Here is a 54,882-nt window from a genome sequence, read left to right as displayed (position 1 = left end):
TGCACGTGGTGGCCGTTCGCGTCGGTGCCGAGCACGAACCGCACGCCCAGCGCGGCCGCCTGGGCCAGCAGCACGTCGCGGGTGGCGACCAGCTCGGCGGCCTTGGCCATGGCCTCGGGCGTGACCGGGACGCGGCCCGCCGCGATGGCCTCGTTGATCAGCAGCGTCGGCGCGACCGGTGTGCCGCGGGCGGCCAGGGTCTCGGCCAGGTCCTTGCTCATGAGCGTGCCGTGCTCGATCGAGTCGACGCCCTCCTCGACGGCCACCCGGATGCCGTCCTCGGAGTGGGCGTGCGAGGCCACCAGCATGCCGAGCGCGTGCGCCTCGTCCACGACCGCCCTGATCTCGTCGCGGGTGTAGTTGCGCCAGGCGTTCTTGTCGCCGATCGACAGCACGCCGCCGCTGGTGGTCAGCTTGATGCCGTCCATGCCGGCGCGGGCCCAGGTGCGTACGAGCTTGCGGCACTCGTCAGGGCCGTCGGCGGTGGGCTTCCGCGCGGGCACCGCGGGCGGCACGAACAGGTCGTTGTGCCCGGCCGTCATCCCCACCACGCCGTGCACCTGGATGCGCGGCCCGGGCAGCACCCCCGCGTCGAACGCCCGGCGCAGCGCGACCTGGGCCTCGTCGCCCGCGAGGTCGCGCAGCGTCGTCACGCCGTGCCGCATGGCCCGCTGGGCGTGGGCGACGCCGTGCAGCACCTGCTCGTCCCTCGTGGTGACCAGCGGCCAGGTCGCGAAGTCCGGCGGGTCGCCGGGGCCCGCGTACCCGATCAGGTGCACGTGCGTGTCCACCAGGCCGGGCAGCACGCAGAGGCCGTCATAGCGGGGCTCGGTATCCGGCTGCACGCCGGTGATGCGGTCGGGCTCCCAGCTCAGATCGACTGGGCCGCGGTATTCGGTACCGTCCCAAAGAGGGATTCCGTCGAGTCTCATTTCACGCTCGACGCTACCGGAGCTTCTGGGCGGCTGGAGGGATCTACGGTCCTCACCCGGCACTCTCGTAGGGACCTACAGGGGTCGCCAGCGGTTTTCCCGCGTTCCCTCTTCGCGGCCCTTCGCCGCGCCGCGTTGTCCAAAACCACCGTCACATGATGGTAATAATCGATAGATACCGTCCTGACCTGCCCGTTCACCGCCGCTCAAGGAAGAATTATGGCTATTTCCCTCGACCGCCGCGCGTTCCTGCGGACAACAGGTCTGGCCGGTCTGGCGCTCGGTCTGGCCGCCTGCGGCGAAAGCGGCACGTCGACCGCCTCCTCCGGCGGTGGGCTCGGCTCGGTCAAGCTGCAACTGTCCTGGAAGAAGAACGTCGAGTTCGCCGGCGAGTACTTCGCCGACACCAAGGGGTACTTCAAGGCCGCCGGGTTCACCCAGGTCGAGCTGCTGTCGGGCGGCGGCTCGGGCACCTCGGTCGAGTCGGGCCTGGCCACGGGCCGCTGCTGGGCGGGCCTTTCCGCACCCACGATCACCGCGCCGGCCATCCTCCAGGGCGCCCCGCTGAAGATCGTCGGCGCGACCTTCCAGAAGAACCCGTTCGCGATCGTCTCGCTCAAGAAGAACCCGATCGAGGCGGCCAAGGACCTGGTCGGCAAGAAGATCGGCGTCCAGGACTCCAATGAGCTGGTGTGGAACGCGCTGCTCAAGGCCAACGACATCGACCCGTCCAGCGTGACCAGGGTGCCGTTCCAGTCCGACCCGTCGATGCTCACCTCCGGGCAGCTCGACGGTTACGTCGGCTATGTCACCAGCGGCCCCGTACGGCTGAGGATGCAGGGCCACGACCCGGCCTACCTGCTGTTCGCCGACGCCGGCCTGCCGCTGGTCGCCGAGACGTTCACGGTGACGCAGGAGACCATCGACAAGGAGCGCGACAAGCTCAAGGCGTTCCTGACCGCCGAGATCAAGGGCTGGAAGGACGCCGTCGCCGACCCGGCCAAGTCCGCCGAGCTGGCCGCCACCGTCTACGGCAAGGACCAGAACCTCGACGTCAAGGAGCAGACCGAGGAGGCCAAGATGCAGAACGAGCTCGTGGTCACCTCCGACGTCAAGGCCAACGGCCTGTTCACGATCACGCCGGAGCTGATCGAGCAGAACATCGCGTCCCTGGCGAAGGCCGGCCTGAACATCAAGGCCGAGCAGCTGTTCGACCTGACGATCCTGGACGAGGTCTACAAGGCCGACCCGAGCCTGAAGCTGTCATGACGGGCATCAGCATCGCGGGGCTGAGCAAGACCTTCGGCAAGGGAGTGACCGCACTCCAAGGAGTCGACATCCAGACGCCGAAGGGCTCGTTCCTGTCGCTGCTCGGCCCCTCCGGCTGCGGCAAGTCCACGGTGCTGCGCATCCTGGCAGGACTGGAAGAACCCACCTCCGGCGAGATCCAGGTGAACGGCGAGACCCCGGAGGAACTGCGCAGGGGCCACCACCTCGGCATCGCCTTCCAGGATTCGGCGCTGCTGGCCTGGCGCAGCGTGGCGGCCAACATCCGGCTGCCGCTCGAGGTCGCCGGGATCAGGCCGGAGCCCGGTCAGATCGACGACCTGATCAAGCTGGTCGGCCTGGAGGGCTTCGAGAAGGCCAGGCCCGCCGAGCTGTCCGGCGGCATGCGACAGCGCGTGTCCATCGCCCGCGCGCTGGTGGTCAAGCCCAGCGTGCTGCTGCTCGACGAGCCGTTCGGCGCGCTCGACGACATGACCAGGCAGCGGCTCAACCTGGAGCTGCTGCGCATCTGGACCGAGAAGCCCGCCACGACGCTCATGGTCACCCACGGCATCAGCGAGGCCATCTTCCTGTCGGACGTGGTGGCCGTCATGAGCCCCCGCCCCGGGCGGGTCGTCGAGATGGTGGAGATCGGCCTGCCGCGGCCCCGCACCCCCGACATGATGCGTACGCCCGAGTTCCACGCGATCCACGACCACCTCAGCGACCTGCTGTTCGGGCACGGCTCATGAGGCGTGTCCAGGGGCTGCTCGGCGTCGTCGCGCTCATCGGGCTCTGGTGGCTGCTCGCCGTGACCGTGTTCGCCGGCGGCGGCGCGGTTCCGACGCCGTGGGCGGTGCTCGCCGCCATGGGCGACGACGGCTGGGCCTTCTACGGCCCGAACATCTCCGCCACCCTCACCGCGGCGGTCCAGGGCTTCCTTTGGGGCAACGGGCTGGCCGTCGGCGTGGCACTGCTGGTGCTGCTCGTGCCCCGGCTCGAAGCCGTCGCCACGCAGCTCGCCGTGATCAGCTACTGCATCCCCCTGCTCGCCATCGGCCCCATCGTGCTGGTGGTCTTCGGCGGCGACGCCACCGTGGTCTTCCTCGCTGCCATCTCCGTCTTCTTCACCACGCTCATCGGCGCCCTGCTCGGGCTGCGCTCCGCCGACCGGGCGAGCCTGGACGTCGTCACCGTGTACGGCGGCGGCCGCCTGGCCAGGCTCCGCTACGTACAGATCATCTCCGCCCTGCCCAGCACGTTCGCCGGCCTGAAGATCTCCGCCCCCTCCGCGCTGCTCGGCGCCATCATCGGCGAGTACCTGGGCAGCAACGACGCGGGGCTCGGCGTCTCCCTGATGATCTCCCAGCAGCAGTTCCAGGTGCCGCGCACGTGGGGCCTCGCGCTCGCGGCCGGGCTGATCGCCGGGCTCGGGTACGCGATCGTCGCTCTCGTCGCCCGCGTGGTCACCCCCTGGTCGAGAGGTGTGTCACAGTGATCGGCCGCACCGTGCTGAGGATCGTCGGCCCTCTGCTGCCCTCCGTGGTCATCGTCGTGGCCGCGTGGTGGCTGGCCCTGGAGGCGTTCGGGATCAGCCCGCTCGTGGGCAAGCGGCCGCCGCAGGTCTGGGAGTACCTGACCTCCTCGGACGCCCACCGCGAGGCCGTGTTCGGGGCGCTGGGCATCACGGTCAGGGACGCCGCCATCGGGTTCGCCAGCGGAATGATCGCCGCCGTGGCGGTGGCGGTCGCGTTCGTGCTGTTCAGGACCGTCGAGCAGACGTTCATGCCGGTCGCGATGCTGCTGCGGTCCGTGCCGCTCGTGGTGATGACGCCGCTGATCACGATGATCTTCGGCCGGGACGTGCTGGGCGTGGCCGTCATCGGCGGCATCGTCGTGTTCTTCCCCGCGCTGGTGAACATCGCCTTCGGGCTGCGGTCCGCCTCGCCGCAGGCCACCGACCTGATCATGGCGTACGGCGGGACCCGCATGACCGTCCTGCGCAAGGTCGCCATGCCGACGGCGATGCCCTCGGTCTTCGCCTCGGCCCGGATCTCCGTGCCCGCCTCCATCATCGGAGCGCTCATCGCCGAGTGGCTGGCCACCGGGCGGGGGATCGGCGCCGAGATCCTGCGGGCCATCGGCGGCTTCCGGTATGACGAGGTGTGGGCGGACATCGTGGTGGTCACGACCGTGTCCATCCTGGCGTACGCGGTCGTGGGCGTGGTCGAGTCGCTCGTCCTCGCCCGCTTCTCCGACCGCTCGTAAGCGCGGAGATGCGGGCCCGGCCGCGGTCCTGTGTGCGGGGGGAGGCGCGGCCGGGCCCGCCCGGAGGGGAGCGCATGGGCGTGCGGTGGGAAACCGGCTTGGGTGTGGCCGGTGGAGGCCCGGCGCTCCCTTGGCTCTAGCGAGCGGTTTGCTCTAGTGGGTGGCGAAGTCCTGCGTCCAGGAAGGTCCCTTGGCGTTGTGCCCGACACCGATGTGGGTGAAGGAGCAGTTCAGCATGTTCCCCCGGTGTCCCGGGCTGTTGAGCCAGTCGTTCACCACGGCGCGGGCGGTGGGGTGGCCCTGGGCGATGTTCTCGGCGACCATGCTGTACGAGAAGCCGACCGCCCTGATGCGCTGGTCGAATGTGCGCCCGTTGCTGGAGTTGTGCGTGAGGCGGTTGCGGGCTCCCATGTCCGCCGAATGGCGCTCGGCGGCGAGGTGCAGCTTGGGGTCGTGGATGAGGGGCCGGCAGCCCTTCTTCGCCCTGGCCTCGTTGGTGAGCCGGACGACCTCCTCCTCGACCGGGGAGGCGAAGCCCCCGCCTGACGCGCACGACAGCTTCACCGGGCGCGACCGGCCGGTGCGCCCGTGGGAATCCATCGCGACGACGTAGTAGCCGCGCGGGGTGGCGGAGCACTGTACGCCCGCCGTGACCCGCCCGGTGCCGATGACCTTCGAGCCGCTCTTGACGACCCGGTCGGGACCCGGCATGACGATCATGATGCGTACCCTGAGCCGGGCCTGGTCAGTGCAGCCCGTCCTGGATGCGGTGCCCCGAACCACGCCCCTGGTCGCGACCGGTTCGGCCGCGACCACGCGGCACGCCTGCGCCGAGGCGGCCTGCGCGGCGGGCGCGGGGAAGCTCAATGCCGCCAGACTCCCTAGGCAGATGAGTGCCTGGAGCGGTCTGCGCATTCTGTCCTCCGGTACGGGGTTCGACACTGCGTCGAACCCGAATTCTGGCGCTCCCGGGTCGGCTTTGTATGGAAATTTCGGACGCAACCTGGAGCCCCAAGTAACTGCCCAGTAAACCACAGCGGCCCCCTGAACGTCAGAGGGCCGCGCGGGTCTCAGCGGGGTGTCAGCACTCCGCGGGCTTCAGCCAGGAGCATTCGAGGTCGCTCGCCGCACCCTGGTCGGTGGCGCGGAGTTGCGTGGCGTCGGCGGTCGGGTTCGTACGCGAGAACTGGGCGAGCCGGATCGCGATCTTGTCCTCAATGTCCTTGGGCGAGGACGACAGGAACTGGTTCAGCATGATCGAGAAGATCAGCGGCTCGCCCTCGGCGCTCGTGGCGTACCCGGACAGCGACGTGACCCCGGTCAGCGAACCCGTCTTGGCGTGGACGTTGTTCGCGGCAGGCGTGTTGCGCATCCGGCTGCGCAGGGTGCCGCCGACGAAACGCTCGGCGTTGCCCGCGATGGGCAGGGCCTCGTACCAGGTCTTGAACCACGGCTTGTTGCGCACGGCCGTCAGCAGCTGCACGATCGAGCCCGGCGAGAAGCCGTCGCGGCGCGACAGCCCGGAGCCGTCCCGCATGTTGATCACCTGCACCCCGTTGGCCTTGGCGAAGTCGGTGCTGACCTTGAGGCCGGCCGACCACGTGCCCTGGTTGGCGACCTTGCGTCCCATCGCCTTGGTGAGGATCTCGGCGTGGATGTTGTTGCTCAGCTTCAGGAACGGCACCAGCAGCTCGCCCAGCGTCATCGACTCATGCTTGGCCAGCTCCGCGGCCCCTTCGGGAGCCGCGCCCGTGACGGTCGGCCCGAGCACCTTGACGCCGTGCCTGGCGAGCGCGCCGCGGAACAGCGAGGAGACGTACGCCGTGGGGTCGTCCACGGCCACCCACTCCTGGTACGGGTCCTTCACCGTGCCGGTGATCACGACGGTACGCGTGGCGTGCTGCCGCTCGATGAGCACATCGGTCTCCGAGCCCACGGTGGCCTTGTTGACGATCTTCAGGTAGCCGGTCTCCGGGGTGGTGGACACCTTGACCTTGTCGCCGTCGGCCGCCACGGACACGATCACCGAGCCCGCGTCGTAGTCCCTGTCGGGCGAGGCGGTCAGCGCGGAGATGGGCGCCGCGTAGTAGGCGGTCTCGTCGTCCCACGACCAGTCGTTGCCGAGCCGCTGCGAGTCGAACCAGGTGTCGTCGGCCACCAGCCTGCCCGTGACGACCTTGACGCCCGCGCCGGCCACCTTGGCGGCCAGCGCGTCGTAGTCCTCCGCCAGCATGGTCGGGTCGCCGGTGCCGCGCAGCACCAGGTCGCCGGTCAGCGCCGAGCCGACCTTGCGGCCGGCGCTCAGCACGGTGGTCGGGAAGCGGTAGTCGAGCCCGAGCGTGTCCACGGCCGCGGCGGAGGTGAAGAGCTTGGTGTTGGACGCGGGGGTGAGGAGCTTGCCGGCGTCCGTGGCGTACAGCTCCTCGCCGGTGGCGGCGCTCTTGACGACCACGCCTGCCCTGGCGATCGTGAGCCGGGAGTCGCTGAGGATCTGGTTGAGGTCCTGGGTCAGGTCGGCCACGCCCGCGGAGGGCTCCAGGGCGACGGCAGTGGATGAGGGATTGGATGCCCACGCGAGGGCCGCGACGAGCGCGCCCGCGACGAGGGATGCTGAGGTGCGCCGCATGGGGTCTCCAAGTGACTGGGAGGATCGCATGAGAGCATGGATCACCCCAGCCCCCATGTAATCCGCAAATATCCGTATTTATCGCGCTGTGCCAGGGGGCATATGGCGCGGCCTCAGAGGGACGGCTGCCCCGAGGTCAACAGAAAGCCGCAGTCGCCGAACGAGATCTCGTCACCTGACCGCACCCGCGCGGGACCCACCAGCCGCCACCCGTTGAGCCGGGTGCCGTTGAGCGAGCCCAGGTCCACCAGCATCCATCCGCCGTCGCCCTCGCGCCGCAGCTCGGCGTGGACACGGGACACCGTCAGATCCGACAGCACGAGGTCGCACGCCGACCCCCGCCCCACCACGTAACGCAGCCGGTCGTCGTCGGGCAGCGCCAGCCGGGGCAGCCGGGGGCGCCGCCACGCCGACTGCAACCGGGTGGTGAACTCGGAGACCGAGGCGACGGCGTCGGTCAGCCGCTGCCGCAGGGTAGGCCGTTGCGGCAGGTCGGCGACCAGCTCGTCGAGCTCGTGCCGATTTTGCGCCCGCAGCGCCTGGTCCACCCGCCCCACGAACGTGTCGTGCGAGATCCGGCCCTCCACGGCGCGGTATTTGAGCTCCTCGATCGCGCGGTCGCGTTCCCCGTCGGACGCCCGAAAGGGCGGATGCGTGGAACTCATGTAGCGAGTATCGGACTGAAGGGCGCTCGCTGTCCAGAATACGCGGGATCGCTTGCCTAGGGCATACTCGGTATGCATACTCAGTATCCATGTCGATCAGACACGGACTGCTCGCGTTGCTGAGCAGCGGGCCGCGTTACGGCTATCAGCTGAGGGTGGAGTTCGAGGCGTCCACCGGGGCGACCTGGCCGCTGAACATCGGCCAGGTCTACACGACGATCTCCCGCCTTGAGCGTGACGGCCTGGTGGCGCCAGGGGGCGCCGACGAGCAGGGCCGCGCGGTCTACACGATCACCGAGGCCGGTCGGGAGGAGCTGGAGCGGTGGTTCAGCACCCCCGTCGCCCAGACCGACCGGCCTCGGGACGAGCTGGCCATCAAGATCGCGATGGCGGTCGCAGGTGACGTGGACGTGGCCGAGGTCATCCAGACCCAGCGCGTGGCCACCATGCGCGGGCTGCAGGAGCTCACCAGGGCCAAGCGGGCCGCCGCCGGGACGGCGCAGCGGCTGGTCCTCGATTCGTTGATTTTCAAGGCCGAGGCGGAACAGCGCTGGCTGGACCACTGCGAGGCCGTTTCCAAGGAGAAGAGTTCATGACTGTGGTGAGTTTGCGGGACGTGACCCGCGAGCACGGCCAGGTGCGCGCCCTGAAAGGGGTGAGCCTGGAGGTGGCGGCGGGGGAGCTGGTCGCGGTCATGGGCCCGTCGGGTTCGGGCAAGTCGACCCTGCTCAACGTGGCCGGCGGGCTCGACAGGCCCACCTCGGGGACCGTGACGATCGAGGGCCAGGACCTCGCCACGGTGAAGGACCTCGCCAAGCTCAGGCGCGGCAGCGTCGGGTACGTCTTCCAGGACCTGAACCTGATCCCGTCCCTGACGGCCGCCGAGAACGTGATGCTGCCCAGAGAGCTCGACGGCGTGCGGTCCGGGCGGGCACGCGAGCAGGCGCTGGCCGTACTCGCCGAGGTGGGGGCCGGGGAGGTCGCCGACCGTTTCCCCGAGGAGCTGTCCGGCGGCCAGCGCCAGCGCGTGGCCATCGCCAGGGCGCTGGCGGGGGAGCGGCGGCTGCTGCTGGCCGACGAGCCGACCGGCGCCCTCGACACCGCCACCGGCGACGAGATCCTGCAGCTGCTGCGCGCCCGCTGCGACGAGGGCGCCGCGGTGCTGCTCGTCACCCACGAGCCGCGCTATGCGGCCTGGGCCGACCGGGTGGTCTACCTGCGTGACGGCGCGATCGTGGAGTCGAGCGCCGTGCGGCTGGAGAGCGCCCGATGAGCGCGTTCCGCGCCGCGCTGCGCATCTCCCGCAGGGACGCCCTGCGCTTCAAGGGCCGCACCGCGCTGATCATGGTGATGATCGGCCTGCCCGTCCTGGTCATCACGGCGGCGCTCACCGGCGCCGCCACCACGAGCATCACCACCCGCGACAAGCTGGACTCGATGTTGGGCGCGGCCGACGCCCGCATCGTCACGCGGCCGTTCCGCACTCCAGTCGAGCAGAGCGCGGACGGGGAGATAACCAATCAGCGCAATGCACCGCGTTCCGAGCGGCCGTGGACGCCCGCCGAGATCGGCACGCTGCTCCAGGGCCGTCTGCTCCGCTACCAGTCGAGCAACGTGTATGCCCGCGTGGCGGACGGCTACGACCGGGTGGACGTGTTCGAGGCAGACCTGCGCGACCCCCTGACCAGCGGGATGCGCCGCCTGGTCGAGGGCAGGTTCGCCGCCGCGCCCGGTGAGGTCGCCGTGTCCCCTGCGATGATCGATCGGGGTGTCCGGATCGGTGACACGATCAAAACTTGGCGGCCGGACCGCACCGTGCGGGTGGTCGGGGTCGCCGAGCACCCGAACCGGCCCGGCCTGCGCGAGCTGCTCGCCCTGCCGGAAGGGCTGCTCCCGCACCAGAACGACGGCAACGACAGCGGCTGGCTCATCGACACCGCCGCCCCCGTCCAGTGGCCGGACGTGCAGAGACTCAACAAGGTGGGCCTGGCCGTCAACTCGCGGGCCTTGATCGAGCGCTCCGACGCCGGCGACTCCGGGCCCCGGGACCTGCATGGGCTGCTCGAGCTGGGGGTCGCTGTCGTGCTCATCGTGACGGAGACCGTCCTGCTCGCGGGCCCCGCCTTCGCGGTCGGGCTGCGCCGCAGGCGCAGGGAGCTCGCCGTGATCGCCGCGCAGGGCGGCTCCGGGCGGCACCTCAAGACCATCGTGCTGGCCGACGGCCTGGTGCTCGGCGGCGCGGCGGCCCTGCTCGGCGCCGCCCTGGGCATCGGGGCCGGGCTGGTGGTGGAGCGGTTCGCGGCCCGCTGGCTGGACTGGACGCACGGTCCGGCGGACGTGCCGTGGGCGCAGGTGCTCGGCGTGGCCGCATTGGGCGTGGTGAGCGGGCTGACCGCGGCGATCGTGCCCGCGATCCAGGCGAGCCGGCAGAGCCCCGTACACGTGCTGGCCGGGCGCGCCGCCGTGGACACGCCCGGTCGTGCGGGCCGTCCCGTGCTCGGGGCCGCGCTGGTGCTGCTGGGGCTGGCCGCGAGCGGGTTCGCCCTGCACCGGGGCACGTTGTCCGTGGCGCTGGCCTCGATGTTGGTGGTGTTCGGGCTGGTCGCGCTGATGCCGTGGCTGGTCCAGGCCACGGGACGGCTCGCCGGGCGGCTGCCGCTCCCGCTGCGCCTGTCCGTGCGCGACGCCTCCCGCCACCGCGTCCGTACGGCCTCCGCCACCGCCGCGGTCATGGCGGCCACCATGGGGGCCGTCACGCTCGGCGTCGGCGTCAACAGCGCCTATGTCAGCCAGGATGCGAGACGCGGCTCGATCGTCCCCACGGGCACCACGGTGATCCGCGCCTGGGAGGCGGACGATCGGGGGTGGGCGCGGGTGCGGGCGCTCGTCCAGCAGAAGCTGCCGGGGGTGAGCCTGGTCAACGGGCTGGACGCGGAGGACGCGCGGGGCCGGCCCCTCAGTCTGAGCGTCACCTGGCCGACGGACTGCAAGTCCAGATGCCGGCCTGCCGACTATGGCTTCGGCTCGGTGGAGGTGGCCGACGAAGAGGTGCTCGCCTTCCTCCAGCGACGCAGGGATCCGCAGGCGGCGGCGGCACTGGCGGCGGGCAAGGCCGTGGCGTTCAGCCCCGGCCTGGTGCACGACGGCATGATCACGCTGCAGGCCGAGGACTGGGACATGAAGCCGGTCAAGACCTTCCGGGTTCCCGCCGTGGCGGTGGCGGCGGCCGAGGCCGGTCAGGGGGGCGTGGTGATCCCGCCGTCCGTGCTGGCGCCGACGGGGCTCAAGGTCACGCAGCGGACCCTCTACGCGGCGTACACAGATGTCGACGAGCAGCGTCTGTCCACCGAGATCAAGACCATGATCGGCGACGAGGCATACGCCGTCGTGGAGAGGGGCTACGCCGAGACCCGTTTCGTGACCCTGCTGATCCTGCTCGCGGCCGCGCTGGTCCTGGTGCTCGGCGGCACGTTCGCGGCCACGGGGCTGGCCGCCGCCGACATGCGCCAGGACCTCGACACCCTGTCCGCCGTCGGCGGGACGGCGCGGGTCCGCAGGCTGGTAGTGGCGGCCCAGGCCGCCTACATCTCCGGCCTCGGCGCTCTTGTGGGCCTGGTCGCGGGCACCGTCAGCGGCATAGCGCTGACCTGGCCGCTGACCCGGACCAACTACGGGCGCACCGCGCTGTTCGACCCGGGATCCACGACGATCGCCGTCCCCTGGCTCTTCCTGGCCGGGATCGTGGTGGGCCTGCCGCTGCTGGCCGCGCTGGTGGCCGGGGCGTTCACGCGGACGCGTCTGGTGCTGGCCCGCCGGGTGGCGTGAGCCGGTACCTCAGCGTGATCAGCGCCGACAGGAAGACGATCAGCGCGGGGACCGCGGCCTGCCCGATCAGGACCGCGGTCAACGCGCTGTCCGGCTGCTGGACCGGCCTGTTCGGCTCGGACTCGACGAAGCCGCCGATCGAGAGGATCACGCCGAAGACCAGCGCGCCGAACGCGCTGACGCCGCTCTCGATGGCGGTCCAGAGCCCGGTCAGCACGCCCGCGCGGCGCTTCCCGGTCGCGGCGGCGTCCGTCGCGATCACGTCCGCGAGCATGGAGTACTGCAGCAGTTGCAGTCCGGCGTATCCGACTCCGACCAGCAAGATCATGACGTGCGCCCACACGGCGCCGAACAGCGGTGTGGCCAGCGCCGCCGTCGTGCCGCCCCCGTACAGCAGCACCGCCACGATCATCGCGCCGCGCTTGTCGAAGCGCCTGGACAGCCGCACCCACAGCGGCATCGTCAGCAGGATCGGGCCGACCAGCGCGGCGAAGAGCGTCTGCGTGGCCTTCGGCGAGCCGAGCGTGTACGCGGCGAAGTACGGCGCGGCGGCCAGCATCATGCTCACGGCGAGCATCTGCGTGCAGGCCAGCACGGTCAGCCAGAGGAACGGCCGGTTGCCCTTGATCGCGGCGAACTGCTCGCGCCACCCGCCCCGGTCCGCCTCCGGTGCGCCAGTCATGGGAGCGCGGGCCGTGCCGAAGAACGAGCCCAGCATGGCCAGCAGCAGGATGACCGCGATCGTCGTCCCCATCAGCCGGTAGCTGCCCAGCGTGCCGTCGTCGCCCCGGCTGGTGACGATGGCCGGTGCCAGCACGCCGCTGATCGCGGTGGCCACGCCGATGAAGACCATCCGCCACTGCAGCAGCGAGGTGCGCTCGTGATAGTCGTGCGTCATCTCGCCGGGCATCGTCTTGTACGGCACCTCGAACAGCGCGTACGCCGTCGCCATCGCGAGGAAGCACAACCCCACGTAAAGGGCGGCGGGCACGCCCGTCAGCGGCGGCCCGGCGAACATCAGGAAGAACGCGATCGGCAGCGTGCAGGCGCCGGCCAGCATCCAGGGCCGCCGCGGGCCGAGGCGCGACCTGGTCCGGTCCGACCAGCGGCCCACCAGCGGGTTGACGATCAGGTCCCAGACCTTGGGCACGGTGACCACGACCCCGGCCAGCCAGGCGGGCACGGCCAGGGAGTTGGTCATGTAGTACAGCAGGAGCAGGCCGGGCACGGTGGTGACCGTGGCCGTGCAGAACGACCCCACGCCGTAGCCGAGGCGTACGCCCCTGGGGACGGTGGACGCCGTCACCACCGGTGTGATCATGCCCTCATTCAAGCCGAGCGAGGGCTTGTTCGGGAGGGCCTACTTTCCTGCGACGTACGGCGGGGCCCGAGCTCACGGGCCCCGGCGCGTACCGTTCGCGTCAGTCGGCGACGCTCGCGCACACCACGTGCGCGCCGATCTCGATCATCCGGCGCTCGCTGCGCGTGTCCGCCACCCTGGCCATCAGGATCGGCGCCCCGGAGGCCGCGAACTGCGGCAGGCGGGCGCGGACCAGGCGGTGCAGGTCGCGTACGACGTCCTCGGCGGCCGACATGTGCACCTTCACATGGAGCATGATCCCGGGAACCCCGGACGCCGTACGCGCCTCGGAGATCCAGACGTGGTGCACGAGCGGGAAGTCCATGAGCAGCTGTCCGATGGCCTGGCGCAGCGCGGGCAGGATCGGATGGGTGCACCGCCGGTAACCGGGGTCGACCTGCTGCATGGGCCCCGACAGGTGCGGCCGGGGCGCGGGCACCCACGGCAGCGACGGCGCCTGCGGGGACGGAGGCGCCACCTGGGCCAGCGCGGCACCGCGTGACACGGTCGCCATCGCCCCTGTCGCGTACGCGGCAGGCGCCGCCCCTGACAGGACGGGCGTCGGCCCCGTGCGTGTCGAGGTGAGGAACCGCTGGAGATCGTCGATGGGCACGGCCGCGGCGGCTGGTCCGGCCGCGTCGATCACGATCTCCCGCACGCCGGTGACGCGCTGGATGTCCAGGATGGTGTCGGCGTCGCACGCCGACAGGGAATGACTGCCGCGGTGCCTGGCATAGGTGACAGCACTGGTGTAACCGAGCAGCACTCGGTCACCGGCTTGCGTCGTCCCGAGGACGACTGAGCGATCTGGTCGCACTGCCACCAGGACTCCACCGTCGGCGAGAGCGCTCAGCAGGCGATGCGGGGTGCCATGCTGTGCGAGCACGTCGGCAAGCGCAGGATTCCCGATGCTCATAAGACGAACCCTAAGTACTCGGCCACGGCTTATCAGGCTAATGGCGAATAAATCTCCCGATCAAGACAAAGATGTGAGCGGAGTGGATGAGTTTGTCGCCTGATGGGTAGGGCGGACCCGTCTCACATGGTGGGTGCCTCGTGAACGCGTTCACAAGCGGCGGATACACTCTGTGGGACCGCCGGGGGATCCGTGGACGTGTCCCCCGAAGCCCGCCGTGCCGTTAAGGATCCACACCAGTGAACAAGCCCGTCGTTCTGGTAGCAGAAGAGCTGTCCGAGGCAGGCCTCGCCGTACTCGGGGCTGATTTCGAGGTCCGCCACACCGACGGCGCCGACCGTTCCCAGCTGCTGCCCGCTCTCGCAGACGTGGACGCGCTGATCGTCCGCTCCGCCACGCAGGTCGACGCCGAGGCCATCGCGGCCGCGCCCAAGCTGCGCGTGGTCGCCCGAGCCGGGGTCGGTCTCGACAACGTCGACGTCGAAGCGGCCACCAAGGCCGGTGTCATGGTCGTCAACGCGCCGACCTCCAACATCACCAGCGCCGCCGAGCAGACCGTCGCCCTCATCCTGGCCAGCGCGCGCAACACGGCTCAGGCCCACGCCGCGCTGAAGAACGGGGAGTGGAAGCGGTCCAAGTACACCGGTGTCGAGCTCGACGAGAAGGTCATCGGCATCCTGGGCCTGGGCAAGATCGGCCAGCTGGTGGCCCAGCGGCTCCAGCCGTTCGGCGTCGAGCTGATCGCTTACGACCCCTACCTGCCGCCGGCCCGCGCCGCGCAGATGGGCGTCAAGCTCCTCAGCCTGGAAGAGGTGCTCAAGCAGGCCGACTTCATCACCGTCCACCTGCCCAAGTCCAAGGAGACCCTCGGTCTCATCGGTGACAGGGAGCTGCACCAGGTCAAGCCGTCGGTGCGCATCATCAACGTCGCCCGTGGCGGCATCGTGGACGAGGGCGCGCTCTACTCGGCGATCAAGGAGGGTCGCGTCGCCGGCGCCGGTCTGGACGTGTTCTCCAAGGAGCCGTGCACCGACAGCCCGCTGTTCGAGCTCGACCAGGTCGTCGTCACGCCTCACCTGGGCGCCTCCACGCATGAGGCCCAGGAGAAGGCCGGCACCCAGGTCGCGCGGAGCGTGAAGCTGGCGCTCGCGGGCGAGTTCGTGCCGGACGCGGTCAACGTCCAGGGCGGCGTGGTGGCCGAGGATGTCAAGCCGGGCCTGCCGCTGGCCGAGAAGCTCGGCCGGGTGTTCACCGCCCTGGCCGGCGAGGTGGCCACCAAGCTCGACGTCGAGGTGCGCGGCGAGATCGCCTCCGAGGACGTGCGGGTGATCGAGCTGGCCGCGCTCAAGGGCGTGTTCACCGACGTGATCGAGGAGCAGGTCACGTACGTCAACGCGCCGCTGCTGGCCAAGGACCGCGGCCTCACCGTGGAGCTGGTGACCAGCTCGGAGAGCCCCGACTGGCGCAACGTGGTGACCGTGCGCGGCCTGCTCGCCGACGGCCGTCAGGTGTCGGTGTCCGGCACGCTGTCCGGCCCTCGCCAGATCACGAAGATCGTCGAGGTCAACGGCTACGAGATGGAGATCGAGCCGACGGCCCACCTGGCGTTCTTCACCTACACCGACCGTCCCGGCATCGTCGGCGTGGTCGGCCGTCTGCTGGGTGAGCACAGCGTCAACATCGCCTCGATGCAGGTCGCCCGCTCCACCAAGGGCGGCAAGGCGCTCATCGCGCTGACCGTCGACTCCGGGATCCCGGCCGACGTGATCGACCAGATCGCCAATGAGATCGGCGCCGACAGCGGCCGTTCGGTGGACCTGGAGGACTGACCGCCCTCTTCGGCCTCGGGGCCGTCACTCGGATCGTTCCGGGTGGCGGCCCTTTTGCGTCTCAGCATGCGAGATAGTAGGACATCCAACGAGATTGCTGAGGTACTGTTGCAGGAAATGCGCCAGGTGCTCGTACTTATTACCTGCCGCGGCGGGGCCTGTTAGGGCAGGTCGACGACTCGCCGCGGTGAGAGGCGTTGTGTCGGCCAGTAAGTCCCCATCCGTCCGGTCCGTGAGACCGGAGTCCGACGTCCCCCGCTGGAACGCTCGCGAAATGAGATGAGTCGCATGTACGACATGTATGCCTGGAACCGTTCGGAAGAGCACGAGGACGAGGCCACGGAGGCCCTGCAGACCGCCCTGGACCGCCGGGACAACGGCGGGGCTCCTCAGAACTCGAGCCGGTAGAACATCGCCGACCGCTTCACCCCCGGCAGCGCCCCGGCGATCCAGGCCGAGATCCGATGCGGCGCCGACAGGCGGTCGAACCCGTCCATGTCGAACGCGCTCACCGCGCTGACGCAGCGCAGCCTCGGATGGATCGCCACCAGCTCGTCGGGGCCGTCGATGCCCCAGTGGAGCGTGGCCCCGGCCTTCCGTACGGGCCTGTTGAGCTTCTGCAGCCGTACTCCGAGCCCGCTCATGGCGTCGAAGACGAGCTGCCCGCCGGGGAAGCGGTCCGCGATCGCCCGCAGCAGGGCCCGGCCGTCGTCCGGGCCGAGGTAGTAGAGCAGGCCCTCGGCGACGACCAGCGCGGGAGCGTCGTCCGGGACCTCCTCCAGCCACTTCAGGTCGGTGACCGACGAGCCGATCATGCGGTGCCCCGGACGCTCGGGGAACAGCCGGCCGCGCAACTCGATGACGTCGGGATAGTCCACGTCGTACCAGCGGACGGTGGGCGGCGGCGCCAGCCGGTAGAAGCGGGTGTCGAGGCCGCAGCCCAGGTGGAGCACGGTGGCCTCGGGGTGTGTGGCGAGGTACTCGGCGGCCCAGCGGTCGATGAAGCGATCCCTGAGCGCGACGGCGGCTGCCAGGGCGGGGCTCATGCCGGTCGCGCGGAAGTCGAAGTCGATCCGGCCGACCGCTTCGACGGCCATGTCGTCACCGAGTATCGGGTGCCTGGACCTCGCGTCGAGCGCCCGCCCGTACAGGGTGGCGAGGAGCGTGGCCTTCTCCTCGGTGAGTCGCACCTTTTCCCGCGCCATATCTCTACGCTAACGCCGCGCGGGCCAGCGCCAGCGCGCCCAGCAGGGGAGCGTCGTCCGCGAACCTGGCCGGGCGCAGCTCCGGCGGGAACGGCACCGCGCGGGCGACCTCGGCCGCCAGCCTCGGCATGATCAGGTCGGCGGCGCCCATCATGCCGCCGCCCACGACCAAGCGCTCCGGGTCGAACATCACGCACAGGTTCGCCACGCTCATGGCGAGGGTCCGCAACGCCTCCTCCACCAGCTCTCGCGCGCCCGCCTCGGCCAGGAGCTCCGCCGCCGTGGTGGGGCGGCCCAGGAGGGCGGTGCCGCGGGCGGCCAGCGCGCCGCCGGAGACCCGCTCCTCCAGGGGGACCCGGCCGTCGGCGAAGGCGGGCTCGCCCGGCGTCACCTGCAGGTAGCCGATCTCCCCTGCGGCGCCGTGGGCGCCCGGCACCACCCGCCCGTCCACCACCAGGGCCGCCGCCAGGCCGGTGCCGAGGTTCACATACACACCCGTGGAGACACCGCGAAGGGCGCCCCAGCGCAGCTCGGCCGCGGCCGCCGCGTTCACGTCGTTGTCGATGGCCACCGGGACGGCGCCGTACTCCTCCTTGAGCAGCCTCGGCAGCTCGAGACCCTCCCAGCCGGGGACGTTCGGGGCGAGCCGTACGACGCCATCGCGGATCACCCCGCACGTCGAGAAGCCCACCGCGGCGGGCGAACCGTCCAGGGACCGGGCCGCCGCGAGCGCTCGCGCGAGCGTGCCGGGCCCGCTGTCCAGACGGACACGGGCGGACAGCTCCGGTCCGTCGGATCCGGACACCCCGATGGCGACCTTCGTCCCGCCCACGTCGATGCCCAGCACCCGGCTCACCGGGCGGCGCCCCTGCGGGCGAGCGAGTCGATGGCCACGGCCAGCGCCAGCACCGCGGCCGTCACCATGAAACGCACTGAGGAGTCCACGCTGAGCAGGTACATGCCGTTGGTGATGGCCTGGATGACCAGGACGCCGAGCAGCGCGTCATACGCCCGGCCACGCCCGCCGAACAGTGAGGTGCCGCCGATGACCGCGGTGGCGATCGCCATGAGGAGGATGTCACTGCCTCCCGAGCCCTGGTTGACGGCGGACAGGCGGCTGGCGGCGAGGATGCCGCCGGCCGCCGCCAGTGCCGAGGCCAGCATGAACGCCAGGATCCTGACCCGTGTGACGTTGATCCCGGCGCGCCTGGCGGCCTCGGCATTGCCGCCGACGGCGTACAGGTGCCGCCCGAACGCCGTGTGCCTGAGCATGAGATCCAGCAGCACCACCAGCGCACCGAAGATGATCAGCAGGAGCGGCACGCCCCGGTCCGCCGACATGACCAGCACCGCTGCGGCGAGCAGCACCGCCAGGCCGCCCGCCTTCGCGAGCGACCACCACAGCGGCGTCACCGGCAGCCCCGCGGCCAGCCGCAGCCTCCTGACGACGAGCGACGCGCCCGCCGACACGGCCACCAGCCCCGCGGCGACCGCCCAGGCCAGCCAGCCGGGCAGCCACGTGTCGCTCATCCTGGAGATGAACCCGGTGAACGGCAGGTTGATCGTCCCTCCCTGCCGCAGCAGGTAGAGCAGCAGACCGAGCCAGCCCATCAGCCCGGCCAGCGTCACCACGAACGACGGCATCCGCAGCTTGGTCAGCATCAGCCCGTGCAGGAGCCCGATCGCCGCTCCGGCGGCGAGGGCGAGCACGATGGCGAGCAGCGGGTTCCAGCCCTGCTTGACGTGCACGATCGTCATGATCGTGGCGCACAGGCCGCTGACCGAGCCCGCCGACAGGTCGATCTCACCGAGCAGCAGCACCATGATGATGCCGAGCGCGATCGTGCCGGTGGCGGCCATCTGGAGCACGAGGTTGGTGAGGTTCTCGGGGGAGAGGAAGCGGTCGTTGAGCGTGCTGAACACGATCGCGATCGCCACCAGCCCGCCGACCACCGGCCACGCGCCGACGTCCCCCTGGCGGAGCCGCTCGACCGCGACCTTCGGCGTGTACGGCCTGCGTACCAGCGTGCCGGTCATTCTCCTGCTCCTGTGATCGCGGCCACGATCTCCTCTTGGGAGGCGGTGGCCGTACGGAACTCACCGGCGTTGCGGCCGAGCCGCAGCACCACCACGCGGTCGCTCACCGCGCGCACGTCGGCCAGGTTGTGCGAGATGACCAGCACCGCGAGCCCGCGCTCGCGCAGCCGCCCGATCAGCGCCAGCACCTGCGCCGTCTGCTCCACGCCCAGCGCCGCCGTGGGCTCGTCGAGGATGACCAGCCGGGGCTCGCCGATCAGCGCCCTGGCGATGGCCACCGACTGGCGCTGACCGCCCGACAACATCGCGACCGGCACCCTGATGTCCGTGATGCGCACGTCGAGCTGGGCGAGGAGGTCGCGGGTCGCGCGTTCCATGGCGAGGTGGCGCAGCAGCGACCAGCGACGGCGCTCGGTGCCCAGGAACAGGTTGGCCACGACGTCGAGGTTCTCGCAGAGCGCGAGGTCCTGGTAGACGGTCGAGACGCCGAGAGCCTGCGCGTCGTGCGGGTTGGCGATCCTGACCGGCGAGCCGTCGACGGTGATCGTGCCCGAGTCCGGTGTCACGACCCCCGAGATGGCCTTGACCAGCGTGGACTTGCCCGCGCCGTTGTCGCCCATGAGGGCCACGACCTCGCCGGGGCGCAGGTCCAGGCCGGCCCCGTCAAGAGCCTGGACCGCCCCGTACCGTTTGGAGATGCCTGTCGCCGAGAGCATCTACTGGATGCCCTGCTTCGCGCACGCGGCCTTGACCTCGGCCGTGCAGATCTGGGCGGGCGTGTAGAAGCCGTCCTTCACGATCGTGTCCTTGATCTTGTCGGCCGTGATGGGGATGGGGTCGAGGAGGAACGCGGGGATGTCGGCGGCGCCGTTGTTGACCTTGGCGGGGGCGGTGGGTGGCTGGCCCTTGGCGAGGGCGACGGCCAGCTCGGCGGACTTCTCCGCCTCGGCCCTGATGTCCAGATATATGGTCATGTACTGCTCGCCCGTGAGGATGCGCTGCACGGCGGCCAGCTCGGCGTCCTGCCCGGTGATCGGCGGGAGCTGCTTGTAACCCGCGCGCTTCATGGCCGCGATCGCGCCGCCCGCCATGCCGTCGTTCGCGGACAGCACGCCCGTGATGTTGTCCTTGCCGAGCGCCGTGATCGCCTGCTCCATCTGCTGCTGCGCCTTGTCGGGACTCCAGTCCGGCGTGTCGAACTCCCTGCCGACCTTCACCTTCCCGTCCAGCACGCTCTTGGCGCCCTTCTTGTAGTCGGCAGAGCTGGGGTCGGTCGGCGAGCCGTGGATCATCACGATCTCGCCCTTCGCCGTCGTCCCCCTGGCGTTCATGGCGTCGAGCAGCGCCTGCCCCTGCATCTCGCCGACCCGTACGTTGTTGAACGAGACGTAGTACGCGTAGTCGATGCCCGAGATGAGCCGGTCGTAGGCGATGACCGGGACCTTCTTCTGCTTGGCCTGGTTCACCAGCGGGGCCACCGCGTTGGCGTCCACGGCGTCGAGCACGAGGACGTCGGCCTGCTGGGTGAGCGCGGCCTCGACCTGTTGCTGCTGCTTGGGCGCGTCCTGCTCGGCGTTGCTGTAGAGGATCTTGCAGTCGGGACAGAGCGACTTGACCTTCGCCTCGAACAGCGGGCGGTCGAACGCCTCGTACCGGGTGGTCTTGGACTCGGGCAGGAACAGCGCGATCGTCTTGCCGCCCTGGCTCCGCGTGGTCGTCGTGGTGGTGGTGCCGGTGGAGTTTCCGCAGGCGGCGGCCAGCAGGACCGCCGCGACAGGAATTGATCGCCATGCTCGGTGCATCGCACTTCGTCCTTCCGAATGTGCCGCCCCTGTGCTTGGTAAGAAAGGTAATTTACTATCAGCCGCGTTGGCTAGATTTCTTTTGAGGAGGTTGGACGATGCGGGGTGACCTGGGTAATCCGCGCCTGCTGCGGGTGCTTAACGAGCGCCGCCTGCTCGACCACCTCCAGGAGCACGGCCCCGCCTCCCGCGCCGACCTCGCCAAGATCACCGGCCTGTCGAAGCCCACGGTCTCCGCCGCCCTGGCCGGGCTGGAGCAGGACGGGCTCGTCCACCTCGTCGGAGAGGTCTCCGGTCGTCCAGGACCTGTCACGTCCCTGTACGACGTGAACGCCGCCGCCACCCACGTCGCCGGCATCGACATCGGGCGCGACTGGATCAGGGTCGCTGTCGCCGACCTGCGCGGGGCGTTCGCCGGCAGGACGGACGGCCGCAACACCGCCAGGACCTCCGCCGAGCTCGCCCTCCTGGTCGGCGAGCTGTGCCGGGCCGCCGCGCGGGAGGCCGACGTCGACTGGCCCGCCATCGCCTGCGCCGTGGTCGGATCGCCCGGCGTGTACGACCCCGCGCTCGGCCGCCTGGAGTTCGCCCCCAACCTGCCCGGCTCCGACCTGGCCGAACGCCTGCGAGCCACGCTCGAGGTGGACCTCGTCATCGAGAACGACATCAACCTGGCCACCGTCGGCGAGCACGTGCACGGGGAGGGGCGCGGTAAGTCCGACTTCGCGCTCGTGTCCATCGGGACCGGCGTCGGCATGGGCATCGTGGTCAACGGCGAGCTGTACGTCGGCGCCCGCGGGGCGGCCGGCGAGGTCTCCTACGTGCCGGCCGCCGAAGAGCCCGCGCCGTCGTCCGACCACGCCCTGTCCCACGGCGCCACGGAGGCGGTCACCGCCGCTCCGGGCGTGGTCCGCGCGGCCCGCGCCGCCGGTCTGACCCTGGACACGGCCAAGGAGGTCTTCGCCGCGGCCGCCTCCGGCGACGCCGTGGCCCGCTCGGTGGTGGAGGCCGAGGGCCGCCGCATCGGGGGGCTGCTGGTGGCGGTCGCGGCGGTGCTGGACCCCGAGGTGATCGTGCTCAGCGGCGGCGTGGGGCGCAACCTGGACCTCCTGGGCGCGGCCATCGAGACCCGGATCGCGGAGCTCGGGCCGCTGCGGCCCGCGGTGGTGGCCAGCACGCTGGGGGACAGCGGCGTCCTGCTGGGCGCGGTCGCCCACGCCCGGACCCGCGCCTGGGACCTCATCTTCGACGCCCGCCTGCCCTGACCTCGGCCTTGGCGCGGCGCGTCTTCCGGTGTCCCCCGGCGTGCGGGAGCGCTTCCTACAGGGTGGCCTTGAGCATGGCGGGCGCGGGGGCGTTGCGCTGCTCTTTGAGCTTGGCCCAGAGCCGCACGCCCTTGGGGTCGGGGCGGACGGCACCCACGAAGGAGTCCCTGCGCCAGCTGGACAGGCGCTCCTCCTTGACCACGTCACCCGTGTGCGGCGCGTGGACCATGTAGCCGGGCCGGGAGATCATCCCTACGTGCCCGAGGCCTTCGAAGAAGACCAGATCGCCGGGTTTGAGGTCATTCCAGGCGATCTTCCTGCCGAATGCGTTGTACTGGTCCGCCGCGACGCGGGGCAGCTCGATCCCCGCGTGCTCGTACGCCCTGAGCATGAGCCCGGAGCAGTCGTACCCGCTCTTGCTGGCGCCGCCCCACACGTACGGTATGCCGCGCTGCTTCATGGCGAACTTGAGGGCGATCTTCCAGGCGGGTTTGGGAGTTTGCTGCGCCCGGATTTGTTTGACCTGGGCGGCGGTCAGAGTGGTGGGGTCGGTCGGGGTGGTGGAGCCGTCGTTGGTCGCGGCCTGGGCTGGGGTGGCCAAGATGAGCCCGGCGGCGCCCGCCGCCAGGGCTATGGCAATGCGAGACAGGGGTCTGTCCTTCCATGCGGCCGGCCGGGTTAGCTGACGGGCTCGGGCCTGGAAGTAGCCCTACGGCATGGGGGTGCCGATTCGCCCCAGGGGGAAAGTGGGTCCCCGGCTCCACGCAACCGCTGCGTGGATTAGGCTCGTCGGACTCTAACGAAACGGTCAAAGAACCGCAATAAGGACAAATTGGGCGTCCGAGGTTTGAGATGAAGTGTTCGTCAGTCGAGACGACGCGGTAAGGTACGGCCCATGGAGTCGCGTAACATCCGTCTGGCAGTCATCCCCGGCGATGGCATCGGCACCGAGGTCGTGACCGAGGGCCTCAAGGTCCTGGAGGCCGTGGGCACGAAGATCGAGCCCACTCACTATGACCTTGGCGCCGCCCGCTATCACCGCACCGGCGAGACCCTGCCCGACTCGGTGATGGAGGAACTGCGCGGCTACGACGCGATCCTACTCGGCGCCGTGGGCGACCCCAGCGTCCCGCCGGGCATCCTCGAGCGCGACCTGCTGCTCAAGCTGCGCTTCGAGTTCGACCACTACGTCAACCTGCGCCCGGTCAAGCTGTTCCCCGGCGTGGAGACCCCGCTGGCCGACACGTCCGCGGAAGACATCGACATGATCGTCGTCCGTGAGGGCACCGAGGGCCTCTACGCGGGCACCGGCGGCGCCATGCGGCGCGGCACGCCGCACGAGATCGCCACCCAGGAGTCGCTCAACACCGCCTACGGTGTCGAGCGCGTCGTGCGCTACGCGTTCGAGAAGGCCAGGTCGCGTCCCCGCAAGAAGCTGACGCTCGTCCACAAGACCAACGTGCTCACCTACGCGGGCGACCTGTGGCAGCGCACGGTCAACCGTGTGGCGGAGGAGTTCCCCGAGGTCACGACCGACTACTGCCACATCGACGCGGCCTCGATGTTCTTCGTGAGCCAGCCCCAGAGGTTCGACGTGGTCGTCACCGACAACCTGTTCGGCGACATCATCACCGACCTCGGCGCGGCCATCGCCGGCGGCATCGGCCTGGCGGCCAGCGGCAACATCAACCCTGAGCGCAACGCGCCCAGCATGTTCGAGCCGGTGCACGGCAGCGCGCCCGACATCGCCGGCCAGGGCAAGGCCGACCCGACCGCGACCATCCTGTCCGTCGCCATGCTCCTCGACCACCTCGGGCTGCACGCCGAGGCGGCCAAGGTCGAGCAGGCGGTGGCCGACGACATCCTCGAGCGGCTGACCGGCTGGGCCGGCCGCACCACCCACGAGATCGGTGACGACATCACCGCGCGAGTATCCGGCTAGGACCGCCTAGCCCCGCAAGCGCCTGGTGGTCCGCAGAGGACCGCCGGGCGCTTTTTCGCGTCCAAACGGCCTAACCACCCCATTGGCCGCTTGCCATCCCATATAGCGAGACAATAAGAAGTACGGTGCTGCCCCCCGGGGAGCAGTGCCGCCCACCACCGCCTATCCGCAGATTCTGTAGATTTGGGCAGATTTCGCAGAGAGAAGGACCTCCGTCATGACCATCGCTCAGAAGCTCAGCTTCGACGTGCAGCTATCCGACCACGCTCGCACCGCGGCCGAGCGGGAGCAGGTACTGGCGACCCCCGGCTTCGGGCAGATCTTCACGGATCACATGATCTCGATCGACTACACCGAGGGGCGGGGCTGGCACGACGCCAGGCTCATGCCGTACGGCCCACTCTCGCTCGACCCGGCCACCTCGGTCTTCCACTACGCGCAGGAGCTGTTCGAGGGGCTCAAGGCGTATCGCCAGGCCAACGGCTCGATCGTCACGTTCCGCCCGTACGCGAACGCCGCCCGCTTCAACCAGTCGGCCGTCCGGATGGCCATGCCGGAGCTGCCCGAGGAGACGTTCGTGGAGTCGCTCGAGCTCCTCGTGGAGACAGACAAGGACTGGGTGCCCACGACCGAGGGCCACAGCCTCTACCTGCGCCCGTTCATGATCGCGACCCAGGCTGGGCTGGGCGTCAACTACCCGTCGAAGACGTACAAGTACATGGTCATCGCCTCCCCGGCGGCCTCGTACTTCACGGGTGGCGTCAAGCCCGTCTCGGTGTGGCTGTCCACCGAGTACACGCGTGCCGCCCCCGGCGGCACGGGCTTCGCCAAGTGCGGCGGGAACTACGCGGCCGCCTTCGTGGCGCAGCGGCAGGCGGTGGAGAACGGCTGCGACCAGGTGGTGTGGCTGGACGCCCACGAGCACAAGTACGTCGAGGAGATGGGCGGGATGAACCTGTTCTTCGTCTTCGGCGACAAGCTCGTCACCCCCGCCCTGACTGGCACCCTGCTGCCCGGCATCACCAGGGACTCGATCCTGGCGCTGGCCGGTGACCTGGGCCTGGAGGCCGAGGAGCGCCTCATCTCGATCGACGAGTGGCAGGCCGGGTCCGAGTCCGGGGAGCTCACCGAGGTGTTCGCGTGCGGGACGGCGGCCGTGGTGACGCCGGTGGGCTCGGTGAAGGGCGCCGACCGCTCCTGGACGATCGGGGACGGCACGTCCGGTCCCGTGACGATGCGCGTGCGTGAGGAACTCGTGGGCATCCAGTACGGCGCCCGCCCCGACACGCACAACTGGATCCACAAGATCGCCTAACCTGACGTGGCCGGGTCTCCCGGGCCCGGCCACTCAGGCGTCGATGTTGGCCATGTAGGCCTCGTTCCCCTGCTCACCCGCCACCGCGCCCGGCGGGACGAGCTCCTCGAGCCGGGTCAGCACCTCCTTGTCGGGCCGCACGTCGGCGGCCGCGGCGTTGGCCCGCACGTTCTCGGCCTTCCGCGTGCCCGGGATCGGCACGACACCCTGGTGGACGAGCCAGGCCAGGGCGAGCTGCGCGGCGGACAGGCCCTGCTCGGCGGCCAGCGTGGCCACGGCGTCGGCCAGGGCCACGTTGCGGTCGAGGTTGCCCTCCTGGAACCGCGGGTTCCCCCTGCGCCAGTCGTCCGGCTCGAGCCCTTCCCGGCCGCGGATCGTCCCCCCGAGCAGGCCGCGCCCCAGCGGGCTGTAGGCCACGAAACCGATCCCCAGCTCCTGGCACACCGGCAGCACCTCCTGCTCCGGGGCCCGGCTGAACAGCGAGTACTCGGTCTGCACCGCCGTGACCGGATGGACCGCGTGCGCGCGCCTGATCGTGTGCGCCGACATCTCCGACAGCCCGACATGGCGTACCTTGCCGGCCTCGACCAGCTCGGCGAGCGCGCCCATGGTCTCCTCTATGGGCGTCGCCGGGTCGAGCCGGTGCACGTAGTACAGGTCGACGTGATCGGTGTCGAGGCGGCCGAGGCTGGCGTCCAGTGCCTTGCGTACGTACGAGGGCCGCCCGAGACCCTTCACCAGCACGCCCTGCTCGTCCTGGTCGCCGCCGAACTTGGTGGCCAGCACGATCTTGTCGCGCCGCCCGCGCAGCACCCGGCCGATCAGCCTCTCGCTGAGGCCGGCGCCGTAGATGTCGGCGGTGTCGACGAGCGTGATTCCCGCGTCGAGCGCGGCCAGGAGGGTGCCGGTCGCCTGCCGCTGGTCCACGTCGGCGTAGATCCCTGGCGCCATTGTCATCGCGCCGAACCCCACCACCGAGATCGTCGGGCCCTGCCGCCCGAGCATGCGGTATTGCATGTCTCCCCCTTGGACGAAGTGCGTACCTCGACCCTGCCCGCCGTCGCGCCTGCCATGCCATGGACCGCGGCGCCGCGATCCTGCGCGGGGCTGGGGACGGCCCCGCGCAGGACGCGCTCGGCTGGGCGCTAGTTCTTCCTGATCATGGTCATCCCGTCCGCGACGGGCAGCATGAGCACGGTCACCCGCGGATCCTCGATCACCAGGTCGTTGAACTGCCTGATCTCCACGGTCGTCGCCTCGTCGTGCGCCGGGTCCGCCACGTAGCCCCTGCGCAGGGTGTTGTCCGCCAGGATCAGCCCGCCGGGGCGCAGGCGCTCCATGAGCAGCTCGTAGTAGCCCGGGTAGTTGCCCTTGTCGGCGTCGAGGAAGGCCAGGTCGATGGGCTGGTCGAAGGCGGCGAGCGTCTCCAGCGCGGGCCCGAGCGTGAGCGTCACCCGGTCGGCCACCCCCGCCTCATGCCAGTAGCGGCGGGCGATGGACGTCCACTCCTCGCTCACGTCGAAGCAGTGCAGCCGCCCGCCGGACAACCCCCTGGCGATGCACACGGACGAGTAGCCGGTGAACGTCCCCACCTCGACGACCACCTGGGGCGCCACGAGCTGGGTGATCATGGTCAGGAAGGTGCCCTGATCGGGGGAGATCTGCATGGTCGCGGCGTCCCCCGTGGCTTCGGCCGTCTCCTTCGCCAGTTCCTCCAGCAGGGGGTCGGGCGAGGTGGAGTGGGCAAAGACGTACTGGGCGACCGCGGGGTCAAGGAGATATGCCTTCATGTGGCCATTCTTCCGGTATCGGGTAGTGTCTGCGCGATCAATGAGGTGAGAGTGGGCTGATGATGAAGCGGTTGCTGGCGGTGGCGCTCGCGTGCGTGGCTATCGCCGTACTCGGGGTGCTGGCGTTCTCGGGGCCGGGCGAGTCGTCCCAGGGAGTGCGGCTGGCCCGTCAGGTGGACGGCTCGATGGTCCTGGCCGATCGGTCAAACCACGCTCCCGTGCTCGACGTGTACGAGGACTTCGACTGTCCCGTCTGCAAGGAGCTCCACACCAGGGTAGACGCGACCATCAGGAAACTCGCCATGGAAGGCAAGGTCAAGGTCGTCTTCCACCCCGTGACGATCTTCAAGGACGAGCCCATGCGCTCGAACTCCATCCGCGCCGCCGCTGCCGCCCGCTGCGTCCCCGAGGACAGCTGGCTCGCCTTCAGGGACGAGCTGTACGCCATGCAGCCCGCGCCGCACGGCGAGGCGTCCGGGTTCGCCGTCGAGGATTTGGTCAAGGCGGCCAGGCAGGCCGGCGCTTCGGTGGACGAATGCGTCAGATCGCAGTCGTACGCGAAGGCTCATCTGGAGGAGACCGCGAAGGTATCGCTCGAGGGCACGCCCACGGTGCTGCTCAACGGGCAGTTGCTGGGCAACGAGGCGTTCGATCCGGCGGCTCTGGAGCGCGTCATCACCGGGGGCGACGGTGTCACGGTCTAGCGGACCGTCCCAGGAGGTGAGACCGGTGTGCCAGCAGGTGAATCCATATGGCAGACTGAGTGGCACCATGTTCTACGGTCTGCTCATTATCGGCAGGCGCGCTGGCTGACAAAGGGACACCGCCGGCGCGCAGACCTCTCACGTCCGTGAGGGGTCTTTTTGCTTTCCAGAGAACTTTCGAGAGAAGCGAGAGAAGAGAGACTCATGGCCGACGACCGCTTCCACGTATACGACACGACGCTGCGTGACGGCGCTCAGCAGGAGGGGCTCAACCTCACCGTCGCCGACAAGCTCGCCGTCGCGCGCCACCTGGACGGTCTGGGCGTCGGCTTCATCGAAGGGGGCTGGCCCGGCGCCAACCCCAAGGACACAGAGTTCTTCAGGCGCGCTCAAACAGAGCTCGACCTGAAGCACGCGCAACTCGCCGCGTTCGGCGCGACCCGCCGGGCCGGTGTGAAGGCAGCCGACGACCCGTTGGTGGCCGCGTTGCGCGAATCCGGCGCGCCGGTCGTGACCCTTGTCGCCAAGAGCCACGACCGGCACGTGGAGCTCGCCCTCCGCACGACTCTCCAGGAGAACCTCGCGATGATCCGCGACACGGTCTCCCACCTCCGTGCGGAGGGCCAGCGAGTCTTCCTCGACGCCGAGCACTTCTTCGACGGCTACAAGTCCAACCCAGCGTACGCGCTCGAGGTCCTCAGGACCGCGGCCGAGGCCGGGGCCGACGTCATCGCCCTGTGCGACACGAACGGCGGCATGCTCCCCGACGAGCTGGCCGACATCGTCCACGAGGCCGTGCGGACCAGCGCCCGGGTCGGCATCCACTGCCACGACGACACCGGCTGCGCGGTCGCCAACACTCTCGCCGCCGTCAAGGCGGGCGCGACGCACGTACAGGGCTGCGCGAACGGCTACGGCGAGCGCTCCGGCAACGCCAACCTCTTCACGGTCGTGGCGAACCTCCAGCTCAAGCGCGGCTTCGACCTCGTGCCCACCGACGCCCTGGCCGACATGACCCGCATCGCCCACGCGATCACCGAGGTCACGAACGTCACCCCCAACTCCCACGCCCCGTACGTCGGCACGTCCGCCTTCGCCCACAAGGCCGGCCTGCACGCCAGCGCCATCAAGGTCGACCCCAACCTCTACCAGCACATCGACCCGGCCGCGGTCGGCAACGACATGCGCATGCTCGTCTCCGACATGGCCGGCCGCGCCTCGGTGGAGCTCAAGGGCCGCGAGCTCGGCTACGAACTGACCCCGGAGCACACCAAGACCCTGGTGACGCGGGTCAAGGACCTGGAGTCGCGGGGGTTCACCTTCGAGGCCGCGGACGCCTCGTTCGAGCTGCTGCTGCGCGACACCGTGCACGGGCAGCGCACGCGCCACTTCGAGGTCGAGTCGTGGCGCGTCATCGTGGAGCGTACGAAGGGCGGCGAGCTGGTCAGCGAGGCCACCGTCAAACTCCATGCCAAGGGCGAGCGCATCGTCGCGACGGGCGAGGGCAACGGCCCCGTCAACGCCCTCGACAGGGCGGTACGTCTGGCGCTCGAGAAGCTCTACCCCGAGCTGGCGAAGCTGGAGCTGGTGGACTACAAGGTCCGCATCCTGGAGGGCACCCACGGCACGGGCGCCATAACCCGCGTCCTCATCACCTCCAGCGACGACACGGCCGAGTGGGCCACCGTCGGGGTGGCGGAGAACATCATCGACGCGTCGTGGCAGGCGCTCGAGCAAGCGGTGACGTACGGTCTCCTGCGCGCCGGCCACAAAACCGCCTAGGGGGTACGGAAGTTCCAGGGGCGAACAGCGGGTCCGCCGCCAGGACTCGTCCCGCCACCAAGACGGCCTGACCGTGACGCGCCCCGAGCCAACCCTCCGAATGGCAGGTCAACGCCACACCGAGACGACCGTCTTCTGGCGTGGCGCCTTACTTGCATCATTCGTTCTCTTGTATCGTTCGTGTTTATGAGGGTAGGTTGACGTCATGACCGCATCCAGGACTCCGACCACCGCCGAGGAGCTGCGGGGTGCAGGCCTGCGGGTGACGGCTGCCCGCGTCGCACTGCTCGAGACCGTCCGGGACGGTGACCACCTCGGCGTCGAGGAGATCGCCTCCGGGGTGCGCGATCGCGTTGGTCACATCTCCCTTCAAGCGGTGTATGAGGCCCTCCACGCGCTGACCGCGGCGGGACTCGTCCGGCGCATCGAACCAGCCGGCAGCGCGGCCCGGTTCGAGGGACGCGTCGGGGACAACCACCACCACATCGTGTGCCGGTCGTGCGGAGCCGTCGCTGACGTCGACTGCGCGGTCGGTCATGCGCCGTGCCTGGCCGCCTCGGACGACCACGGCTTCTCGATCGATGAGGCCGAGGTCACCTACTGGGGCCTGTGCCCTGACTGTTCCAACGCACGCAGGTCCTGAGCACCGTTATCTTCCTAGCCCACGAAGGATTTCCATGTCTGAGAACCATGATGCAATCGTCACAGACGCGAAGGCGGAGGACGCGGGTGGCTGCCCGGTCGCGCACGGGCGCGCCCCGCACCCGACTCAGGGCGGCGGCAACCGCCAGTGGTGGCCGGAGCGCCTCAACCTGAGGATCCTCGCCAAGAACCCCGCCGTGGCCAACCCCCTCGGCGAGGAGTTCGACTACGCCGAGGCGTTCAAGAGCCTCGACCTCGCGGCCGTCAAGCAGGACATCCTGGAGGTGCTGACGACCTCGCAGGACTGGTGGCCGGCGGACTTCGGCCACTACGGACCGTTCATGATCCGGATGGCGTGGCACAGCGCGGGCACGTACCGGATCAGCGACGGCCGCGGCGGCGCCGGGGCCGGTCAGCAGCGCTTCGCGCCGCTCAACAGCTGGCCGGACAACGGCAACCTCGACAAGGCTCGCCGGCTGCTGTGGCCGGTCAAGAAGAAGTACGGCCAGAAGATCTCGTGGGCCGACCTCATGATCCTCACCGGCAACGTCGCCCTGGAGTCGATGGGCTTCAAGACCTTCGGCTTCGCCGGCGGCCGCGCGGACGTCTGGGAGGCCGACGAGGACGTCTACTGGGGCCCCGAGTCCACCTGGCTCGGTGACGAGCGCTACACCGGCGACCGGGAGCTGGAGAACCCGCTCGCCGCGGTCCAGATGGGCCTCATCTACGTCAACCCGGAGGGCCCGAACGGCAACCCGGACCCGCTCGCCGCGGCCCGCGACATCCGCGAGACGTTCCACCGGATGGCGATGAACGACGAGGAGACGGCCGCCCTGATCGTGGGCGGTCACACCTTCGGCAAGACCCACGGCGCGGGCCCGGCCGAGAACGTCGGCCCCGACCCCGAGGCTGCCCCGATCGAGGCGCAGGGTCTCGGCTGGAAGAACACGTTCGGCACCGGCAAGGGGGCCGACGCGATCACCAGCGGTCTCGAGGGCATCTGGACCAACACCCCGATCACGTGGGACAACAGCTTCCTCGAGATCCTGTACGGCTACGAGTGGGAGCTGTTCCAGAGCCCCGCCGGCGCGAACCAGTGGCGGCCCAAGGACGGCGCCGGTGCGGGCACCGTACCCGACGCCCACGACGCGTCGAAGAGCCACGCCCCGACGATGCTGACGACCGACCTCGCGCTCCGCGTCGACCCGGTCTACGAGCAGATCACGCGGCGCTGGCTCGAGAACCCCGACGAGCTGGCGGACGCCTTCGCCCGCGCGTGGTTCAAGCTGACCCACCGCGACATGGGCCCGGTCGTGCGCTACCTCGGCCCGGAGGTCCCGGCCGAGACGCTGCTGTGGCAGGACCCCCTGCCCGCGGTGACGCACGAGCTCATCGACGCCGAGGACGTCGCCTCCCTCAAGGGCCAGATCCTCGCCTCGGGCCTGTCGGTGTCCGAGCTCGTGTCCACCGCGTGGGCGTCGGCCTCGTCCTTCCGCGGCAGCGACAAGCGGGGCGGCGCCAACGGCGCCCGCATCCGCCTCGAGCCGCAGAGCGGGTGGGAGGTCAACGACCCCGACCGGCTGGCGACCGTGCTGGGCACCCTGGAGGGGATCCAGAAGGCCTTCAACGGCGCCCAGACCGGCGGCAAGCAGGTCTCGCTCGCCGACCTGATCGTGATCGCCGGTGCTGCGGGCGTCGAGCAGGCCGCCAAGGACGCCGGCTTCGACGTCCAGGTCCCCTTCACGGCGGGCCGCGTGGACGCGTCGCAGGAGCAGACCGACGTGGAGTCGTTCGCCGCGCTCGAGCCGGTCGCTGACGGGTTCCGCAACTACCTCGGGAAGGGCAACCGGCTGCCGGCCGAGTACCTGCTGCTCGACCGGGCCAACCTGCTGACCCTGAGCGCCCCCGAGATGACGGTCCTCGTCGGTGGCCTCCGTGTCCTGGGCGCGAACCACCAGCAGTCGCCGCTCGGCGTCCTCACCACGACCCCCGGGTCTCTGACGAACGACTTCTTCGTCAACCTGCTCGACCTGGGCACGACGTGGAAGGCGACGTCCGAGGACGCGAACACGTTCGAGGGTCGCGACGCCGCCACGGGCGAGGTCAAGTGGACCGGCACCCGGGTCGACCTCGTCTTCGGGTCGAACTCCGAGCTGCGCGCGCTCGCGGAGGTCTACGCGAGCGACGACGCGAAGGAGAAGTTCGTGAACGACTTCGTCGCGGCGTGGGCCAAGGTGATGGACCTGGACCGGTTCGACCTCGTCTGATCTCGTCCGTTCAATGACGTCCAGGTCGGCCCCCGCAGGCCGGCCTGGACGTCCTCCTTCGGGTCCTTCTCAGAACATCCCGTTCGGGATCTCCGCGGGTGCGGGCACGGGCTGGACCACATCCCAGTGCTCGACGATCTGCCCGTCCACCAGCCGCCACACGTCCACAACCGCAAGTCCACGCTCGTCCCCGGCCGGGGTCATGTGGTAGTGCAGCACCACGTGGTCGTCCTCGGCGACGACCCGCTTGAGGCCGAGCCGGGACCCCGCGACCGGGGAGTTCGCGATGAACTCGATGAACGCGTCCCGGCCGGACGGGTTCCCCGGGCTGTGCTCGATGAAGTCCTCCCGGATCAAGGTGCGCAGTATCTCGATGTTGCCTGCCGCGAACTCCTTGAAGCCGCGCAGGACGAGTTCCTTGTTGCGTGCGGTGACGCTGATCTCCGTCATGCGAACCACCATCGCGGCAGCGCGCTCGGCCTGTCGATTACATGGGATGTAATGGACAGCCCCAGGTGAGAGGGCTAGGTCGAGATGTGGCCGCCCGCGGCGACGAACCGGAGGATTCGTTCGGCGACGAGATCCGCGCGGTCCATCGGTAGCGCGTGTCCGGCCCCGGGCACGATCTCGACGCGGGCGGTCGGCATCACGCGGGCCAGGCGGTCCGCAACCTGGCGGGACTTGTGCAGGGCACTGCGTCCGGCGAGCAGGAACAAGGAACGACTGGCGCGAAGAGCATGGAGATCATCGTCGCTGAAGACGAGGGCCGGGGGCAGGCGGCGGCGGTATCGTGCGGTGGCCGGGATCATCGTCATGATCTCCGTCTCCAGGATCGTGCCGTTGGCCACCAGCCTGGCCAGACGGGGACGTAGCGCGCGCGGGGCGAGGCCGGCCAGCGCGCCCGCGATCGCCCAGCCGTAGAAGCGTGGCCCGGGCAGAGCGAAGCCGGCCGGGTCGAGGAGGACAAGGGTGGCGAACCGGCCGGGTCGGTGGATTTCGTGATTCATTGCCAGCCATCCGCCATATGAGCAGCCGACGGCGTGTGCCGAGTCCACCTTCAGGGCGGTCAGTACCTCACCGAGCCACGCCGCGCCGTCACGGCCGTCGTTTATCGGCGCCTGCTGGACGCTGGCTCCGGCCTCGCCGACCGTGTCGATGGCGATCACGGGGTGCTTGTCGCCGAGGGGCCGGATGTAGCGGTGCCACATCAGGGCGTTTCCGCCCGCGCCGGGCAGCAGCACGATCGGCGTGCCCTGGTCGCGCCCCGCCCGGTAGACGCGGGTGGGTCCGAACGCGGTCGGCACATCGAGCGACGCCGACGGTCCCGGCCAGAGCTCATCGAAGACGCGGTCATAGATGTCGAGGAACTTGATCCTTGCGGCGTCATCCACAAAAGCACCAATGTTCATGATACATACGTATCATAAAGGGAGGTCAAAGAATATGCCCTTGCGCGTCGATCATGAGCAGCGCCGAAAGCACATCGCCGAGGCGGTGCTGCGCATCGCCGAGGCCCAGAGCCTCCAGGAAGTGACCATGCGCGGCGTCGCCGCCGAAGCCGGCGTCTCGCTCCGCCTGGTGCAGTACTACTTCCAGACCAAGGACGCCCTGCTCATGGACGCTCTGGAGCGCCTGACCGCACAACTCGACGCCCGCGTGAGGGAATCGATCGCCGCCGCCGAAGCTCCGCCCACGCCACGCACGATCGTGACGGTCGTCTTGACGAACATCCTGCCCATCGACGCAGAAAGCCGCCGGATCGCCCGTACGTACGCCGCCTTCTACTCTCTCGTGCTCAGCGACCCCGAGTTCGTCGAGAAGCACGGCACCCCGCAGCCGGACATGCTCGAGGCCTTCCTGGCCAAGCAGATCCGCGCCGCCCAGCAGGCTGGGGAGGTCCCGGCCGAAGTGGACCCCGAGGTGAAAGCCGCCGGGCTGCTGGCCATGACCAACGGGCTCGTCTCGAGCGTGCTCGGGACGCAACGTACCGGCGAGGCGGCCCTGGCCGTCCTCACCGCCCATCTCGACGAGCTGTTCCGCCCGCGACCATCGGCCGTCGGCTGAGGTGGCGAGGACGGCGATGACTCCTCCGAAGGAACCCGCAACCGACTCCCGCAGGTCCAGGGTCTATGACGGTTCGGCGCGCGTGGCCCGGTCGAAGAGCTCGGCCAATTCGTTCGCAACTGGAGGATGCATCGCGATCGCACGGTAGGTGATCTGCTGCGGGAGTGGCGGCATCGCCGCCGCCTGAGCCAGCTCGACCTGGCCATACAGGCAAACGTGTCCAGCCGTCACATCAGCTTCGTCGAGACGGGACGTACGGTCCCCAGCCGCGCCATGCTCCTGCACCTGGCCCAGCACCTTGACGTTCCCCTGCGCGAACGCAACCGGCTCCTGGTCGCCGCCGGATACGCCCCCGCGTACGAACGGCGCCCGCTTGAGGATCCGGACCTGGCCGAGGCGTACGAGGCCATCCGAGGGGTCCTCGGCGGGCATGAGCCCTTCCCCGCCGTCGTCGTGGACCGCCACTGGAACGTGCTGCTGGCCAACTCCGCCATGAAGATCTTCCTGGACGGGGTCGATCCGGCACTGCTGGAGCCGCCGGTCAACATGATGCGGCTGGGCCTGGACCCGCGCGGGTTCGCGCCCCGGTTACAGAATCTGGGGCAGGCGCGGGCGTACCTGCTGCCCCGGCTCGCCCGCCAGGCGGCCCGCACGGGGGACCCCGAACTGAGCGCTTTGTACGAGGAACTCCGGTCTTATGGCGTCGAGGACCACCCGCCCACCGCGGGGCCCACTGACATCGCCATGCCCATCCGGCTCCGGCACGACGGGGTCGAGCTCTGCTTCTTCAGCACGATCACGACGTTCGGCGCGGCTTTCGACATCACGCTCGAAGAGATCGCCGTCGAAGCCCTCTTTCCCGCTGACGCCGAGACCGCCGAATACCTGCGGCGGTCGGCGGCTGCCTGACCGACTCGTGCGTGCAGGAAGTATGAGAGGTGGCGTTCCTCCCCACGGGACCGCCTAGAACGCGGTGGAGGGGAAGGTGACGCCCTCCACCGTGACCTTCCTGCCCGAGCACGACACCTTGGGCGAGTCCGTCCCCGGCACGATCACCGTCAGCAGGGACTTCGCCGCCGGCGACACCACCACATTGGTGGGCTGCTTCGACAGGTACGTGGGCGAGACCCACCCCAGCTTCCCGCCACGTTCCACCTTCTGCCCCCCGACCCGGTCGCACGACGGCGACAGCTGCAGCAGGGTGACCTTGAACTTGCCGTCCCCGAGCACCACCTTGCCGCCGCTGTTGGACACCAGCTTGAGCGACGGACCGAAGCGCCACAGGTTCCTGATCTTCTTGCCGCCCGACGCCGTGTCCAGCACCGCCATCAGGTCCTCGCCGTGGTTCACCAGCACCGACCTGGTACGGCTCACCCCGTATGCCTTGTCCGTCAGCTTGAACGACTGCCGGTCCTTGCCGTACTTCGAGCCGACGAGCTTGGAGGAGGTGCGCGGACGGAAGCGGGCGCCGACCACCGTCGGGACGTTGTGCGCCTCGGGCGAGAGCGTCCAGTAGCGGTAGGAGCTCTTCTCGTAGGAGTGGAAGCCGCCGTCCACCAGGATGTCGCGTCCCTGCGCGTAGTACGTGACGCCCAGGTGATCCTCGTGGCCGTGGAACTTCAGCCCGGGCCCGAACCTGATCGAGTAGTACGCCGAGTCCGGCTTGTCCCAGGCCGTGCGGCCGAAGACGTAACCGGCCCGGTACGTCTTGACCTCCTGCTTCGGCGTCCCCGTATCGATCTTGGGCTCGGTCTCGGCGGTGCCGTCGCCGATGGGAACCATGTAGCCGTTCGGCATGGTCGCGTGGGCGACGAAGTCCTTCAGAGCGTCGGCCCGCTTGGCGATGTCGCCGGGCACCTTCCTGCCGCACGCCTTCATGTTGGCCATCGCGACCTGCAGCCGGTCGTACACGTACACCGCGTAGCGGGGCGCCTGCTCCATGAGCGCGCCCTGCGAGTCGACGTCGAGCTTCACCGTGCCGGTCAGGCGGCTGGAGGCCAGGTTCGTCCAGTCCTTGCGGCCGTAGCGGCAGCCGATGCCCATGAGGGCGATGTCCTGGTCCATGCCGTGGTTGTGGCCCTTCTTGTACAGCCGCGAGTCCGACAGGAGCTTGGCGTGATCGGCCAGGCTGTCCTTGAGCCAGCTCTCGTTGACGTGCATGCTCAGGCACAGCAGCGGCTGCGTGCGCAGCGAGACGGGGTGGTCCTGCCACACGTACGGCTTCGTGCCGCCCGCGCCGCGCTTGTTGTGCGCGACCCAGTCCTTGGCGATCTCGGTGGCACGGTCCAGGTAGCGCTGCTCTCCGCTGTTCTCGTAGGCGACGACCAGCGTGCCCATCCAGCGCAGCGACTGGAACACGAACTCCCACGAGCGGTTCCTGTACGGGCTCGCGCTCCAGTCGATCTTCTTTCCCAGCTTGTACGCGGGCAGCCCGACCAGCGAGATCTCGCCCTTCATGACGTCGTCGGCCGTCGGCGTGCCGGGCAGCCAGTCCCCCTGGCACTCCGCGGTACGGGTCACTTTGTCGGCATGCGCGGGGCTCACTAACCCGCCGAGTGCCAGCATGAGGGCAAGAGGTATCGCGAGCCGGCGCACGCCAGTTCCTTTCGGGACAAAAAGTGAAGGCGGAACATGCTGTCCGAATCGCGATCAAGCGGTCAAGCTGTGTGTCGGATTCGTTAGACGCTCGATGCTCGAGCGAGGTGGCGACATGCGGGTGTCCCGGATGGCGGAGACCGTACAGGTCAGGACATGCTTGTCCTGTGACATTCGACGACCTCGTGATCCCGGACACGCCCGCCTGCCGCGGCGCGCTGGAAGCGGCCACCCGCTACCACACGCCCTCGCTGCTCAACCACTCGATCCGCGCCTACCTGTGGGCGGCCGCGTACGCGCGCGACCACGGCATCGCGTTCGACGCCGAGCTGCTGTACGTGTCGGCCATGCTGCACGACATCGGGATGGCGGCGGAGTTCGACAGTCACACGGTGCCCTTCGAGGAGGCCGGCGGGCACGTGGCGTGGATCTTCTGCGCCGGGGCCGGTTGGTCGCCCGAGCGACGGGTACGCGCCGGCGAGGTGATCGTCCGGCACATGTGGGACGAGGTCCCGGTGGAGGAGGACCCGGAGGGCCACCTGCTGGAGCTCTCGACCGGCATGGACATCTCGGGCCGCCGTACGGACGAGATCCCCGAGGCGATACGGCGCGAGGTCCTCGAGCGCTACCCGCGGCTGGAGATCGCCAAGGAGTTCAGCGCGTGCATCTCCGAACAGGGCACGCGCAAGCCGTCGAGCATCGCCGGTCAGTTCGTACGCAACGGCATCGTGGACCGCATCGCCCGCAACCCGCTGGACGCCTAACCCTCGGCAGGCTTGGGGCCGGTGCTCTCGGCGACCTCGAACGACCACAGCTCGGAGCCGGTCGCCGCGGGCCCCTGCCCATGGCCGTGCCCGTGGCCCTGCGCCTGCGCGGCCTGGGCCGCCTGGGCGTGCCCACGCTGGAACGCCTGGCCCTGCTGCCACTTCTGGAAGTCCTCCTCGCTGCGCCAACGGGTGTAGACGAGGTAACGCTCCGTGCCCTCCACCGGCCTGAGCAGCTCGAACCACTCGAACCCGTCGGCCGACTCCACCATCCCGGCTCGGTTGGAGAAACGACGTTCGAGCTCTTCGCGCATGTCGGCGGGTACGTTCAGCACGTTGATCTTCACGACGGACAACGGGAAACCCCTCTCGTCAGCGCACCACCCGGTGCGGGGCTGGTGAGGGCTCCAGGCTAACGCGGGCCACCGCCGGCACATGATCCCGGTCCAGCGCGTCGCGCATGTGCGGCAGCGCCACCGTGGACAGGTGCCGGCTGAGCTCGCCGATGGGGGCGGACTCGTCGGCGATCACGCGTAGTCGCACTTCAGGGCGGCTCGGCGAGCCCACCAGGTCCGCGTCGGCGCGGAGCACGATCGGGCTCGACTCGACGTCGGCGGCGACCGCGTGCGCCATCCCCGGTGCCGACACCTCGGTGATGCCGGTCGGTGACCTCTCCAGCCGTACCGCGCCGTGCGAGATCTCGCTGCGCCCCTGCACGAACAGCCACCGCAGCGCCAGCAGCGCCAGCGCGACCGACACGAGGGCCACGAGCCACCAGATCGCCGGGCTGTTACGGGTGAAGAACCCCCGTACGCCGCCGTCCACGATCGGCGTCCCCGCGGATCCCCAGGCGCCCAGCCCGCGAGCCAGCGCGAGCCCGCCCAGGACGACCAGCGCCAGCCCGACCAGCGCCAGTCCCCACCGGTTCCCCCTGCTGGTCTTCCTGCTCACTTGTGCTCCTTGACGTTCACGGCCACCCGGTACGGCTCCACGGGGTTCAGCCCCGCCAGCCTGGTGAGCACGGCAGTGCGTACCTCCTGGGCGAACCTCTCCTCGTCCCACCCGGACGTGGCCGGTGTGACGGCGACCGTGTGGCCGCGGATCGTGGCGCGGGCCGAGTGCACGCCCGGCACCTCCTCGGCCGCGTGCGCCAGCGCACTGGCGACGCTCCTGGGACGCAGGCCGATGATCACGTCGGGGTCGCCGCTGCGTACGGGCACCATGCCCGGCCGTCCCGGGACCAGGGCGGTGATCAGCAGCGCGAGCCCGATCAGCGACACGACCGCCGAGCCCAGCAGGAACAGCGGGTTCGACCACAGCGTGGAGGCCGCCCAGCCGAGCATCCCGTCGTACGGCACCAAACGCAGCGGGCGGCCGGCCAGCCCGGAGATCGTCTCGGCGGCGACCAGGAGGCTCAGGAGCGCCAGCAGGACGGACACCACGATGGCCGGAACCCTCCTGTTCGGGCGGAACGCCCGCACGGCCGCCCGGTCGGCGGCTCTGTCGCGCGTCACCGGGCGCGTGCCTCCGACCTCGGACGACACGCCCTCGGAAGGCTCACTCCGGGCAGGCACGCCCGGGAGAGTCTCGCTTTCTGCAGGAACGGCGCAAACCTCCTGCTTCGGGAACTGCTCGGTCATGGCACCTCGCCACCGAGGTCGATCATGGTCACGTCCAGGCGGGTGACGTTCAGGCCGGTCTGGGCGGTGACGTGGCCGATCACGTGCTCCCTGAGCCGCGCCGCCACGTCACGCAGCGGCGCCGGGTAGGCGACGCTCACGTTCAGCCGGACCGTGGCCTGCTCGCCGCGGACCTCGGCGCTCGACGAACGCGACCAGGGCCGGCCTCCGAGATGCACCTCCCGCACCTCGGGAATCTCCTCGGCGGCACAGCAGGCGATCTTGGTCACCACCCGGCCGGCGATCTGGGTGTGCCCGCGCAGCTCCGGCGGCGGCTGGGGTGCGGGACGCTGCGCGGGCACCGTCACAGTGCCGGCGCCGGTGACAGTGGTCATCTCCGCCTCTCGGATGACAGTTTCAGCTGGCCGGTCTCGGCGATCCAGCCGACCAGGAAGCCGACCGCGCCGAGCACGAGCACGAGCAGGAACGCGTAGAGCCCACCGAACGCTGCGACGAGCCCGAGAATGATGCCGGCGGCCATGCCGATCACCGGCCACCAGTGGATGTTGTTCATGGTTCCTCCACGACGTCGTCGATGCGCACGTTCACCTGGCGGTCTCCGGCCAGGTCCAGCACGGCCCGCCGTACCTCGTCGGCGGTCTCCGGGAGCGGGCGGTCCATCGTGGCGACGATCGCGATCTCCACCGCTCGGTCGTTCACGGAGACGCCCATGAGCCGTTTGCCCGGCAGGTACGTGGCCACCGTCCCGAACAGTCCACCCGACAGCCCGGCCACGCCCTGACACGATCGCGCCCGCTCGGCGATCGCCGACGCCTCGCCGGTGCCACCCCCCACGGCGACCGTCCCGGCGCCGGCCGCCCCCGAAGCCTGGCCGGTGTCCGTCATTGGACCCGCGGCTCCGGCTCGGCCTGCTCGCCGCGGCCCTTTTCGGTCTCCCGCTCGCGGTCCTGCTCGGGCAGGTGGACGTCGTCGACCCTGATGTTGACCTCGGTCACCTCGAGCCCGCACATCCGCTCGACCGCATTGATGACGTTCTTCCGCACTGCGGCCGCCAGATCGGGGATCGCCGTCCCGTACTCCGTCACGAGGTCGAGGTCGATGGCGGCCTGCCGCTCGCCCACCTCCACCGACACGCCCTGCGAGACGCTCTCCTCGACGCCGACGATGCCGCGCATGCTCCTGAACGCACGCGCCGCGCCGCCGCCCATGGCGTAGACACCGGACACCTCACGAGCGGCCAGTCCGGCGATCTTGGCGACGACACCGTCCTCGATCCTGGTGGTGCCCCGGTCGGTGACCAGCGCGCTCCCCTTGCCGCCCTCGTACGTCCTGGCCCTCGGTACGGTCGCGGCCTGGCCGGCTTCCGTGGTCTGGTTAGACATTGTGTCCGACACGACCGTCACCCCCCTGTTTGTCCTCACTAGTAGTGACCCATAACCACCACAGGCACCCCTGATACCCAACAAAACGGACTTTGGGGACATTTATCGACAATTCCTGACTCGTTGGGGGTGACGTGCGGCACGAGGCGGCGTGCGTTGGGCGGAGCCTCACGGTGGCGGCGATAGCCTTGTCGGGTGCGTATAGCGAGGTTCTCCACAGGCGAAGGCGTGTCGTTCGGCGTGGTCGAAGGTGGTCCGGGTGAGGAGTTCGTCTCCACGGTCGCCGGTCACCCGTTCGGCCAGGTGCAGTTCACCGGCGAGCGGTTCCCGCTGTCGCAAGTGAAGCTGCTGGCCCCGATGCTGCCGAGCAAGGTGGTCGCCATCGGCAGAAACTACGCCGAGCACGCGGCGGAGCTGGGCAACGAGGTGCCCGAGGAGCCGCTCATCTTCATGAAGCCGTCGACGTCGGTGATCGGGCACGGCGAGAACATCGCGTACCCCACGACGCTGTCCGACCGCGTCGACTACGAGGGCGAGCTGGCCGTGGTGATCGGCAGGCTGTGCCGCGAGGTGCCGGTCGAGCGGGTCAAGGACGTCATCTTCGGCTACACGTGTGCCAACGACGTCACCGCCCGCGACCTGCAGAAGAAGGACGTGCAGTTCACCCGGGCCAAGGGGTTCGACACGTTCTGCCCGCTCGGGCCGTGGATCCAGACCGACCTCGACGCGAGCGACCTGGCCCTGACGACCACGGTCAACGGCGAGATCCGGCAGAGCGGGCGCACGAGCCAGCTCATCAACGACATCCCGGCGTTGGTGGCGTACGTCAGCGCGGTCATGACCCTGATCCCGGGCGACGTCATCCTGACCGGCACTCCCGCGGGCGTCGGCCCGCTCCAGGTCGGTGACGAGGTCAGCGTCGGCATCGAAGGCATCGGCACACTCACGAACAAGGTGGTCTCCCGTGACTGAAGTACGGGTGCGGTTCGCCCCGTCCCCAACCGGCATGTTTCATGTGGGCGGCGCCCGCACGGCGCTGTTCAACTGGGCGCTGGCCGAGCAGTCCGGCGGCCGCTTCGTGCTGCGCATCGAAGACACGGACGCGTCGCGTAACCGCCCTGAGTGGACGGAAGGCATCATCTCCGCGCTCGACTGGATCGGCATCAACGGCGGCAACCCGGCGTTCGAGGGCCCCTACTTCCAGTCGGCGTACGAGCCGCAGCACCGTGAGGCCGTGGCGAAGCTGCTGGCCGACGGCAGGGCCTACTACTGCGACTGCACGCGCGAGGCGCTGGTGGCCCGCACCGGCTCCGAGCACAGGGGCTACGACGGCTTCTGCCGCGACCGCGGCCTGACCGAGGGCGCGGTCCGCTTCCGGACCCCCGACGAGGGCGTCACGGTCGTCGAGGACCTCATCCGGGGCAACGTGGAGTTCCCCAACGAGGCCCAGGAAGACTTCGTCATCGCCCGCACCGACGGCTCGCCGCTCTACGTGCTGGCCAACGCGGTCGATGACATCACCCAGAACATCACCCACGTCGTCCGCGGCGAGGAGCACCTGGGCAACGCGGCCAAGCAGATGCTGCTGTGGCCGGCACTGGGCGCCACGCCGCCGGTCTGGGCGCACCTGCCGGTGATCGTCAACGAGCAGCGGAAGAAGCTGTCCAAGCGGCGCGACAAGGTGGCCCTGGAGGACTACCGCGCGGAGGGCTACCTCGCGGAGGCCATGGTCAACTACCTGATGCTGCTCGGCTGGGGCCCGGGTGAGGACCGCGAGATCATGCCGTGGTCGGAGATGGTGCCGCTGTTCGGGCTGGAGAACGTCAACTCCGCCAGCGCGTTCTTCGACGAGAAGAAGCTCCGTGCGTTCAACGGCGAGTACATCCGGGCGCTGCCTCTGGAGACGTTCGAGGCGCGCTGCGCGCCCTACCTCGACCCCTCATGGGACCGGGAGCGGTTCAGCAAGGTCGCGGCGCTGGCTCAGACCCGCATCTCCGTGCTGTCGGAGATCCGGCAGAACGTCGACTTCCTCTTCCTCGAGGAGCCGGTCTTCGACCAGGCGTCCTGGGACAAGGCGATGAAGAACTCCCCGGTGGAGATCCTCACCGACTACCTGGCCAGGCTGGAGACGGTGAGCTGGGACCCCGAGTCGCTCAAGGAGGCGCTGGAGGCCGTCGGCACGGCCCACGGGCTCAAGCTCGGCAAGGCCCAGGCGCCCGTACGCGTGGCGATCACCGGCCGGACGGTGGGCCTGCCGCTGTTCGAGTCCATCGAGGTGCTCGGCCGCGAGCGCGCCCAGGACCGCCTGCGCGCCGCCCTGGCCCGCCTCCACGGCTGATCCGGTGCCCGGCGGCCCGGAGGCGGGTCGCCGGGTGCGCCCTTCTTCCGGCCGCCGTCGGCGCGCTTCCCGCGCCCCTCGATCCTTCTCGTGCGGTGGAAAGAGAGGGCCGGGAAGACGCCGTGACGTGCGGTCCGCGGCTCAGTCGAGGCCGCGGCGGGCGAGCAGCGGCTGGATGCTGGGCTCGCGCCCGCGGAAGTTGCGGAAGGCGGTCAGCGGGTCGAGGCTGCCGCCCCGGGAGAGCAGCTCGCGGCGGAAGTGGTCGCCGTTGGCCCGGATGAGCCCGCCGTTCTCCTTGAACCACTCCACGCTCTCCGCGTCGAGCACCTCGCTCCAGATGTAGGAGTAGTAGCCGGCGCTGTAGCCGCCGGAGAAGATGTGCGCGAAGTAGTTGGTCCGGTAGCGCGGCCTGACCTGCGATACGGCGATCTGGGCGGCTTCCAGGGCCGCGGACTCGAACGCCTCGGGGTCGGCCACCGTCTCGCCTGCCGCCAGCTTGTGCCAGGTCCAGTCGAGCAGCGTGGCGGCCAGGTATTCGACGGTCTTGAAGCCCTGGTTGAACTTCTCCGCCGCCTTCAGCTTCTCCACCAGCTCGGCCGGCATCGGCTCGCCCGTCTCGTGGTGCTTGGCGTAGTTGGCCAGCACCTCGGGCCAGGTCGCCCACATCTCGTTGACCTGCGACGGGTACTCGACGAAGTCGCGCGGCACGGTGGTGCCCGACACGCGCGGGAACCGTACCTGCGAGAAGAGGCCGTGCAGCGCGTGGCCGAACTCGTGGAAGGCGGTGTTCACCTCGTCGTACGTCAGCAGCGTCGGCCCGGAGGCGGGCTTGGTGACGTTGAGGTTGTTCATGACCACGGGCTGCAGCCCGAACAGGAACGACTGGTCCACCAGGTTGTTCATCCACGCCCCGCCGCGCTTGGTCGCCCTCGCGTACGGGTCGAGCACGAACAGCCCCAGCGGGCTCCCGTCCTCGTTGAACACCTCGAACACCGTCACGTCGGGGTGGTATCCGCCGAGATCGGGCCGCTCGGTGAAGGTGATGCCGTACAGCTTGCCGGCCGCGAAGAAGATGCCGTCACGGTAGACGCGGTTGAGCTCGAAGTACGGCCGCATGGCGTCCGCGTCGAAGTCGTAGCGGGCCTGGCGCACCTTCTCGGAGTAGTACGACCAGTCCCACGGCTCGATCTCGAACCCGGCCTGCGCGGTCAGCTCCTCGGCCTCCTTCCGCGCGTTGCGGACGGCGGGGCCGACGAGCTGGCCCAGCATCTCCTCGACCGCCTCGACGGTCTTGGCCGTCTGGTCGGCCACCACGTACGCGGCGTGGCTGGGGAACCCGAGCAGCGCCGCCCGCTCGGCCCGCAGCGCCGCCATCCTGGCCGCCAGTTCGAAGTTGCCCGGCGCCCGGCCCACGCTCAGCTCATACAGCCTGCGGCGCACGTCGCGGTCGGTGAGCAGGGCCAGGCCCGGCTGGTCGGTGAAGTTGAGCAGCGGCAGGACGTACTTGCCGTCCTTGAGGAGCGACTCGATCTTGGCCTGGTCGAAGCCGTCGAGCTCCTTGGGGTCCTCCACGACCAGCGCCGACTCCGTCGAAGCCTTCAGCAGGCTCTGCGCGAACTCCGTCGAGAGCTTCGACAGCTCCTCGTTGAGCTCCCGCAGCCGGTCCTGCTCCGGCTCCGACAGGTCGGCTCCTGCCCTGATGAAGTCTTCCCGGTACTTCTCCAGCAGCCAGGACTCCTCGGGGTCCTCCGTCGTCACCTGCTTGATCCGCGCCCACAGCCCCCGGTTGAGCCGGATGGCGTCCATATGGCGGGTCAGCTGGGGAGAGATCTCCTTCTCGATCTCCATGATGCCGTCCGTGGTGTTGGAGGAGGCGATGCTGAAGAAGACCGTGGCCGTGCGGTCGAGGATCCGTCCCGACCGCTCCAGCGCGGCGATCGTGTTGTCGAAGGTCGGCGGCCCGGGGTCGCCTGCGATCGCGTCGACCTCGGCCAGTTGCTCCGCCATGCCGCGCTCGAACGCGGGCAGGTAGTGCTCCTCGCGGATGTCGGCGAAGGGCGGCAGCTCGTACGGCAGGGTGCTTGGGGCGAAGAACGGGTTACCGGCCAACGGTGGGGCTCCTCCACGTGGTGTTTTGTCCCCTTCAGCTTGGCACGATCAGGCCCGTGCTGTGAGCGGTGGAGGGCGCGTCGGCTAATCGTTTTGGTCTTAGCCCCGTAGCTGGGCTATTCTTTCGGACGTCGCCGAGCGCGCCTCATGAGGGGCCGCTGACGGTGGGGTATGGTGTAATTGGCAGCACGACTGATTCTGGTTCAGTTAGTCTAGGTTCGAGTCCTGGTACCCCAGCACTTCTTTATTTCGCCAGTCCGTGAAGGATTTCGGTAATCTCCCGGTACGTTTTCGCCGTCGGCGCATGGGATGCCTCCACCGAGAAGATCTTGAACGTGTTGTCCGGCGTAGCCGCGTCCGCTTCCTTGATCATCCGGTCCTGCAGCGCGAGCGGGATCGTCTTGTCCCGCGTGTGCCTGATGTAGACGCGCGGCACTCGTCCCCACGCCTCCTTGCGCCCCCGAGCGTCGGCGCTCCCCACCTGGAGACTCTCATCCGGCAGCAACGTGTTCAGCATGGCCAGCAGCTCGCCCTCGCTCGCCTCCGCCATGAACGCCGCCTTGACCGCGTCCAGAAACGTCCTGTCGTTCGTGCGCCAGTTCATGCGGATCGCGCCGATCACCCGCGGGTCGGCGATGATGCCCCTCTCCGCCACGCTCGCCGCGAGGCTCTCCTTGCCTTCCGGCGTCGCCAGATAGTCGTTGGGAGAGGGCAGCTCCGTGCAGCAGAACGCGGTGTCGTAGACGAGCAGGTCGATCAGCTCGGGCACCGCGTCGGCCGCCTTCGTGATCGCGGCGCCGCCCAGGCTGCCGCCGACCAGGATCACCGGGCCGTGGCCGGAGGCCCGGCGCACGACGTCCACCGTGGCCTCCACATAATCGTCCAGGGTGACCCCCGCCATCGGCGACGGCAGCGTGGCCAGCTTCTCCAGGTCCTGCGGCGCCTGATAGGCGAGGTGAAACTGCTCCTCGGGGCCGTGGCCCGGCAGGTTCACCCCGACGGTGCGGTGGCCGCGCAGCGTCAGCTCGGAGTCCGCCGCGGCCACGCCGTTCGCGCCGGTCACGAAGACGTACGTGGTCACGTCCTTCCTGGGCTTGGCCGCCGAGGCGCCCGCGGCGCCGGCCCCCGCGACGGCGGCGTACTGGAACATGTCTCTACGGGTCGGAAAGCTCATGACTCGATGTTCGCCCTGTTCAGCCTGGGTGCGCATCGCCTGCCCGGCTCGTCGTGCGGTGGATGCCCGGCATCCACCGATCGGTCGATGACGTGCCAGGCTTGACCTCATGAGCTGGCTCGACGGCCGCGAGCGCTGGGCGTTCCTGGGGCTCGCGTACGCACTGCTCGTGATCTCCACGGCCGCGGCCGCCCTCGCGGACGCGCCCACCGGCGGCGCGCCCTGGCCGATCCTTCGCTGGCTGGCGGGCCCACTCGTGACCTGGCTCTCGGCCACGGCCGAGCCGGTCGCCGGCGCCCTGACCGCACCTTCGGCCCCTGCCCTGACCTGGTTGGGGTCGCCTGAGCCGACCGGGCCCGTGGTGGGATGGCCGGTGCCGGCGTTGGTCGCGGCGGTGTGGGTGGCGCCGATCGCGTGGCTCCACCCTCGCCGCGACAAGCACCGCGTGCTGGTCGTGAGCCACTACCTCGTCCTGATCGCCCTCGCCGGCGCGCTGACCGCCGCGAGCTCCGCCTTCATCCTGTTCGCCGCGATCGGCTACCCGCTGGCCATCGCCATGCTGCCGGCCCGGCTGGTCATGGCGGGAGTGACGCTCACCGCCATCGTCAACGTGACCGCCCAGGCGGGCCCGGGTGCCGGAGACACCCTTCTCACCGTGATCGCGGGCGTGGCGCTGCCGCTGGTCATCGCCGGTTGGTACGTCTCCAGCGAGCACGACAAACGCCGCCGCCTGGTCGAGCGGCTGCGTGCCGCCATGGCGGAGAACGCCGACCTGAACGCCAGGCTCCTCGACCAGGCCAGGTCGGCGGGCGTGCTCGACGAGCGGCACCGCGTGGCGGGCGAGATCCACGACACGGTGGCGCAGGACCTCGTCGCGCTGATCGGCCAGCTCAACGCCGCCGATCGCGCCTCCCAGCCCCCCGTGCGCCGCCGCCACCTCGACCAGGCCGCGGAGCTGGCCCGCCGGAGCCTGTCCGAGGCCCGCCGATCCGTACGCGCCCTGCGCCCCGAGCCGCTGGAGAACGCGAGGCTCCCGGAGGCGATCAACGCCATGGCCGAGTCGTGGTCGCAGGCGGCCGGCGTGGATCTGGCGCTCGAGATCACCGGCACCCCGGTCGCCCTGGCCGCCGACGTGGAGACCACCCTCTTCCGCGTCGCCCAGGAGGCTCTGGCCAATGTCGCCAAGCACGCCAGAGCCACCAGGACGGGCCTCACGCTGTCGTACACGGACGAAACGGTCCTCCTCGACATTCGCGACGACGGGACCGGCTTCGACCCGCAGGAGCCCGCTGACGGCTTCGGGCTGGACGGGATGCGGCAACGCGTGCGCGGCGTCGGCGGCACCCTGGACATCGAGTCCGAACCGGGCCAGGGCACGGCCGTGGCCGCCGCCGTCCCCGCCATCCCCGCGGAAGATGCTGATGAGACGGCCGAAGCCATCCACGGACGGGCCGCGGCGGAAGGGCGGCCGGCCGACTGCCAGGTTGGGCGACTGGATCTCCAGGCCTCCGGGGCGGCCGATCGACCTCCGGAGACGGCGGTGGATGAGACGCTGGCGAGGGACGATCACCCGGGGGAGGGGGACGGATGCCGGTGAGGTTGCTGATAGCGGACGATCACCCCATCGTGCGCGACGGCCTACGCGCGGCACTCGGCGGGGAGCCCGACTTCGAGATCGTCGGGGAGGCGGCCGACGGCGCGGAGGCCGTCCGGCTGGCCGCCGAGCTCGAGCCTGACATCGTCCTCATGGACCTGCGCATGCCGGGCATGGACGGCGTCACCGCCATCCGCCGCCTCCACGGCACAGGCCCGAGGGTGCTGGTGCTCACCACGTTCGACACCGACGTCCTGCCCGCCCTCGAGGCGGGCGCCACCGGCTACCTGCTGAAGGACGCCCCTCCGGAGGAGCTCGTGCGTGCCGTCAGAGCCACCCACAGGGGCGAGACCGTCCTCGCTCCCGCCGTCGCGGGCCGCCTCGCCGACCACCTCCGCAGGCCGTCCAGGGGCAGGCTCAGCAAGCGCGAGCTGGAGGTGCTCCACCTCGTGGCGGGGGGAGCGACGAACAAGGAGGCCGCGGCCGGTCTGTTCATCAGCGAGGCCAGCGTCAAGACACACCTGCTGCACATCTACGCCAAGCTCGACGTCCGCGACCGCGCCTCCGCCGTCGCCGAAGCCTACCGCCGCGGCCTCCTCACCCACTGACGGGGGCTGGAGGTGCGGCGGTGATTTGGGTAGAGTCCGCCCGGCCTATGGATGTCTTTCGTATTCGCGCGGGCAGCTTCCCACGCTTCGTCGCCCCGTTCATCGCCCCGCTCGTCCTCTTCTTCGCCGTATGCCTCCTCCTCGGCGCCATCCTGACCGGCAGCACCCCACTGGGCGTCGTCATCGGCGCCCTGGCCACCGCAATACTCCTGGCCGTGCTCACGGCCAAGCACCGCCGCCTGACCGCCGGCACCGTCGTCCGGTTCTCGCCCGACGGCGTGGAGCTGACCGATTCGTACGGCTTCCGCGTCCACCTCCGCTGGCCCGACATCACCAGGATCGACATCGTGGACACCCAGCTGGCCAACCCGAGGACCATGGGCCGCCTGGGCGGCGTGCGGGTGCGGGCTCAGGCGCTACGGTCCGTGGGGCTCATCGGGTGGGGCGAGCGGACGCTGCCGCCCCGCCTACCGGGCTGGATGCGGGACCGGCTGGCCCGCGTTCCCGTGGACCTGATGACCGGTCGCCCGGAGGTGGCGATCCCGCTCGGGGAGATCGATCCGCTGTGGGAACGAGGGCCGATGGGGGACTGGGTTCGCCGCCACAGGCCCGATCTGATGGGCTGATAAGCGGTTTGGAGTGGTCTCCGGGGTGCGGTAGAGTTACCTGCGTTGCCGGGGAGGCCCGGCACCACCGCTTGTGGACAGGGTCCCGTCGTCTAGTGGCCCAGGACGCCGCCCTCTCAAGGCGGTAGCGCCGGTTCGAATCCGGTCGGGACTACCACTTGTCACAAGCCCGCGAAGGTCCCGTCGTCTAGTGGCCCAGGACGCCGCCCTCTCAAGGCGGTAGCGCCGGTTCGAATCCGGTCGGGACTACGTCTACTCCACCCGCTCCGGCGCTCACAGCCCGGAGCGTTTCGCTTTTCCGGCCGAAGAAACGACTTCACGCACCGCCGAACGGCTCACCAGCCTCGGCCCCGCACCGGGTGGACGACCGCGCGTAGTGCGCTGGGTGGACGGCCGCGCGCGGTGCGCCAGGTGGGTGATCGCGCGTGATGTGTTTAGGTTGACGAATTCGCGTGGCGTGCCGGTTGACGACTCTCACGGAGCCGGCCCACTTTGCGCTCGTAACGGCGCCCAGCCCCGCACACCACACGACCGTCTCCCTGGACAGAGCCCGGCCACGTGCGGCGGGTGGGTTGCCCGTGCTCCGCCGTAAAACATGAAGGACGAGACGGCGTGCGGCGGGTGGGTTGCCCGTGCTCCGCCGTAAAACATGAAGGACGAGACGGCGTGCGGCGGGTGGGCCGTGCTCCGCCGCAAAACATGAAGGTACGCGACGGCGCCGCACATGCGACTAGAAGGCCCCCGCGAACAGGAATCCGCGGGGGCCTGGGAAGCGGTTAGGCGGAACGGGCCTTGAAGAGGGCGCGACGGGCCGCCTTGGCGACTTGTTTGTCCGGGTGGACCTGGGAGATCAGGTCCAGCAGTTCCTCCACGTGCGCGTGCGGGATCCGCCAGACCACCTCGAGCAGGCTGTTGACCATCTCGGGCCCGATGTCCCGCAAGCTGCTCACGAACTCCGACCGCCCCAGACCGGCAGAGATCGTCCACATGTCCAGGATCAGCCAGTGTGTGTCGTCCTGAGTGGGCTCGGGCGCCCCCTCGACCTCCAGCTGGCTCAGATGCGTGGCAGCGTAGGGCCGCAGCGAGGGCTGCTTGAGCGCCGCCTGCCAGGCCGGGATGGCGGCCTCGCCCAGCGTGCCGACCACGCTGGCGGCCTGCACCCTGATCAGCGCGTCGCTCTCGTCCTCGGCCGCCGCGTCCAGCAGCTCCTCGGCCGCCTTGCCCGGCTCCCGCAGCCGCATCCAGGCCGCGAACTCCGCGTCGGCCTCGTCCTCCGGCAGCTCCGCGCTGAGCGCCAGCAGCTCGTGGGCGCTCATGGACTCGATCGCGGGCCGCGCGTCCACCTCGATGTCGGCGTCGTCCACCAGGTGGACGACCCCCTCGGTGCCGAGCGGCGTGAGCCGGACGGTGGTGCCGTCGACCTCGACCATGCCGTAACCGGCCAGCCAGTCGATCGCGGGCGTCAGCGGGTCGCCCGCCGCCTCCCACGCGTCCGCCCCCAGCTCGTCGAGGTCGGCGGCGGCCTCGGCCAGGTCCTGCGCCAGCTCGTCGAACTCGCGCGAGCCGCCCGCCAGCAGCAGGCGGACCAGCAGGCCCCGCGTCAGGCCCGTCAGCGCCATCGTGAGGTCTTCGTCGTCGAGCTCCGGATCGCCGTAGTCGACCGAGTGGAGGCCCAGCATCCAGGCGTCGAGCACGTCCTCGTCGTCGTCGAACGGCCACTCGGAGGTGTCGTCCTGCACCGCCACCGTGTTGCCCTCGCCCGGCTGGAGGAACTCCAGGTCCACGGCCAGGTTCCAGAGGTTCCAGAGCTGGGGGACCGCCTCGGCGATCGGGCCGTCGGTCTCGGGCCTGGGCAGCCCGGCGGCCGCCAGCGCCTCCTCCACCTCGGCGTCGGTGAGCAGGGTGTCCTCGCCCACCCGGCGGCCCGACCCCACCCACAGGGCGAGGTCGCGGGCCTTGGCGACCAGCGGCGCCTGCCGGGCGGCCTCGGCCAGCTCGGTGTCGGGCCGCAACCGGATCGTGTCGAGATCGGCGAGCTCGTCCGCGAACGGCTCGAAATCGCCAAGGTCGCCGACCTCTTCCTCCTCGTCGTCGCCCTCGGTGTCGTCCAGCAGCTCTTCCATGAGGTCGACGAACTCGTCTTCGACGTCGTCCAGCTCCGCCTGCAGATCGGCGAGGGAGTCCGAGCCCTTGGCCAGCCTGCCGGTCTGGGAGAGGAACGTCAGGTACGCGTCCACGGCCGGGAGCATCCCGTCGGCGGCGGCGTCGGGATCCTCCACGACCTTGGGCATGCGGTCGAGCAGCAGGTTACGCAGGTCGGCGCGCTTCCAGGTGCCGAGGTCCTGCGAGAAGGCGAGACGGTGCCAGAGTGCGGCAGGCCCCACGAGCTCGGGGTCGCTTCCGGGCGCGTTCGCACGCGCCCACATGATGAACTCTTCGAGCAGGGGTCGCAGCTCAGTGGCGGCTACCTCGATGCGATCTGTCACGCACTCAGGCTAGTGCGCCCGCGAGGCACTCGGCTCCCCAAATACCTGCTTTTGCCGATCATGACGTGCGACGCATTGCCTCCGTTATACGTTCGGCGGCCGCCATAACGGGCACCGCGTGGAGCCGTCCCGGTGCCCTCGTGAGCCGTTCGATGGGGCCGGAGACCGACACGGCCGCGATCACTTTGCCGCCGCTGCCCCTGATGGGGGCCGACACGCTGGCCACGCCCTGCTCGCGCTCGCCGACGCTGTGGGCCCAGCCACGGCGCCGTACTGAGGCGAGGGTGGCGGCGCTGAACTTGGCGCCGCGCAGGCCCCGGTGCAGGCGATCCGGCTCCTCCCAGGCCAGCAGAATCTGCGCCGCCGAGCCCGCCGTCATGGGCAGCGCCGACCCGACCGGCACGGTGTCCCGCAGGCCGCTGGAGCGTTCGGCGGCCGCTACGCAGACGCGCTCGTCGCCCTGGCGGCGGTAGAGTTGCGCACTCTCCCCGGTGAGATCCCTGAGCTGCAGCAGCACGGGTGCGGCCACCGCCAGCAGCCGGTCCTCGCCGGCCGCGGTGGACAACTCGGAAAGCCGGGGACCCAACACGAATCTGCCCTGTGTGTCACGACTCACAATGCGGTGATGCTCAAGTGCGACGGCGAGCCGGTGGGCCGTGGGGCGGGCCAGACCGGTGGCCTGGACGAGCTGCGCCAGTGAAGCGGGTCCCGCTTCGAGGGCATTGAGTACAAGAACGGCCTTGTCGAGTACTCCGACTCCGCTAGAGTTGTCCATGTACCGATACTGCCGTCTCGACATATGAGAAAGCAAGTCGGAGGCAAACTCCACGCGAGGGGATATTGGGGCCCCAGCGAGTGATGCGACGGTGCATCGCGAACAACCCAGGAGGAGACATGGGCCGCACACTGGCCGAGAAGGTCTGGGAGCAACACGTAGTCCGGCGCGCCGAGGGCGAACCGGACCTGCTCTACATCGACCTGCACCTCATTCACGAGGTGACCAGCCCGCAGGCGTTCGACGGGCTCCGTCTCGCCGGCCGGAAGGTGCGGCGGCCCGATCTCACGATCGCCACCGAGGACCACAACGTGCCGACCGTGCTCGGCCCGATCTCGGACCCGGTGTCCAAGACACAGGTCGAGACGCTGCGCAAGAACGCCGCCGAGTTCGGCATCAGGCTCCATCCGATGGGCGACGCCGGTCAGGGCGTGGTGCACATCATCGGCCCGCAGTTCGGGCTGACGCAGCCGGGCATGACGATCGTGTGTGGCGACTCTCACACTTCGACGCACGGCGCGTTCGGCGGTATCGCGTTCGGCATCGGCACCTCCGAGGTCGAGCACGTGCTCGCCACGCAGACCCTGCCCGCGTACCGGCCGAGGACGATGGCCATCGAGGTCTCCGGAGAGTTGCCCGCGGGCGTCACGGCCAAGGACCTGATCCTGGCCATCATCGCCAAGATCGGCACCGGCGGCGGCCAGGGCTACATCGTCGAGTACCGCGGCGAGGCCGTCCGCAAGCTCTCCATGGAGGGCCGGATGACGGTCTGCAACATGTCGATCGAGGCAGGCGCCCGCGCCGGCATGATCGCGCCGGACGAGACCACGTTCGAGTACCTCAAAGACCGCCCGCACGCGCCCCAGGGCGAGGCGTGGGACCAGGCCGTCGAATACTGGAAGTCGCTGCGCACCGACGACGACGCCGTGTTCGACAAGGTCGTGGAGATCGACGCCTCGACGCTGACCCCGTACGTCACGTGGGGCACCAACCCCGGGCAGGGCCTGCCGCTGGGCGAGTCAGTCCCGTCCCCGGAGAGCTTCTCCGACCCCGTCGCCCGATCGGCCGCCGAGCGGGCCCTGGAGTACATGGGCCTGACCGCGGGCACGCCGCTGCGCGAGATCGAGGTCGACACGGTCTTCGTCGGCTCGTGCACCAACGGGCGCATCGAGGACCTGCGCTCGGCCGCCGAGATCCTGCGCGGCCGTCAGGTGAAGACCCGCACGCTGATCGTGCCCGGCTCGATGCTGGTCAAGCTGCAGGCCGAGCAGGAGGGCCTGCACGAGGTGTTCAAGGCCGCCGGCGCCGAGTGGCGCGAGGCAGGCTGCTCGATGTGCCTGGGCATGAACCCCGACACGCTCAAGCCCGGCGAGCGCAGCGCCTCCACCTCCAACCGCAACTTCGAGGGCCGCCAGGGCAAGGGTGGCCGTACCCACCTGGTGTCGCCGCAGGTCGCCGCCGCGACCGCCGTCACCGGCCGCCTCACTGCGCCCGCCGACCTGTAAGGAGAGCTCACCGATGGAAGCATTCACCACCCACACCGGTACGGCGGTGCCGCTGCGCCGCAGCAACGTCGACACCGACCAGATCATCCCGGCCGTCTGGCTCAAGCAGGTCAGCCGCACCGGCTTCGAGAAGGGCCTGTTCGCGGCCTGGCGCGAGGACCCGACGTTCGTGCTGAACGACCCGTCCTACGAGGGCGGCTCGATCCTCGTCTCCGGTCCCGACTTCGGCACCGGCTCCTCGCGTGAGCACGCGGTCTGGGCGCTGCAGCAGTACGGGTTCCGCGTCGTGATCGCCGCCCGCTTCGGCGACATCTTCCGCAACAACTCCACGAAGATGGGCCTGCTGCCGGTCGTCCTGCCGGGCGAGAAGATCGAGGCCCTGCAGGCGGCCGTCGAGGCCGACCCGAAGCTGGAGGTCACCGTCGACCTGGTGGAACGCCAGGTCCGCTGGGCCGGCGAGGTCGTGCCGTTCGAGATCGACGACTACACCCGCTGGCGGCTCATGGAGGGGCTTGACGACATCGGGCTGACCCTGCGTCACGCCGACGATGTGGCGGCGTACGAGAATGGTCGGCAGCCATGGCTGCCGACGACCGTCTAGAAGACGACGAACTGGCGCGGCGGTTGCGCGAGGCGCACCGCCGCGTCCGCATGCTCCCCGCGGCGGAGAAGGCCCGGCTGGGCCGCCGTTACCTCGCGATCTGCGACCTGGCGAAGCGGGATCCGGAAAGGGCGGCCGTCCGCTTGGACGCCTTTCTGGCCTCTCTCGACACGCCACGTAGTG

At 69.9% G+C, this 54,882-nt stretch carries 54 protein-coding genes, 3 tRNA genes and 1 riboswitch (2 of these 58 running past the window's edge); of the genes, 29 read left to right on the top strand and 28 right to left on the bottom strand.

What is annotated here, in order from left to right:
• Nucleotides 1–932, bottom strand: partial view of a metal-dependent hydrolase family protein gene (locus ACQPWU_RS50695; RefSeq protein ID WP_433433732.1) — the 5' portion only. 253 nt of this gene lie to the left of the window's left edge; only the first 932 of its 1,185 coding nucleotides appear in the window; the start codon lies at nt 930–932; the stop codon falls past the left edge of the window.
• Between the two features lie 219 nt (nt 933–1,151).
• Here ACQPWU_RS50695 and ACQPWU_RS50690 point away from each other — a divergent pair, with 219 nt between their 5' ends.
• The 4 genes from ACQPWU_RS50690 to ACQPWU_RS50675 are packed head-to-tail and all read left to right on the top strand — an operon-like array spanning nt 1,152 to nt 4,466.
• Nucleotides 1,152–2,201, top strand: coding sequence for an ABC transporter substrate-binding protein (locus tag ACQPWU_RS50690; RefSeq protein WP_433433730.1), 1,050 nt, complete (start codon nt 1,152–1,154; stop codon nt 2,199–2,201).
• Nucleotides 2,198–2,950, top strand: a complete 753-nt coding sequence (locus ACQPWU_RS50685) for an ABC transporter ATP-binding protein (RefSeq protein ID WP_433433728.1) — start codon at nt 2,198–2,200, stop codon at nt 2,948–2,950. The genes ACQPWU_RS50690 and ACQPWU_RS50685 overlap by 4 nt, the downstream gene beginning before the upstream one ends.
• Nucleotides 2,947–3,696, top strand: coding sequence for an ABC transporter permease (locus ACQPWU_RS50680; protein WP_433433726.1), 750 nt, complete (start codon nt 2,947–2,949; stop codon nt 3,694–3,696). Before ACQPWU_RS50685 ends, ACQPWU_RS50680 begins: the two co-directional genes overlap by 4 nt.
• A complete protein-coding gene (locus tag ACQPWU_RS50675) occupies nt 3,693–4,466 on the top strand; it encodes an ABC transporter permease (protein WP_433433724.1) in 774 nt (257 codons plus the stop codon). Before ACQPWU_RS50680 ends, ACQPWU_RS50675 begins: the two co-directional genes overlap by 4 nt.
• A 153-nt stretch (nt 4,467–4,619) precedes the next feature.
• Here ACQPWU_RS50675 and ACQPWU_RS50670 read toward each other — a convergent pair whose 3' ends face one another.
• From ACQPWU_RS50670 to ACQPWU_RS50660, 3 genes are all read right to left on the bottom strand, one after another.
• Nucleotides 4,620–5,333, bottom strand: coding sequence for a CAP domain-containing protein (locus ACQPWU_RS50670; protein WP_433433722.1), 714 nt, complete (start codon nt 5,331–5,333; stop codon nt 4,620–4,622).
• Nucleotides 5,334–5,547: 214 nt separating this feature from the next.
• On the bottom strand, nt 5,548–7,092 hold the full coding sequence (gene dacB / locus ACQPWU_RS50665; protein WP_433433720.1) for a D-alanyl-D-alanine carboxypeptidase/D-alanyl-D-alanine endopeptidase: 1,545 nt from the start codon (nt 7,090–7,092) through the stop codon (nt 5,548–5,550).
• A 113-nt stretch (nt 7,093–7,205) separates the two neighbouring features.
• Nucleotides 7,206–7,757: an FHA domain-containing protein gene (locus ACQPWU_RS50660; protein ID WP_433433718.1), complete on the bottom strand. Its 552-nt coding sequence runs from the start codon at nt 7,755–7,757 to the stop codon at nt 7,206–7,208.
• Nucleotides 7,758–7,846: 89 nt separating this feature from the next.
• Between ACQPWU_RS50660 and ACQPWU_RS50655 the strand changes: the two genes are divergently transcribed.
• The 3 genes from ACQPWU_RS50655 to ACQPWU_RS50645 are packed head-to-tail and all read left to right on the top strand — an operon-like array spanning nt 7,847 to nt 11,582.
• Nucleotides 7,847–8,353 (top strand): PadR family transcriptional regulator, encoded by a 507-nt coding sequence (locus ACQPWU_RS50655; protein WP_433433716.1) that lies wholly within the window; start codon nt 7,847–7,849, stop codon nt 8,351–8,353.
• Nucleotides 8,350–9,030 carry an ABC transporter ATP-binding protein gene (locus ACQPWU_RS50650; RefSeq protein ID WP_433433714.1) on the top strand — a complete coding sequence of 227 codons (681 nt, stop codon included), beginning with the start codon at nt 8,350–8,352 and terminating at the stop codon, nt 9,028–9,030. The genes ACQPWU_RS50655 and ACQPWU_RS50650 overlap by 4 nt, the downstream gene beginning before the upstream one ends.
• Nucleotides 9,027–11,582: an FtsX-like permease family protein gene (locus ACQPWU_RS50645; protein ID WP_433433712.1), complete on the top strand. Its 2,556-nt coding sequence runs from the start codon at nt 9,027–9,029 to the stop codon at nt 11,580–11,582. The genes ACQPWU_RS50650 and ACQPWU_RS50645 overlap by 4 nt, the downstream gene beginning before the upstream one ends.
• Here ACQPWU_RS50645 and ACQPWU_RS50640 read toward each other — a convergent pair.
• Nucleotides 11,542–12,903, bottom strand: coding sequence for an MFS transporter (locus ACQPWU_RS50640; protein WP_433433710.1), 1,362 nt, complete (start codon nt 12,901–12,903; stop codon nt 11,542–11,544). The two genes, ACQPWU_RS50645 and ACQPWU_RS50640, sit on opposite strands and share 41 nt — an antisense overlap.
• 100 nt (nt 12,904–13,003) lie before the next feature.
• The gene (locus tag ACQPWU_RS50635) at nt 13,004–13,858 is read right to left on the bottom strand and encodes a hypothetical protein (protein ID WP_433433708.1); all 855 of its coding nucleotides are present in this window, start codon (nt 13,856–13,858) and stop codon (nt 13,004–13,006) included.
• 239 nt (nt 13,859–14,097) lie between these two features.
• Here ACQPWU_RS50635 and serA point away from each other — a divergent pair, with 239 nt between their 5' ends.
• Entirely contained in the window at nt 14,098–15,687 is a 1,590-nt protein-coding gene (gene serA / locus ACQPWU_RS50630; protein ID WP_433433706.1) for a phosphoglycerate dehydrogenase, read from the top strand.
• 389 nt (nt 15,688–16,076) lie between these two features.
• On the opposite strand, the gene ACQPWU_RS50625 is transcribed toward serA, so the two are convergent.
• Genes ACQPWU_RS50625 through ACQPWU_RS50605 form a run of 5 tightly spaced genes read right to left on the bottom strand, consistent with a single transcriptional unit; the run spans nt 16,077 to nt 20,731 of the window.
• Nucleotides 16,077–16,892, bottom strand: coding sequence for a class I SAM-dependent methyltransferase (locus ACQPWU_RS50625; protein ID WP_433433704.1), 816 nt, complete (start codon nt 16,890–16,892; stop codon nt 16,077–16,079).
• Between the two features lie 4 nt (nt 16,893–16,896).
• Complete coding sequence (locus tag ACQPWU_RS50620) at nt 16,897–17,748, bottom strand: ROK family protein (protein WP_433433702.1); 852 nt, start codon at nt 17,746–17,748, stop codon at nt 16,897–16,899.
• Nucleotides 17,745–18,929 (bottom strand): sugar ABC transporter permease, encoded by a 1,185-nt coding sequence (locus ACQPWU_RS50615; RefSeq protein WP_433433700.1) that lies wholly within the window; start codon nt 18,927–18,929, stop codon nt 17,745–17,747. The genes ACQPWU_RS50620 and ACQPWU_RS50615 overlap by 4 nt, the downstream gene beginning before the upstream one ends.
• Entirely contained in the window at nt 18,926–19,645 is a 720-nt protein-coding gene (locus ACQPWU_RS50610; RefSeq protein ID WP_433433698.1) for an ATP-binding cassette domain-containing protein, read from the bottom strand. The genes ACQPWU_RS50615 and ACQPWU_RS50610 overlap by 4 nt, the downstream gene beginning before the upstream one ends.
• Nucleotides 19,646–20,731 carry a sugar ABC transporter substrate-binding protein gene (locus ACQPWU_RS50605; RefSeq protein ID WP_433433696.1) on the bottom strand — a complete coding sequence of 362 codons (1,086 nt, stop codon included), beginning with the start codon at nt 20,729–20,731 and terminating at the stop codon, nt 19,646–19,648. It lies immediately after the preceding gene.
• Between the two features lie 98 nt (nt 20,732–20,829).
• On the opposite strand from ACQPWU_RS50605, the gene ACQPWU_RS50600 reads away from it, so the two are divergent.
• Nucleotides 20,830–21,996: an ROK family transcriptional regulator gene (locus tag ACQPWU_RS50600; RefSeq protein ID WP_433433694.1), complete on the top strand. Its 1,167-nt coding sequence runs from the start codon at nt 20,830–20,832 to the stop codon at nt 21,994–21,996.
• Nucleotides 21,997–22,051: 55 nt separating this feature from the next.
• Here the strand turns inward: ACQPWU_RS50600 and ACQPWU_RS50595 are convergent, their stop codons facing one another.
• Nucleotides 22,052–22,597: a C40 family peptidase gene (locus ACQPWU_RS50595; protein WP_433433693.1), complete on the bottom strand. Its 546-nt coding sequence runs from the start codon at nt 22,595–22,597 to the stop codon at nt 22,052–22,054.
• A 51-nt stretch (nt 22,598–22,648) separates the two neighbouring features.
• A riboswitch (cyclic di-AMP (ydaO/yuaA leader) is annotated at nt 22,649–22,793 on the bottom strand.
• A 98-nt stretch (nt 22,794–22,891) separates the two neighbouring features.
• On the opposite strand from ACQPWU_RS50595, the gene ACQPWU_RS50590 reads away from it, so the two are divergent.
• Both ACQPWU_RS50590 and ACQPWU_RS50585 read left to right on the top strand, forming a co-directional pair.
• A complete protein-coding gene (locus ACQPWU_RS50590) occupies nt 22,892–23,938 on the top strand; it encodes a 3-isopropylmalate dehydrogenase (protein ID WP_433433691.1) in 1,047 nt (348 codons plus the stop codon).
• Nucleotides 23,939–24,155: 217 nt separating this feature from the next.
• Complete coding sequence (locus tag ACQPWU_RS50585; protein ID WP_433433689.1) at nt 24,156–25,253, top strand: branched-chain amino acid aminotransferase; 1,098 nt, start codon at nt 24,156–24,158, stop codon at nt 25,251–25,253.
• Nucleotides 25,254–25,286: 33 nt separating this feature from the next.
• Here ACQPWU_RS50585 and ACQPWU_RS50580 read toward each other — a convergent pair whose 3' ends face one another.
• Nucleotides 25,287–26,270 (bottom strand): aldo/keto reductase, encoded by a 984-nt coding sequence (locus ACQPWU_RS50580; RefSeq protein ID WP_433433687.1) that lies wholly within the window; start codon nt 26,268–26,270, stop codon nt 25,287–25,289.
• Between the two features lie 128 nt (nt 26,271–26,398).
• On the bottom strand, nt 26,399–27,043 hold the full coding sequence (locus ACQPWU_RS50575) for an O-methyltransferase (RefSeq protein WP_433433685.1): 645 nt from the start codon (nt 27,041–27,043) through the stop codon (nt 26,399–26,401).
• A 59-nt stretch (nt 27,044–27,102) separates the two neighbouring features.
• Here ACQPWU_RS50575 and ACQPWU_RS50570 point away from each other — a divergent pair, with 59 nt between their 5' ends.
• The 4 genes from ACQPWU_RS50570 to katG all read left to right on the top strand — a co-directional run bounded on the left by ACQPWU_RS50570 (nt 27,103) and on the right by katG (nt 32,438).
• A complete protein-coding gene (locus ACQPWU_RS50570; protein WP_433433683.1) occupies nt 27,103–27,747 on the top strand; it encodes a DsbA family protein in 645 nt (214 codons plus the stop codon).
• A 204-nt stretch (nt 27,748–27,951) separates the two neighbouring features.
• Entirely contained in the window at nt 27,952–29,529 is a 1,578-nt protein-coding gene (gene cimA / locus ACQPWU_RS50565) for a citramalate synthase (protein WP_433433681.1), read from the top strand.
• A gap of 205 nt (nt 29,530–29,734) precedes the next feature.
• Nucleotides 29,735–30,172: a Fur family transcriptional regulator gene (locus ACQPWU_RS50560; protein WP_433433679.1), complete on the top strand. Its 438-nt coding sequence runs from the start codon at nt 29,735–29,737 to the stop codon at nt 30,170–30,172.
• A 34-nt stretch (nt 30,173–30,206) separates the two neighbouring features.
• A complete protein-coding gene (katG, locus tag ACQPWU_RS50555; protein ID WP_433433677.1) occupies nt 30,207–32,438 on the top strand; it encodes a catalase/peroxidase HPI in 2,232 nt (743 codons plus the stop codon).
• 69 nt (nt 32,439–32,507) lie between these two features.
• On the opposite strand, the gene ACQPWU_RS50550 is transcribed toward katG, so the two are convergent.
• Nucleotides 32,508–32,888, bottom strand: coding sequence for a nuclear transport factor 2 family protein (locus ACQPWU_RS50550; protein ID WP_433433675.1), 381 nt, complete (start codon nt 32,886–32,888; stop codon nt 32,508–32,510).
• A gap of 74 nt (nt 32,889–32,962) precedes the next feature.
• Entirely contained in the window at nt 32,963–33,829 is an 867-nt protein-coding gene (locus ACQPWU_RS50545) for an alpha/beta fold hydrolase (RefSeq protein WP_433433673.1), read from the bottom strand.
• Nucleotides 33,830–33,887: 58 nt separating this feature from the next.
• Here ACQPWU_RS50545 and ACQPWU_RS50540 point away from each other — a divergent pair, with 58 nt between their 5' ends.
• Complete coding sequence (locus ACQPWU_RS50540) at nt 33,888–34,502, top strand: TetR/AcrR family transcriptional regulator (RefSeq protein WP_433433671.1); 615 nt, start codon at nt 33,888–33,890, stop codon at nt 34,500–34,502.
• 126 nt (nt 34,503–34,628) lie between these two features.
• On the top strand, nt 34,629–35,411 hold the full coding sequence (locus ACQPWU_RS50535) for a helix-turn-helix domain-containing protein (protein WP_433433669.1): 783 nt from the start codon (nt 34,629–34,631) through the stop codon (nt 35,409–35,411).
• A 54-nt stretch (nt 35,412–35,465) separates the two neighbouring features.
• Here ACQPWU_RS50535 and ACQPWU_RS50530 read toward each other — a convergent pair whose 3' ends face one another.
• Nucleotides 35,466–37,097 (bottom strand): heparinase II/III family protein, encoded by a 1,632-nt coding sequence (locus tag ACQPWU_RS50530; RefSeq protein ID WP_433433668.1) that lies wholly within the window; start codon nt 37,095–37,097, stop codon nt 35,466–35,468.
• A 167-nt stretch (nt 37,098–37,264) separates the two neighbouring features.
• Here ACQPWU_RS50530 and ACQPWU_RS50525 point away from each other — a divergent pair, with 167 nt between their 5' ends.
• Nucleotides 37,265–37,861, top strand: a complete 597-nt coding sequence (locus ACQPWU_RS50525) for an HD domain-containing protein (protein WP_433433666.1) — start codon at nt 37,265–37,267, stop codon at nt 37,859–37,861.
• On the opposite strand, the gene ACQPWU_RS50520 is transcribed toward ACQPWU_RS50525, so the two are convergent.
• From ACQPWU_RS50520 to ACQPWU_RS50490, 7 genes are all read right to left on the bottom strand, one after another.
• Nucleotides 37,858–38,217, bottom strand: a complete 360-nt coding sequence (locus tag ACQPWU_RS50520) for an antibiotic biosynthesis monooxygenase family protein (protein WP_433433664.1) — start codon at nt 38,215–38,217, stop codon at nt 37,858–37,860. The two genes, ACQPWU_RS50525 and ACQPWU_RS50520, sit on opposite strands and share 4 nt — an antisense overlap.
• Before the next feature lie 16 nt (nt 38,218–38,233).
• Nucleotides 38,234–38,812, bottom strand: a complete 579-nt coding sequence (locus tag ACQPWU_RS50515; RefSeq protein ID WP_433433663.1) for an alkaline shock response membrane anchor protein AmaP — start codon at nt 38,810–38,812, stop codon at nt 38,234–38,236.
• Nucleotides 38,809–39,375: a DUF6286 domain-containing protein gene (locus ACQPWU_RS50510; protein ID WP_433433661.1), complete on the bottom strand. Its 567-nt coding sequence runs from the start codon at nt 39,373–39,375 to the stop codon at nt 38,809–38,811. The genes ACQPWU_RS50515 and ACQPWU_RS50510 overlap by 4 nt, the downstream gene beginning before the upstream one ends.
• A 122-nt stretch (nt 39,376–39,497) precedes the next feature.
• Nucleotides 39,498–39,875: an Asp23/Gls24 family envelope stress response protein gene (locus tag ACQPWU_RS50505; RefSeq protein ID WP_433433659.1), complete on the bottom strand. Its 378-nt coding sequence runs from the start codon at nt 39,873–39,875 to the stop codon at nt 39,498–39,500.
• Complete coding sequence (locus ACQPWU_RS50500) at nt 39,872–40,054, bottom strand: DUF2273 domain-containing protein (protein ID WP_433433657.1); 183 nt, start codon at nt 40,052–40,054, stop codon at nt 39,872–39,874. Before ACQPWU_RS50500 ends, ACQPWU_RS50505 begins: the two co-directional genes overlap by 4 nt.
• The gene (locus ACQPWU_RS50495; RefSeq protein ID WP_433433655.1) at nt 40,051–40,386 is read right to left on the bottom strand and encodes a hypothetical protein; all 336 of its coding nucleotides are present in this window, start codon (nt 40,384–40,386) and stop codon (nt 40,051–40,053) included. Before ACQPWU_RS50495 ends, ACQPWU_RS50500 begins: the two co-directional genes overlap by 4 nt.
• A complete protein-coding gene (locus ACQPWU_RS50490; protein WP_433433653.1) occupies nt 40,383–40,883 on the bottom strand; it encodes an Asp23/Gls24 family envelope stress response protein in 501 nt (166 codons plus the stop codon). Before ACQPWU_RS50490 ends, ACQPWU_RS50495 begins: the two co-directional genes overlap by 4 nt.
• Nucleotides 40,884–41,078: 195 nt before the next feature.
• Between ACQPWU_RS50490 and ACQPWU_RS50485 the strand changes: the two genes are divergently transcribed.
• Both ACQPWU_RS50485 and gltX read left to right on the top strand, forming a co-directional pair.
• The gene (locus ACQPWU_RS50485; RefSeq protein ID WP_360690920.1) at nt 41,079–41,855 is read left to right on the top strand and encodes a fumarylacetoacetate hydrolase family protein; all 777 of its coding nucleotides are present in this window, start codon (nt 41,079–41,081) and stop codon (nt 41,853–41,855) included.
• Nucleotides 41,848–43,221, top strand: coding sequence for a glutamate--tRNA ligase (gene gltX, locus ACQPWU_RS50480; RefSeq protein ID WP_433433651.1), 1,374 nt, complete (start codon nt 41,848–41,850; stop codon nt 43,219–43,221). Before ACQPWU_RS50485 ends, gltX begins: the two co-directional genes overlap by 8 nt.
• Before the next feature lie 141 nt (nt 43,222–43,362).
• On the opposite strand, the gene ACQPWU_RS50475 is transcribed toward gltX, so the two are convergent.
• Complete coding sequence (locus ACQPWU_RS50475) at nt 43,363–45,330, bottom strand: M3 family metallopeptidase (protein ID WP_433433649.1); 1,968 nt, start codon at nt 45,328–45,330, stop codon at nt 43,363–43,365.
• Nucleotides 45,331–45,495: 165 nt separating this feature from the next.
• Here ACQPWU_RS50475 and ACQPWU_RS50470 point away from each other — a divergent pair.
• A tRNA-Gln gene (locus tag ACQPWU_RS50470) sits at nt 45,496–45,567 on the top strand.
• 7 nt (nt 45,568–45,574) lie between these two features.
• Here the strand turns inward: ACQPWU_RS50470 and ACQPWU_RS50465 are convergent.
• Nucleotides 45,575–46,504, bottom strand: a complete 930-nt coding sequence (locus tag ACQPWU_RS50465) for an alpha/beta hydrolase (RefSeq protein WP_433433648.1) — start codon at nt 46,502–46,504, stop codon at nt 45,575–45,577.
• 109 nt (nt 46,505–46,613) lie between these two features.
• Here ACQPWU_RS50465 and ACQPWU_RS50460 point away from each other — a divergent pair, with 109 nt between their 5' ends.
• The 5 genes from ACQPWU_RS50460 (at nt 46,614) to ACQPWU_RS50440 (ending at nt 49,581) form a co-directional block, all read left to right on the top strand.
• Entirely contained in the window at nt 46,614–48,101 is a 1,488-nt protein-coding gene (locus tag ACQPWU_RS50460) for a sensor histidine kinase (protein WP_433433646.1), read from the top strand.
• Nucleotides 48,092–48,706 (top strand): response regulator, encoded by a 615-nt coding sequence (locus ACQPWU_RS50455; RefSeq protein ID WP_433433644.1) that lies wholly within the window; start codon nt 48,092–48,094, stop codon nt 48,704–48,706. The genes ACQPWU_RS50460 and ACQPWU_RS50455 overlap by 10 nt, the downstream gene beginning before the upstream one ends.
• A gap of 47 nt (nt 48,707–48,753) precedes the next feature.
• Nucleotides 48,754–49,332: a hypothetical protein gene (locus tag ACQPWU_RS50450; protein WP_433433642.1), complete on the top strand. Its 579-nt coding sequence runs from the start codon at nt 48,754–48,756 to the stop codon at nt 49,330–49,332.
• A gap of 81 nt (nt 49,333–49,413) precedes the next feature.
• A tRNA-Glu gene (locus ACQPWU_RS50445) sits at nt 49,414–49,489 on the top strand.
• A gap of 19 nt (nt 49,490–49,508) precedes the next feature.
• A tRNA-Glu gene (locus ACQPWU_RS50440) sits at nt 49,509–49,581 on the top strand.
• A 527-nt stretch (nt 49,582–50,108) separates the two neighbouring features.
• Here ACQPWU_RS50440 and ACQPWU_RS50435 read toward each other — a convergent pair.
• Both ACQPWU_RS50435 and ACQPWU_RS50430 read right to left on the bottom strand, forming a co-directional pair.
• Nucleotides 50,109–51,818: a hypothetical protein gene (locus tag ACQPWU_RS50435; protein WP_433433640.1), complete on the bottom strand. Its 1,710-nt coding sequence runs from the start codon at nt 51,816–51,818 to the stop codon at nt 50,109–50,111.
• 58 nt (nt 51,819–51,876) lie between these two features.
• A complete protein-coding gene (locus ACQPWU_RS50430) occupies nt 51,877–52,593 on the bottom strand; it encodes an IclR family transcriptional regulator (protein ID WP_360690896.1) in 717 nt (238 codons plus the stop codon).
• Nucleotides 52,594–52,712: 119 nt separating this feature from the next.
• Between ACQPWU_RS50430 and leuC the strand changes: the two genes are divergently transcribed.
• The 3 genes in view from leuC to ACQPWU_RS50415 are tightly spaced (at most 13 nt apart) and all read left to right on the top strand, a layout consistent with a single transcriptional unit that may run on beyond the window.
• Nucleotides 52,713–54,098 (top strand): 3-isopropylmalate dehydratase large subunit, encoded by a 1,386-nt coding sequence (gene leuC, locus ACQPWU_RS50425; RefSeq protein ID WP_433433638.1) that lies wholly within the window; start codon nt 52,713–52,715, stop codon nt 54,096–54,098.
• 13 nt (nt 54,099–54,111) lie between these two features.
• Nucleotides 54,112–54,699 carry a 3-isopropylmalate dehydratase small subunit gene (gene leuD, locus ACQPWU_RS50420; RefSeq protein ID WP_433433636.1) on the top strand — a complete coding sequence of 196 codons (588 nt, stop codon included), beginning with the start codon at nt 54,112–54,114 and terminating at the stop codon, nt 54,697–54,699.
• On the top strand, nt 54,678–54,882 hold the 5' portion of the coding sequence (locus ACQPWU_RS50415; protein WP_433433634.1) for a hypothetical protein. 23 nt of this gene lie beyond the right edge of the window; the window shows 205 of its 228 coding nt (coding positions 1–205); it begins with the start codon at nt 54,678–54,680; its stop codon lies beyond the right edge, outside the window. The genes leuD and ACQPWU_RS50415 overlap by 22 nt, the downstream gene beginning before the upstream one ends.

Origin of the sequence: Nonomuraea sp. CA-141351, assembly GCF_050944675.1 — a bacterium.
Classification (GTDB): Bacteria; Actinomycetota; Actinomycetes; order Streptosporangiales; family Streptosporangiaceae; genus Nonomuraea.
The sequence above is the reverse complement of the archived record's forward strand: the minus strand, read 5'-3'. Positions and strand labels throughout refer to the sequence as shown.

What these genes read in the sequence shown, in the direction of transcription:
- ACQPWU_RS50690 (WP_433433730.1), top strand. Translation starts at nt 1,152, where the DNA reads ATGGCTATTTCCCTCGACCGCCGCGCGTTCCTGCGGACAACAGGTCTG.
- ACQPWU_RS50685 (WP_433433728.1), top strand. Translation starts at nt 2,198, where the DNA reads ATGACGGGCATCAGCATCGCGGGGCTGAGCAAGACCTTCGGCAAGGGA.
- ACQPWU_RS50680 (WP_433433726.1), top strand. Translation starts at nt 2,947, where the DNA reads ATGAGGCGTGTCCAGGGGCTGCTCGGCGTCGTCGCGCTCATCGGGCTC.
- dacB (WP_433433720.1), bottom strand. Translation starts at nt 7,092, where the DNA reads ATGCGGCGCACCTCAGCATCCCTCGTCGCGGGCGCGCTCGTCGCGGCC.
- ACQPWU_RS50660 (WP_433433718.1), bottom strand. Translation starts at nt 7,757, where the DNA reads ATGAGTTCCACGCATCCGCCCTTTCGGGCGTCCGACGGGGAACGCGAC.
- ACQPWU_RS50655 (WP_433433716.1), top strand. Translation starts at nt 7,847, where the DNA reads ATGTCGATCAGACACGGACTGCTCGCGTTGCTGAGCAGCGGGCCGCGT.
- ACQPWU_RS50650 (WP_433433714.1), top strand. Translation starts at nt 8,350, where the DNA reads ATGACTGTGGTGAGTTTGCGGGACGTGACCCGCGAGCACGGCCAGGTG.
- ACQPWU_RS50645 (WP_433433712.1), top strand. Translation starts at nt 9,027, where the DNA reads ATGAGCGCGTTCCGCGCCGCGCTGCGCATCTCCCGCAGGGACGCCCTG.
- ACQPWU_RS50640 (WP_433433710.1), bottom strand. Translation starts at nt 12,903, where the DNA reads ATGATCACACCGGTGGTGACGGCGTCCACCGTCCCCAGGGGCGTACGC.
- ACQPWU_RS50635 (WP_433433708.1), bottom strand. Translation starts at nt 13,858, where the DNA reads ATGAGCATCGGGAATCCTGCGCTTGCCGACGTGCTCGCACAGCATGGC.
- ACQPWU_RS50625 (WP_433433704.1), bottom strand. Translation starts at nt 16,892, where the DNA reads ATGGCGCGGGAAAAGGTGCGACTCACCGAGGAGAAGGCCACGCTCCTC.
- ACQPWU_RS50615 (WP_433433700.1), bottom strand. Translation starts at nt 18,929, where the DNA reads ATGACCGGCACGCTGGTACGCAGGCCGTACACGCCGAAGGTCGCGGTC.
- ACQPWU_RS50610 (WP_433433698.1), bottom strand. Translation starts at nt 19,645, where the DNA reads ATGCTCTCGGCGACAGGCATCTCCAAACGGTACGGGGCGGTCCAGGCT.
- ACQPWU_RS50605 (WP_433433696.1), bottom strand. Translation starts at nt 20,731, where the DNA reads ATGCACCGAGCATGGCGATCAATTCCTGTCGCGGCGGTCCTGCTGGCC.
- ACQPWU_RS50600 (WP_433433694.1), top strand. Translation starts at nt 20,830, where the DNA reads ATGCGGGGTGACCTGGGTAATCCGCGCCTGCTGCGGGTGCTTAACGAG.
- ACQPWU_RS50590 (WP_433433691.1), top strand. Translation starts at nt 22,892, where the DNA reads ATGGAGTCGCGTAACATCCGTCTGGCAGTCATCCCCGGCGATGGCATC.
- ACQPWU_RS50585 (WP_433433689.1), top strand. Translation starts at nt 24,156, where the DNA reads ATGACCATCGCTCAGAAGCTCAGCTTCGACGTGCAGCTATCCGACCAC.
- ACQPWU_RS50580 (WP_433433687.1), bottom strand. Translation starts at nt 26,270, where the DNA reads ATGCAATACCGCATGCTCGGGCGGCAGGGCCCGACGATCTCGGTGGTG.
- ACQPWU_RS50575 (WP_433433685.1), bottom strand. Translation starts at nt 27,043, where the DNA reads ATGAAGGCATATCTCCTTGACCCCGCGGTCGCCCAGTACGTCTTTGCC.
- ACQPWU_RS50570 (WP_433433683.1), top strand. Translation starts at nt 27,103, where the DNA reads ATGATGAAGCGGTTGCTGGCGGTGGCGCTCGCGTGCGTGGCTATCGCC.
- cimA (WP_433433681.1), top strand. Translation starts at nt 27,952, where the DNA reads ATGGCCGACGACCGCTTCCACGTATACGACACGACGCTGCGTGACGGC.
- ACQPWU_RS50560 (WP_433433679.1), top strand. Translation starts at nt 29,735, where the DNA reads ATGACCGCATCCAGGACTCCGACCACCGCCGAGGAGCTGCGGGGTGCA.
- katG (WP_433433677.1), top strand. Translation starts at nt 30,207, where the DNA reads ATGTCTGAGAACCATGATGCAATCGTCACAGACGCGAAGGCGGAGGAC.
- ACQPWU_RS50550 (WP_433433675.1), bottom strand. Translation starts at nt 32,888, where the DNA reads ATGACGGAGATCAGCGTCACCGCACGCAACAAGGAACTCGTCCTGCGC.
- ACQPWU_RS50535 (WP_433433669.1), top strand. Translation starts at nt 34,629, where the DNA reads ATGCATCGCGATCGCACGGTAGGTGATCTGCTGCGGGAGTGGCGGCAT.
- ACQPWU_RS50505 (WP_433433659.1), bottom strand. Translation starts at nt 39,875, where the DNA reads ATGACCACTGTCACCGGCGCCGGCACTGTGACGGTGCCCGCGCAGCGT.
- ACQPWU_RS50500 (WP_433433657.1), bottom strand. Translation starts at nt 40,054, where the DNA reads ATGAACAACATCCACTGGTGGCCGGTGATCGGCATGGCCGCCGGCATC.
- ACQPWU_RS50495 (WP_433433655.1), bottom strand. Translation starts at nt 40,386, where the DNA reads ATGACGGACACCGGCCAGGCTTCGGGGGCGGCCGGCGCCGGGACGGTC.
- ACQPWU_RS50490 (WP_433433653.1), bottom strand. Translation starts at nt 40,883, where the DNA reads ATGTCTAACCAGACCACGGAAGCCGGCCAGGCCGCGACCGTACCGAGG.
- ACQPWU_RS50465 (WP_433433648.1), bottom strand. Translation starts at nt 46,504, where the DNA reads ATGAGCTTTCCGACCCGTAGAGACATGTTCCAGTACGCCGCCGTCGCG.
- ACQPWU_RS50460 (WP_433433646.1), top strand. Translation starts at nt 46,614, where the DNA reads ATGAGCTGGCTCGACGGCCGCGAGCGCTGGGCGTTCCTGGGGCTCGCG.
- ACQPWU_RS50455 (WP_433433644.1), top strand. Translation starts at nt 48,092, where the DNA reads ATGCCGGTGAGGTTGCTGATAGCGGACGATCACCCCATCGTGCGCGAC.
- ACQPWU_RS50450 (WP_433433642.1), top strand. Translation starts at nt 48,754, where the DNA reads ATGGATGTCTTTCGTATTCGCGCGGGCAGCTTCCCACGCTTCGTCGCC.
- ACQPWU_RS50430 (WP_360690896.1), bottom strand. Translation starts at nt 52,593, where the DNA reads ATGGACAACTCTAGCGGAGTCGGAGTACTCGACAAGGCCGTTCTTGTA.
- leuC (WP_433433638.1), top strand. Translation starts at nt 52,713, where the DNA reads ATGGGCCGCACACTGGCCGAGAAGGTCTGGGAGCAACACGTAGTCCGG.
- leuD (WP_433433636.1), top strand. Translation starts at nt 54,112, where the DNA reads ATGGAAGCATTCACCACCCACACCGGTACGGCGGTGCCGCTGCGCCGC.